This is a genomic window from Brevibacillus dissolubilis (genome assembly GCF_006170445.1).
GTDB classification, from domain to species: Bacteria; Bacillota; Bacilli; order Brevibacillales; family Brevibacillaceae; genus Brevibacillus_B; species Brevibacillus_B dissolubilis.
In genome coordinates this window covers 1-57,671 of sequence record NZ_VCNA01000010.1, presented here as the reverse complement: position 1 = coordinate 57,671, position 57,671 = coordinate 1, and the positions used below count along the sequence as shown (strand labels likewise).

The 57,671-nt window shown below is 51.2% G+C and carries 53 protein-coding genes, 12 tRNA genes and 1 rRNA gene (1 of these 66 running past the window's edge); 2 read left to right on the top strand and 64 right to left on the bottom strand.

Annotated elements, in window-relative coordinates:
* The 28 genes from FGI41_RS18375 to FGI41_RS18240 form a co-directional block, all read right to left on the bottom strand.
* Positions 1-675, bottom strand: partial view of a choice-of-anchor R domain-containing protein gene (locus FGI41_RS18375; RefSeq protein WP_139491799.1) — the 5' portion only. The gene continues 447 nt to the left of window position 1, outside the view; only the first 675 of its 1,122 coding nucleotides appear in the window; its start codon is at positions 673-675; its stop codon lies beyond the left edge, outside the window.
* Between the two features lie 15 nt (positions 676-690).
* On the bottom strand, positions 691-2,757 hold the full coding sequence (locus tag FGI41_RS18370; RefSeq protein ID WP_139491798.1) for a DUF4815 domain-containing protein: 2,067 nt from the start codon (positions 2,755-2,757) through the stop codon (positions 691-693).
* A gap of 11 nt (positions 2,758-2,768) precedes the next feature.
* Positions 2,769-3,281, bottom strand: a complete 513-nt coding sequence (locus FGI41_RS18365; protein WP_139491797.1) for a BW3TFN family phage tail fiber component — start codon at positions 3,279-3,281, stop codon at positions 2,769-2,771.
* A gap of 12 nt (positions 3,282-3,293) precedes the next feature.
* Positions 3,294-4,010, bottom strand: a complete 717-nt coding sequence (locus FGI41_RS18360) for a hypothetical protein (protein WP_139491796.1) — start codon at positions 4,008-4,010, stop codon at positions 3,294-3,296.
* Positions 4,007-5,035: a baseplate J/gp47 family protein gene (locus FGI41_RS18355; protein WP_139491795.1), complete on the bottom strand. Its 1,029-nt coding sequence runs from the start codon at positions 5,033-5,035 to the stop codon at positions 4,007-4,009. The genes FGI41_RS18360 and FGI41_RS18355 overlap by 4 nt, the downstream gene beginning before the upstream one ends.
* 1 nt (position 5,036) lies before the next feature.
* On the bottom strand, positions 5,037-5,438 hold the full coding sequence (locus tag FGI41_RS18350; RefSeq protein WP_139491794.1) for a DUF2634 domain-containing protein: 402 nt from the start codon (positions 5,436-5,438) through the stop codon (positions 5,037-5,039).
* Positions 5,439-5,453: 15 nt separating this feature from the next.
* Entirely contained in the window at positions 5,454-5,891 is a 438-nt protein-coding gene (locus FGI41_RS18345) for a DUF2577 family protein (RefSeq protein WP_176560340.1), read from the bottom strand.
* 14 nt (positions 5,892-5,905) lie between these two features.
* Positions 5,906-6,931, bottom strand: a complete 1,026-nt coding sequence (locus FGI41_RS18340) for an XkdQ/YqbQ family protein (RefSeq protein WP_139491792.1) — start codon at positions 6,929-6,931, stop codon at positions 5,906-5,908.
* Positions 6,928-7,581, bottom strand: coding sequence for a hypothetical protein (locus tag FGI41_RS18335; protein ID WP_139491791.1), 654 nt, complete (start codon positions 7,579-7,581; stop codon positions 6,928-6,930). The genes FGI41_RS18340 and FGI41_RS18335 overlap by 4 nt, the downstream gene beginning before the upstream one ends.
* Positions 7,571-9,706 carry a phage tail protein gene (locus FGI41_RS18330; protein WP_139491790.1) on the bottom strand — a complete coding sequence of 712 codons (2,136 nt, stop codon included), beginning with the start codon at positions 9,704-9,706 and terminating at the stop codon, positions 7,571-7,573. Before FGI41_RS18330 ends, FGI41_RS18335 begins: the two co-directional genes overlap by 11 nt.
* A 200-nt stretch (positions 9,707-9,906) precedes the next feature.
* Entirely contained in the window at positions 9,907-10,335 is a 429-nt protein-coding gene (locus tag FGI41_RS18325) for a phage tail assembly chaperone (protein WP_139491789.1), read from the bottom strand.
* Positions 10,336-10,465: 130 nt separating this feature from the next.
* Positions 10,466-10,912 carry a phage tail tube protein gene (locus FGI41_RS18320; RefSeq protein WP_139491788.1) on the bottom strand — a complete coding sequence of 149 codons (447 nt, stop codon included), beginning with the start codon at positions 10,910-10,912 and terminating at the stop codon, positions 10,466-10,468.
* A gap of 3 nt (positions 10,913-10,915) precedes the next feature.
* Entirely contained in the window at positions 10,916-12,247 is a 1,332-nt protein-coding gene (locus FGI41_RS18315; protein ID WP_139491787.1) for a phage tail sheath family protein, read from the bottom strand.
* The gene (locus FGI41_RS18310) at positions 12,247-12,513 is read right to left on the bottom strand and encodes a YqzN/YkzM domain-containing protein (protein WP_255298529.1); all 267 of its coding nucleotides are present in this window, start codon (positions 12,511-12,513) and stop codon (positions 12,247-12,249) included. Before FGI41_RS18310 ends, FGI41_RS18315 begins: the two co-directional genes overlap by 1 nt.
* The gene (locus FGI41_RS18305; protein ID WP_139491786.1) at positions 12,510-12,956 is read right to left on the bottom strand and encodes a phage portal protein; all 447 of its coding nucleotides are present in this window, start codon (positions 12,954-12,956) and stop codon (positions 12,510-12,512) included. Before FGI41_RS18305 ends, FGI41_RS18310 begins: the two co-directional genes overlap by 4 nt.
* 13 nt (positions 12,957-12,969) lie before the next feature.
* Positions 12,970-13,446 (bottom strand): HK97 gp10 family phage protein, encoded by a 477-nt coding sequence (locus tag FGI41_RS18300; RefSeq protein WP_139491785.1) that lies wholly within the window; start codon positions 13,444-13,446, stop codon positions 12,970-12,972.
* The gene (locus tag FGI41_RS18295) at positions 13,443-13,787 is read right to left on the bottom strand and encodes a DUF3599 family protein (protein ID WP_139491784.1); all 345 of its coding nucleotides are present in this window, start codon (positions 13,785-13,787) and stop codon (positions 13,443-13,445) included. Before FGI41_RS18295 ends, FGI41_RS18300 begins: the two co-directional genes overlap by 4 nt.
* Positions 13,787-14,167, bottom strand: coding sequence for a protein YqbG (gene yqbG, locus FGI41_RS18290; RefSeq protein WP_139491783.1), 381 nt, complete (start codon positions 14,165-14,167; stop codon positions 13,787-13,789). The genes FGI41_RS18295 and yqbG overlap by 1 nt, the downstream gene beginning before the upstream one ends.
* A 20-nt stretch (positions 14,168-14,187) precedes the next feature.
* A complete protein-coding gene (locus FGI41_RS18285) occupies positions 14,188-14,442 on the bottom strand; it encodes a YqbF domain-containing protein (RefSeq protein WP_139491782.1) in 255 nt (84 codons plus the stop codon).
* Between the two features lie 26 nt (positions 14,443-14,468).
* Positions 14,469-15,377: a phage major capsid protein gene (locus tag FGI41_RS18280; protein WP_176560339.1), complete on the bottom strand. Its 909-nt coding sequence runs from the start codon at positions 15,375-15,377 to the stop codon at positions 14,469-14,471.
* 25 nt (positions 15,378-15,402) lie between these two features.
* A complete protein-coding gene (locus FGI41_RS18275; protein WP_139491781.1) occupies positions 15,403-16,362 on the bottom strand; it encodes an XkdF-like putative serine protease domain-containing protein in 960 nt (319 codons plus the stop codon).
* A gap of 330 nt (positions 16,363-16,692) precedes the next feature.
* A complete protein-coding gene (locus tag FGI41_RS18270; RefSeq protein WP_139491780.1) occupies positions 16,693-17,160 on the bottom strand; it encodes an SMI1/KNR4 family protein in 468 nt (155 codons plus the stop codon).
* 47 nt (positions 17,161-17,207) lie between these two features.
* Complete coding sequence (locus FGI41_RS18265) at positions 17,208-18,620, bottom strand: putative phage head morphogenesis protein (protein ID WP_176560338.1); 1,413 nt, start codon at positions 18,618-18,620, stop codon at positions 17,208-17,210.
* A complete protein-coding gene (locus FGI41_RS18260; RefSeq protein WP_255298528.1) occupies positions 18,586-20,121 on the bottom strand; it encodes a phage portal protein in 1,536 nt (511 codons plus the stop codon). The genes FGI41_RS18265 and FGI41_RS18260 overlap by 35 nt, the downstream gene beginning before the upstream one ends.
* Before the next feature lie 13 nt (positions 20,122-20,134).
* The gene (gene terL, locus FGI41_RS18255; protein ID WP_255298537.1) at positions 20,135-21,973 is read right to left on the bottom strand and encodes a phage terminase large subunit; all 1,839 of its coding nucleotides are present in this window, start codon (positions 21,971-21,973) and stop codon (positions 20,135-20,137) included.
* Between the two features lie 39 nt (positions 21,974-22,012).
* Entirely contained in the window at positions 22,013-22,420 is a 408-nt protein-coding gene (locus FGI41_RS18250) for a phBC6A51 family helix-turn-helix protein (RefSeq protein WP_139491777.1), read from the bottom strand.
* Positions 22,421-22,790: 370 nt separating this feature from the next.
* Complete coding sequence (locus FGI41_RS18245; RefSeq protein WP_139491776.1) at positions 22,791-23,270, bottom strand: sigma-70 family RNA polymerase sigma factor; 480 nt, start codon at positions 23,268-23,270, stop codon at positions 22,791-22,793.
* 487 nt (positions 23,271-23,757) lie between these two features.
* On the bottom strand, positions 23,758-24,213 hold the full coding sequence (locus tag FGI41_RS18240) for a hypothetical protein (protein WP_139491775.1): 456 nt from the start codon (positions 24,211-24,213) through the stop codon (positions 23,758-23,760).
* 265 nt (positions 24,214-24,478) lie between these two features.
* Here FGI41_RS18240 and FGI41_RS18235 point away from each other — a divergent pair, with 265 nt between their 5' ends.
* Entirely contained in the window at positions 24,479-24,997 is a 519-nt protein-coding gene (locus tag FGI41_RS18235; RefSeq protein ID WP_255298527.1) for a hypothetical protein, read from the top strand.
* Between the two features lie 325 nt (positions 24,998-25,322).
* Here FGI41_RS18235 and trpA read toward each other — a convergent pair whose 3' ends face one another.
* From trpA to rnhA, 22 genes are all read right to left on the bottom strand, one after another.
* Positions 25,323-26,138: a tryptophan synthase subunit alpha gene (gene trpA, locus FGI41_RS18230; protein ID WP_139491774.1), complete on the bottom strand. Its 816-nt coding sequence runs from the start codon at positions 26,136-26,138 to the stop codon at positions 25,323-25,325.
* Positions 26,083-27,315: a tryptophan synthase subunit beta gene (gene trpB / locus FGI41_RS18225; RefSeq protein ID WP_139491773.1), complete on the bottom strand. Its 1,233-nt coding sequence runs from the start codon at positions 27,313-27,315 to the stop codon at positions 26,083-26,085. Before trpB ends, trpA begins: the two co-directional genes overlap by 56 nt.
* 398 nt (positions 27,316-27,713) lie before the next feature.
* Positions 27,714-28,187, bottom strand: coding sequence for a hypothetical protein (locus FGI41_RS18220; RefSeq protein ID WP_139491772.1), 474 nt, complete (start codon positions 28,185-28,187; stop codon positions 27,714-27,716).
* A 105-nt stretch (positions 28,188-28,292) separates the two neighbouring features.
* Positions 28,293-29,891, bottom strand: coding sequence for a hypothetical protein (locus FGI41_RS18215; RefSeq protein WP_139491771.1), 1,599 nt, complete (start codon positions 29,889-29,891; stop codon positions 28,293-28,295).
* A 185-nt stretch (positions 29,892-30,076) separates the two neighbouring features.
* A complete protein-coding gene (locus FGI41_RS18210; RefSeq protein ID WP_176560337.1) occupies positions 30,077-31,114 on the bottom strand; it encodes a copper amine oxidase in 1,038 nt (345 codons plus the stop codon).
* A gap of 208 nt (positions 31,115-31,322) precedes the next feature.
* Complete coding sequence (locus FGI41_RS18205) at positions 31,323-32,339, bottom strand: LacI family DNA-binding transcriptional regulator (RefSeq protein WP_139491769.1); 1,017 nt, start codon at positions 32,337-32,339, stop codon at positions 31,323-31,325.
* 11 nt (positions 32,340-32,350) lie between these two features.
* Positions 32,351-33,178, bottom strand: coding sequence for a carbohydrate ABC transporter permease (locus FGI41_RS18200; RefSeq protein ID WP_255298526.1), 828 nt, complete (start codon positions 33,176-33,178; stop codon positions 32,351-32,353).
* A complete protein-coding gene (locus tag FGI41_RS18195; RefSeq protein ID WP_438358039.1) occupies positions 33,175-34,164 on the bottom strand; it encodes a carbohydrate ABC transporter permease in 990 nt (329 codons plus the stop codon). The genes FGI41_RS18200 and FGI41_RS18195 overlap by 4 nt, the downstream gene beginning before the upstream one ends.
* A 73-nt stretch (positions 34,165-34,237) precedes the next feature.
* Positions 34,238-35,548 carry an ABC transporter substrate-binding protein gene (locus FGI41_RS18190; RefSeq protein ID WP_255298525.1) on the bottom strand — a complete coding sequence of 437 codons (1,311 nt, stop codon included), beginning with the start codon at positions 35,546-35,548 and terminating at the stop codon, positions 34,238-34,240.
* 64 nt (positions 35,549-35,612) lie between these two features.
* Positions 35,613-36,977, bottom strand: coding sequence for a GH1 family beta-glucosidase (locus FGI41_RS18185; RefSeq protein WP_139491768.1), 1,365 nt, complete (start codon positions 36,975-36,977; stop codon positions 35,613-35,615).
* Between the two features lie 195 nt (positions 36,978-37,172).
* Positions 37,173-40,262, bottom strand: a complete 3,090-nt coding sequence (locus FGI41_RS18180; RefSeq protein ID WP_139491767.1) for a glycosyl hydrolase — start codon at positions 40,260-40,262, stop codon at positions 37,173-37,175.
* Positions 40,263-40,571: 309 nt separating this feature from the next.
* Entirely contained in the window at positions 40,572-41,207 is a 636-nt protein-coding gene (locus FGI41_RS18175; protein WP_139491766.1) for a hypothetical protein, read from the bottom strand.
* Positions 41,208-41,225: 18 nt separating this feature from the next.
* Positions 41,226-43,358 (bottom strand): alpha/beta fold hydrolase, encoded by a 2,133-nt coding sequence (locus FGI41_RS25640; RefSeq protein WP_139491765.1) that lies wholly within the window; start codon positions 43,356-43,358, stop codon positions 41,226-41,228.
* A gap of 779 nt (positions 43,359-44,137) precedes the next feature.
* The gene (yhbH, locus tag FGI41_RS18160; protein ID WP_139491763.1) at positions 44,138-45,298 is read right to left on the bottom strand and encodes a sporulation protein YhbH; all 1,161 of its coding nucleotides are present in this window, start codon (positions 45,296-45,298) and stop codon (positions 44,138-44,140) included.
* A 15-nt stretch (positions 45,299-45,313) separates the two neighbouring features.
* Positions 45,314-47,212, bottom strand: coding sequence for a PrkA family serine protein kinase (locus FGI41_RS18155; RefSeq protein WP_139491762.1), 1,899 nt, complete (start codon positions 47,210-47,212; stop codon positions 45,314-45,316).
* 586 nt (positions 47,213-47,798) lie between these two features.
* The gene (locus tag FGI41_RS18150) at positions 47,799-48,542 is read right to left on the bottom strand and encodes an HAD family hydrolase (protein WP_139491761.1); all 744 of its coding nucleotides are present in this window, start codon (positions 48,540-48,542) and stop codon (positions 47,799-47,801) included.
* 196 nt (positions 48,543-48,738) lie between these two features.
* Positions 48,739-49,209: a tRNA (uridine(34)/cytosine(34)/5-carboxymethylaminomethyluridine(34)-2'-O)-methyltransferase TrmL gene (gene trmL, locus FGI41_RS18145; protein WP_139491760.1), complete on the bottom strand. Its 471-nt coding sequence runs from the start codon at positions 49,207-49,209 to the stop codon at positions 48,739-48,741.
* A 266-nt stretch (positions 49,210-49,475) separates the two neighbouring features.
* Complete coding sequence (locus tag FGI41_RS18140; RefSeq protein ID WP_255298524.1) at positions 49,476-50,510, bottom strand: amidase domain-containing protein; 1,035 nt, start codon at positions 50,508-50,510, stop codon at positions 49,476-49,478.
* 156 nt (positions 50,511-50,666) lie between these two features.
* On the bottom strand, positions 50,667-51,689 hold the full coding sequence (locus FGI41_RS18135) for an NAD-dependent epimerase/dehydratase family protein (protein ID WP_139491759.1): 1,023 nt from the start codon (positions 51,687-51,689) through the stop codon (positions 50,667-50,669).
* An 87-nt stretch (positions 51,690-51,776) separates the two neighbouring features.
* A complete protein-coding gene (locus FGI41_RS18130) occupies positions 51,777-52,319 on the bottom strand; it encodes a methylated-DNA--[protein]-cysteine S-methyltransferase (RefSeq protein ID WP_139491758.1) in 543 nt (180 codons plus the stop codon).
* 30 nt (positions 52,320-52,349) lie between these two features.
* On the bottom strand, positions 52,350-53,540 hold the full coding sequence (queG, locus tag FGI41_RS18125) for a tRNA epoxyqueuosine(34) reductase QueG (protein WP_438358037.1): 1,191 nt from the start codon (positions 53,538-53,540) through the stop codon (positions 52,350-52,352).
* Positions 53,501-53,935 carry a ribonuclease HI gene (rnhA, locus tag FGI41_RS18120; protein WP_139491757.1) on the bottom strand — a complete coding sequence of 145 codons (435 nt, stop codon included), beginning with the start codon at positions 53,933-53,935 and terminating at the stop codon, positions 53,501-53,503. Before rnhA ends, queG begins: the two co-directional genes overlap by 40 nt.
* Positions 53,936-54,101: 166 nt before the next feature.
* On the opposite strand from rnhA, the gene FGI41_RS18115 reads away from it, so the two are divergent.
* Positions 54,102-54,779 (top strand): B3/B4 domain-containing protein, encoded by a 678-nt coding sequence (locus FGI41_RS18115; protein WP_139491756.1) that lies wholly within the window; start codon positions 54,102-54,104, stop codon positions 54,777-54,779.
* 47 nt (positions 54,780-54,826) lie between these two features.
* Here FGI41_RS18115 and FGI41_RS18110 read toward each other — a convergent pair whose 3' ends face one another.
* The 14 genes from FGI41_RS18110 to FGI41_RS18045 all read right to left on the bottom strand — a co-directional run.
* Positions 54,827-56,149, bottom strand: a complete 1,323-nt coding sequence (locus FGI41_RS18110; protein ID WP_139491755.1) for a purine/pyrimidine permease — start codon at positions 56,147-56,149, stop codon at positions 54,827-54,829.
* 180 nt (positions 56,150-56,329) lie between these two features.
* A tRNA-Leu gene (locus FGI41_RS18105) sits at positions 56,330-56,412 on the bottom strand.
* A 115-nt stretch (positions 56,413-56,527) separates the two neighbouring features.
* A tRNA-Cys gene (locus FGI41_RS18100) sits at positions 56,528-56,602 on the bottom strand.
* A 10-nt stretch (positions 56,603-56,612) separates the two neighbouring features.
* Positions 56,613-56,688, bottom strand: a tRNA-Gly gene (locus FGI41_RS18095).
* A gap of 9 nt (positions 56,689-56,697) precedes the next feature.
* Positions 56,698-56,773 (bottom strand) — tRNA-His (locus FGI41_RS18090).
* A 20-nt stretch (positions 56,774-56,793) separates the two neighbouring features.
* Positions 56,794-56,867 (bottom strand) — tRNA-Trp (locus FGI41_RS18085).
* Positions 56,868-56,873: 6 nt separating this feature from the next.
* Positions 56,874-56,946: transfer RNA gene (locus FGI41_RS18080), tRNA-Phe, on the bottom strand.
* 14 nt (positions 56,947-56,960) lie between these two features.
* Positions 56,961-57,037: transfer RNA gene (locus FGI41_RS18075), tRNA-Asp, on the bottom strand.
* 30 nt (positions 57,038-57,067) lie between these two features.
* A tRNA-Met gene (locus FGI41_RS18070) sits at positions 57,068-57,144 on the bottom strand.
* Positions 57,145-57,156: 12 nt separating this feature from the next.
* Positions 57,157-57,232 (bottom strand) — tRNA-Val (locus FGI41_RS18065).
* Between the two features lie 6 nt (positions 57,233-57,238).
* Positions 57,239-57,315: transfer RNA gene (locus tag FGI41_RS18060), tRNA-Glu, on the bottom strand.
* A gap of 14 nt (positions 57,316-57,329) precedes the next feature.
* Positions 57,330-57,422 (bottom strand) — tRNA-Ser (locus FGI41_RS18055).
* A 5-nt stretch (positions 57,423-57,427) separates the two neighbouring features.
* A tRNA-Asn gene (locus tag FGI41_RS18050) sits at positions 57,428-57,502 on the bottom strand.
* Positions 57,503-57,561: 59 nt separating this feature from the next.
* A 23S ribosomal RNA gene (locus FGI41_RS18045) occupies positions 57,562-57,671 on the bottom strand; the annotation flags it as partial.

The following is a 57,671-nucleotide window of genomic DNA, read 5'->3' as shown; positions in this document are numbered from 1 at the left end:
TGTGTTTTTGTCGGTGGAATATTGCCATTGGATCTCGGAGCGTTGCGGAACCAGCTGATTCACTGCAAGAACCAGATGGGTGGCGTCCTTCAAGGTGGTTTTTTGCGTCATCAGCACGGATTGGGATTTGAACTTGGCTCCGTAGAGCTTGAATTTGAGATCCATGTCCTGATGCGCCGTCCACGCTGAACCGTTGGAGGAGGAGAACAGGAGACCCACATCATACGGCTGACGGGCAACGACACGCTGGGTCAAAATATCTTTGTTGCTCATCCGTGCGACATAAGCGCGGTATTGGCTGGATGAGGTCAACAGAACGACCGCGTATTCGGTGTTGGCCTGAAGCAGCACAGGGTCTGGGAACGTGACACGGGTGGACAAGGAGCCGTCATTGGAGACTCTTACCTGTGAGGCGTTGAGTACCTTGGAGGTAAGTACGTTCATCGACGGATAGCCGTTGGAGACTTGCCGGATCTGGATGGTGATGTCAGCGGTCGGGTCTTTGGTGGCAAAGTAGAGATCGATGGATGTGATAAAACGTTCTTCCGTCAGCATGAACGTCTGGGCGAGCGGGTCGGTTAAGCGCCACCATGGAATTTGCCAAAAGGTTTGCTCGATAATCTGTTTGCGGCCCACCCCCACATAGGAGGCTCTGGCTTCATTTTGAATTGGCATTCTTCATCATCTCCTCTATACTTCGTTCCAGAACCGCACTTCCCGCGTACCTGTGCGGATGTTGGCTGGAATGGTAAATTTGCAGCTGAAGCGGCCATTGGCGTCTGCTTTCATCGTGCCTGGCAGCGTGCCTTTTACAGAGCTGTCCAGTGGTGTCAGAGCGATGTCTACACCGTCAAAGGTTGCTTTGATATTGTCACTGTTCGGCTCGAAGCCCTCTGCTTGGACGACGACGTCACGGACACGGATAAACGGTACGTTCTCATCGAGAATCACGCGGGTTTCCGTGCGCTCAACGCTTCTCCAGGTCGCCCACCAATCCCAGACGGTACGGGTCACAATCGAGGTCTCCACCCATGAATCATGGGACGGTGTGAGACGGACGGTAGCCAGATTGCCGAATACCTGATACGGGTTGACGTTCATCGTCTCGGTCGCAAAGGACTGGTCGATCAGTACTTCTTCCGTATAGTCGATGGTGGTCAGACGCTCGTGAATGCGGACATTGGAGGCAGCGCGGTCGATGAGCAGATCCACCAGCTCCTGCTCGACAGGCAGCTGCAGCACCTTTTCACCCGGATTGAGCATCGCGTCAAACTGCGGGTGGGTCACGTCGGCGCGTTCGAAGTTGGTGAAATTGTCGGTGAAGATCCCTTTTTTCTGGATCGTCGGGTCGGAGTATTGGGCGGTACGGTCCAAGTCATTGATCGCTTGGTTGTACTCGGCACGCTCCAGACGATCGAGGAGTGAACGCAGTTCGAGCATGGTCAATCGCTTCGGCTTACGGTTGTAGACGACGACTTGGTTGCTGTTCGGCGGCAGATAAAGCTCGCCTAACTCCAGTACATCCGGAGGAGCTGATGGGCTTGGCGGCAAAATCGCGCTCTGCCCCTGCACCAGCTTGATCTCCCCTTCGGCGGTCAGATAGTAGACATCTTTTCGCGCGAGATAGAATTCATAGGTAGTCTGGAAGGTGGTACCGTTGACGGGCTTGTCACCACCAGACAGGAACTTCACCTTTTCGTTTTCCAGCTTGTAGTCGGTTTGGGGGATCATCGTTTTGGTATAACGGTAGACGACGGTGTACGAGGTACCACCTGGTGGCTCTTGACCGTTCGGCACCCAGTCGACCGTGTTGCCGGAGAGCTGGTAGTCGGTTCCTTTGGTATAGGTGGTAGCACCTGCCGTGACGGAGACGATATCAACTACAGGGGTCTTCGGCAGTGTGTCTGCTGTCCCCGCGATATTGCCACGGGTGATGACGGCGGAGACTTCAATTGTAGCGGTGAGCGCTTTGATCTCTTTGACAGGCTGGGAGTTGAGTGCATAGTCGGTGGTTCCGCTGACAAAGGTTTTGGTTTCATTCGTGACAAGCTGGGTGTCGAGCGCTTTGGGGATCGGGATACGCAGTGGGACCAGCTTGGAGATTTCATACCCCTGAACATAAGCTTTCCCGGCATCGACAACAAGTGTGACACGCTCGGTATCTCTTGGCTCGATGAAGCCGTCCATCCCGGATACGAGGAAGTTGCCGCTCGTATCGTGCGTACGGCGGGCCAGCACGGGTTGGAAGCCTTCCAGCTCAGGCGGCAGCTTGGCTGTCAACAGCTGTCCGTCCTGCAGGCGGAACATCGTCGTAGCGGTGATGTCATTGGCCATCCATTGCGGGTTGGCAATCAGGCGGTCGGCGCCGGGCAAGCCATAGTTGGAGTAGCCAACAGCCGGGTCGAGCAGCTCGGTATCGTCGCGGTAGGTCAGATTGGTATATTCCACCTTCAGACCGATCGTCTCTTCGCCCGTTCCCCGGACGTCGAGGGTCGTTTCTGGGATCTCGTGAATCATGCCGTCCAGATAGACACGGGATGGGGAGATTTTCACCTTGGTTTTCGTTTCATTAATATAGATCTGGCCGCCCTCGATGATGTGGCCGGAGCCAAAAATCACGTCACCGATCTGCTTGTCACGGTACAGGGCGATGGACTGCATCTCGTTGAGCTCGGCCGCCTGCAGGCGTCTGCCTCCGACTGCCTGTACGGACACCCAGCGTTTATCCGGTGTAAAACGATTGTGATAGGTCGTCATACGCTACCTCCTTAAAACTCAATAATGAAATCGAGTGATTCTTTTTGAGTCGCATCCCGTTGAATCGGCGAACGGTTATTGAGCACCAGCAGGTAGCCCACGTCCACAATATCCTCAAGGGTCACGACCTGCTCGTTGGCTGCCACGCCAGATTTGAGCACCAATCCGGCATAGACGCCTGTCTGACGGTAGGTGACCAGCGGGAATTCGTCATAGTTGAGCCATGCCTGCACATAGACATGGCGGCAATCGGTCGCTTTGGCTTCGTCTGATTTGAGAATGCGCCATTTTTGTCCCCGTTGCTCAATCGTTCCCTTGTCATCCTTGACGACGAAGGCGATCTGATCCGCCCGTTTGAAGGCGACGGTTTCTTGCAGGGTCATGTCGCTTGTGACCACCGGCACGGTTTCTCCCTCGTTCCACGGGGAAGTCTTGCCGATTGCCACCCATACGCTTCCGTCTTGCACCAGCTTGGCCGCCTGAAAAGCACGGAGCCCGCTGGCATCACTTGTATAACTTGGCATGGGATACACCTCCTAGTTCATTTGCGTCACGCTTGCGTATTGCATACTGCTCAGCGTGTCCCGGTACTGTACCGAATCTGTGAAAAAAACGTTAGGGGACCACCAGCTGCGATGTCTGGCATCGGCATGGTGCTCCCCATAAATCGTACGTTGCTCCTCCCGCCGGATCGGATGGCCGCTCAGCTCCTCTGCCGTCTCATCCAACCTCGTAATTCTTGTATAAATCGTGCGGGTGTTTTCATGCATCTCTCCAGGTTGGACACAGAGATACTCCTCAATAGCGAGGGACAGCAGATATTGAAAGCCGGAAAGACCCATCAGTCTGACCAATCCCTTGGCCACCACCAACGTCTCCGGTGTGGTAAAAATAACCGTTGTCAGCGGCATGAATTCTTTGCCGTCTGCCATCACCCCTGCCTCAGACAGGATCATCCCGTCTTCGGGCATATCCCGGTACGGCTCGTGAATCGTGAAGCCCTGAAAATTAAGCATCTCCAGATTCATCATCCCGGTGGAACGCAGGCGGGCCATCAGCTCCTCCTGACTCTCCACCCCGAACTCCCGTCGCCACAGATCAAGGGATTTGTCGCTTAACAGGCTGACGAAGAAGGATTTCCACATCTCGCCGTCCACATCAGGCATGTGTGTGGCAACCGCCTCCATGATCGCCTTCATCTGCCGGCTTTCCTGATAATACTCCGGCAGGTATCTCATCAGATCGATACTCATTCGATGTTCACCACCACATCAATCGCGCTGTCATCCTCAAGCTTGATATTTTGTGTCGGCTGAATCATCGTCGCGTCGGTCGCACCTGCGTTGATGACCGCTGAGAGGATTTTGGCCCAGTAGACGGTGCCGCCCACTCCGATGGTGCTGGTGTATTCGCGGATCGCCTTTATCGCCTTGTCGGCATCGATGCCCTCCACTTTGACCCGGATCGGCACCTCCTGCATGCGTACCTTCCGCACTTTGACATCCACACCGCTTGGCTTTTTGCGGTTGATCTCTCCTTGGGTGTCTTGGACGATCTGATCAATCTGGGTCTCGTTCCCCCCGACGATGACATCGACAGTACCGATGCCTCGCGGTTTATCGATGGCCTTGGCATAGGTCACACCGGTGACACTCAACGCCCAGCGGACATAGTCGGAATCGGTGCCGCCATGCTCTGGATTGCGTTTCTGGTACAAGATGCGGTTGCGTAAGCTTTGGTCGCTCTCTTCGTCCGCCCCGCCTTTGGCCGGTTCTGGATTGGTCACCGTCCAGATATCGAGAATCGGATCGAAAATCAGGGTGATTTTGTTCGCCCCCACATTGCCGATGGCTCCTGATAATTTGCAGGTGGCCAGTACAGTCGCACGGCCCTGGTTGTCGATGACCACGGCTTCGTCTGTGACGAAGGATACATCGGAGTCAGGAACCCCACAGGTCGTGCCTTTGGGGACGGTTTTGCCGATGACCCCGGTGAAGACGAGCGTCACCTTGGCATGAGTCGCCGGTGTACGCTGTAGACCATGATCCTTGGCGATCAGCTCCAGATAACGCCCCTCGGCAGTCACCGCGAAGGCTTGCTCCAGAATCCCCTGGAACTTGCTCTCCTCAATCCACAGCTGCAGCGCAATCGGGGCCAGCGCATCATAGATAATCGAGCCTTCCCGCTTGTCGAGGCTGTCTGGGATGGTGTCTAACATCTGTTGCAGCTTGGTTTGATAGCCTTGATTCGCTGTGGTGTCGGTTGTCGTGATCGACATCTTAGATCACCCCCTTGTAGTTGATCGTACCTTCACTGGTCATGACCTGGAAGGCGACATAGACACTGTCTTCCTCTGACGTAATGTCAAAATCATAGACCTTCTCGATCCGGTCATCATAAATCAACGCTTCCGTAATCATCCGCACAATCTCAGACTTAATGAAGCGCTCTGAAAACCCACGGCCCAAGAGATTCTTGATCTCGCAGCCGTAATCGTGCGAATAGATCGGAAAATGATAGCGGATCGTATGCACCGCCTTGGTGATGAATTGTTGGATCGCTTCCAGCCCGTCCACCATCTGCGTGATTTCACCTGTCTCAATATCGAGGTGGTACGTCTTGGATGGCTGCACGCGGTCGTTGACACTGGTGGGAAATGCAATCTTGGGCGCTAATCCCATACCTATCCCCCTTTTTTAATAAGTCACAATTCGATCCAGGATAAAGAATTTCTGCCCACCTTCAAAACTGGCAACCATCACGGAGTCACCCTGCTTGAGCTCATCGAGGAACTCCACTTCAGCTTCAGTAGACGTGAGAGTGGCACTGGTAAGATCCACTTTGCTGACCTGGTGGACGTGTGGCTGATAGCCCTGCACAGACATCGAGACGCTGGGCTTGCCCCCGGTCAGGTCGGTTTTGCCGTCATTTTTGATGGTCACCTTACGCTTGTGCTTGCACAGATGCTGGGAGACGACGATCAGCTCCTTGGGGATGATCAGTTTGTCATTTCCTTTGATCTTGATTTTGAGCTCAGGCGGGGCAGCAATCACTTCAGCTTCCATCAGAGAAGTGACTTTTATGGATTGAAAGCTTTTGAGGCTGTGCTGTTTGATCAGTTCACCAAGCGACATCATGCTCCCCCTTTCTATGCTTTATCCTGTTTCTTCTCCGGCTCTTCCTTGCCCGCATTGACCTCGGTGATATCATCGGTCTCCGTCAGCGTCAGCGACATCGTATGCTTACGGCCTGCAAAAGAATGGCTGTCCTCCTCGATGTAGTACGCCTGCTTGACGCCAAGCTCAGGCACGACCACGAAAACCGCCGTCCCTGTCACCACGTCAGGAATGCCGGGAATATTGCTTAGACGGAAGGTCTTCTTCTCCTTGCCCTCTTTCTCCAGAATCTTCTTGGCCCGATCCTGCAGCTGGGCACGGTTGAGCTTCTCGCTTACTTTTTCAAAATGCTGCAGCACACCGTATTTTTCGATCAGACCGTCGTTTTTCTCGGTCACTTCAATTGTCTTCTTCTCCTCGCCGGTGATCAGCTTGACACGGGTGACGGTTCCTTCAACTGATCTGGCATACGAGTAGTCGACCAGATTGACCCCGCTCTCGATCACCCACTTGCGGATGTTCTCCGCCCGTGGGATGAGATGGACCTTGCCCTCCCGTGAAAAGAGAGCGTAGCGTTGGCCGGTGTGCTTGTAGGTAATCTGCAGAGCTTTCATCACCATGTCATACAGTGAATCGCCATCGAACAAAAGATACGGAATCACATGCTTGGTGTCCTTGATCTCTCCTTTGTCGATGGAAAAGTCGGTGCAGAGCGTTCGGATGATGTCAGATGCTTTTTTGCCTGTGAAGAGGTAGGAATCCTTGTTCTGCGCGAGGTAGAACAGCTCGTCATAGGCGGTGACAGAGACATGTCCGCTGGAGTAATCACAGGTAAAAATCACGCCCTGAAACAGCTCGCTTCCGTCTCTGCGAAAGACGATACCCATGCCGTTCTCAACCGGAGCCCTTTCGTGCAGGCCACGGTTGGTGTCAAGCAGCTTCACCGAGAGCGTACGCGGTGCTCTCGATTTGCCGCCCGACCAGTCGATAGATTCCACCAGGTTGGTGACGTCGATGTACTTGCCTTTTTTGGGGATTAACCAGACTTGATTGATCATGGCAACAGCCTCAGCTTCTTGATCCCGTCCAGGTTGTAGGGCGGTCTCAGGTTATTCAGCTGTGCAATCGCCAGATAATCAAGCTGATACAACAGCCCAATCTCCTGAACGGTCTGGCCCTGTCGCACCTCATGGACTTTGGGTGTGACTTGCTCGTTGGTCCGTTTTTTGGCTGAGTTGAGCTGCACCTCTACCTTCCCTCCGGCGCTCTTGGCGGTCAGTTGGCGGACTTGGGTGAAGCGGTACTCTCTGAGCGAGATATCATAGTAGACCGAGCCGACATCACCTGCCATCTCTTTGACCGTAAACGATTCGATGGTGACCGGAATGTTCCAGCTCACCCCTTCATCGTTGTTGACGATCAGGCGGCAGGGACGCCCGCTGTCTTTCCAGACTTGGATCATATCTACAGCGTCAGCAGGTGCGATCAGATTGGTTGTCGCACAGTACGGCCCATACTCCTTGGGAAAATGCGAGGAAAAATCAATCGTCACAAGGACCGGGTCTTGAATGATCGAGACCTCACCCAGATTCTGCACGGTGATGGTCTCGTTGGCTGAGCCTGTTTTGACTGAGAACTCAGACGGATTCACAGGTAATTGGAGGCACTGGGTACGGTTATCAAACGTTAACCAGATCTCAACCGACATAGACACCCTCCCCTCCTGTCAGCAGCTCTTCTTCAAGCAACCGCTTCAGCCTGTGGATAAAACGGTCTTCGTCTGCCTCGTTGTGGACATGCACTGCGCCGACCAAGGTCGAGACTTGGACTTGGCTGGAGTTATTGACAGCGGATGAGCCTGACGGAGATGAGGACAGCATCGAAGCCGTCTCTTCCGGTGCGAATGCGGTTGGCATCGTTGTGGGACCGCCGCCGAAGTTGAGACTGCCGCTGCGGTACATCTGTGCCTGCTGTGCGGTCAGGACCATCTCACCTTTGTGCAGCTCGGCGATGTAGCCGTCGAACGGCACGTAGTTCAGACCCATTTTGTGTGAACCGTCTGTGCCTGTTCCATCCGCTTGTACGCCTACCTTAACCGTCTGTTTTTTGCTGAAGATACTTGTGATATCTTCCCAGATTCCTCTGACCGTCTCGATCACAGAGTCGACGACAGCGAGGAAGCCGTCTTTTACCCCGTTCAGGAAGTCCTTCCCGAACTGCATCGCCCCAGAGACAAAGTCACTGAGCAGGGTCTTCAGATTATCAATCGCATTGAAGAAGGTCTGCTTGATCGTCTCCCATGCCCCTGAGACATCCCCCGTCAACAGCTGCAAGGCTGCTTTGAAAATACCGGAGATGATACCCCAGACCAGTGTGATATAGTTCCAGACTGTGGTCATCACCAGTGAGATGATGTTCCAGATGTTCGTGAAGGCGATCTGTACCCATGTCCAAATCACCGTCAGGACACCCACCACCACATTGGAAATGACACCCCAGACCACTTGGAAAATCGTCTGCAGCATCGGCATGATCGATTGGATATACGTCCAGACCGAATTAAACACGCCCATGACAAATGTCATCGCGGCTTGAAGATACGGCATCAGCCATGCGATCACATTGGCGACGATATCACGGATTCCGAACCAGTTGCCCTGCCATGCGGCGAACAACAGACCGATGGCGGCGGCGATCCAGAAGATCGGACCTCCCATCATCGACATGAGGCTAGATGCTGCTTTGACCGCTTGGAATGCCTTGGTCAGATTCTGTACCTGTGTCGTCACCGTGGAGATCACCGAAAATGCCGCAAAAGCAGCGACGACCCCGAGCAGTATCGGTTTGATCGTATCGAAGTTGGCAATCACCCACTTGACCCCCATGACGATCCCGTCAAAAACAGGCTGCAGGCTGGCGAGAATCTGCTGGAACATCGGCCACATCGCCTTGCCTGTCTGCACCAGCCAGATGATACCGTCCACAATCGCATTGATCGCGGTCTCGGCAATCGACTTGATCTTCTCGAAGCCACCACCGTCCTGAAGCCACTTGCTGAAGCTCTCCAGATGCGGCTTGAGCTTCTCCAAGGCACTGCCCCCGGCATCCTGCAAGGCTCCTTGTAAGCCGCCTTTGATCGATGCCATGATCCCGCTTGCTGATTTGGACAGCTTCTCAGCACCGCCTTGGAACATGCCGTTGGCTTCGCCCATGAAGCCTTCCCAGCCGACCTTGGCGAATTTGGCCGCGTCGAATTTGAGACCGAACTCCTTCATCCGCTCGAACTCACCCATCTTGGCGTCAGCGATTGCTTCCATCGCGTCTTCGAGAGATTTCCCCGGCGTGAGCGCAGCCATATCCTCTGCGATTGTCAGAAGCTGCTTCGCTTGCTTCGGATCACCCTGGGCTACCTGCAGGGCACGTGTCCCGCCCGCCATCACCTCTCCTTGCGAGAATGGTGTAAAGTTGGCGTTTTTCTTCAGCTCTGCCATGTATTCTTGCGAGGCTTTTGCCGCATTTTCCTTGGACATGCCGGGATTGCCCTTTTCCATGAAGTGCTCAAGAGAGATCTGCTGCCGCTCCAGTTCACTGGCCGCCCCGACAGTCGCTTTGGCAAAAGCCTGAGCACCGCCGCTGAGATTCAACGTCTGCGCCATGTTGCCAAGCCCGCTCAGACGCTCGCGGATGGAAGCAATCACGCCTTTGGTGTTGTCCTCCACATTGACCTCAGGCGTCACATTCATACTGTCCAGCGTGCGGAAGCGGTCAGAGATCGCCTTCAGCTTGCCGGAGATGCGGTCTTGTAAATCAAACACCGCGGTTAACCGAGCCATTTCCTTCACCCCCATTCGTATGTTGGTTTATTTACGTTTGGTGGCTCGTTGTGAGCGTTTTTCCGCTTCCATCTCAACGAATTCGGAAGCGTAGATAAAAGCCTTGTGGTAAGCATCCATCGCATACAGCTCATGTGGGAGCAGATGATGCTTCTGCCAGACCCGATGTGAGATGACTGCGTGGTAGTCACCACTTTTGATTAGTTTTTTGCGTCTTCCACCAGTTCCTCAAAGTCTTGGTCAAAGCCGTTGACACGCTGTACCGCCTGTACCAGCTCTGCGTATTCGCCGCCCACGCTGAGGATTTCCTTGATCAGTTCGCTCGGGTCAACCACGTTGTAGCTTTTGAGCAGCTCTGGGTCCTTGAAGTTCGGATAGACCGTGGTCTCTACGGCCAGTCGGGAGGCAAAACGCTTCCAGTCGACGGTCTCGCCCACTTTTTTGCCTTTTTTCATCTGAGCGATGGTGCACTCATCCTGCAGCTCCTCGATGCGGCGGGTGTCGATTGCTTTTAAGACAAATGGGATCGGGTTGCCGTCCTCGTCGGTGTAGCGCTTGGAGACGACCACTTCCTCGGTGACCACTTGCTTTGCTTTGCCCTTCATGAAAACGTCCATGGTTTTCGCCATATTCAGATACCTCCTGTGTGAATGGAAAAGAAAGCACCACACAACGCAGGTGCGCTATGTGGTGCCTGGAATGAATGAGAATGGGGGGTAATGCCGTCGAATACTTCTGCTTCGTTACGGAAGCGCGGGATTAAAACTGGTCGCGGAGCGCGGACGGAAGCTCTGCACCTTCGAAGGTGAACGGAACTTCTTCTTCAAGCGCTTCTGCTTCTACGTCAAACTGACCAATCGTCACGGAGTCGATGTTGCAGTTGAGCAGAGTGACACGCTCAGTGCCACGGCCGGAGCCTGGGTCATCGAGGACACCTTGCAGCGTGAAGTAGACATCACGGCCACTGTTGGCGTATTCGAGCATCATGCGGGTGAATTTGGAAGTGACTTTGTAGAGTGTGAGTGTACCAGTACCGGCTACACCTGTGGTCTTTTTGCCTGTCCAGCGGTTGCCAAGCGTCATGATGTCGGCTTTGTTCTTCTCGATGGTCGCCTCGAATGCTTTTGCATAAGCGATTTCTTCACCGTCTAAGAAAAGGCGTGCTTCTTTACCATTGATTGTGTTTTCTGCGCGAAATTTACCCATGGATTATTGCACCTCCACGTTGAAATAGAATTTTTCCATGCTGTCGACCGGCTGGATGCCGAGGGTTGCAAATACTTCATCACCTGTGGACTTCGCGGTGTCGATGATGAAGTCAGTGAGGAAGTTGACGTTTTGGATCGCGCCTGCATCTTGGAGCTGGCGCAGATATTGGTTGGCTGCTTCTTTGAGCAGGGCGTGGCCGTCTGCATTGTTGTTCAATTTGCCCACATAGGATTCATTGACAACGCGGCTAAAATCGTTCGCGATCGCGTCGAGTACGCGGAGCACGCGGTTTTTGCTGAAGCGGCTGTTGCGGTCTTGGCTGTATGTGACAAGGGAGTTGATATCCTTCTCCACCTTGACGCGGACGCCGTCGTGGATGAACAGGAATTGGCCTTGCTTGAGGGCTGCGATGATATCACTGTTTTTCATGCGTGGGTTGGCATCGGTTGCGCCTTCGTACACAGAATAGGTGTTGGACGCCGCGATGGATGCTCCAGCGGTGGCACCCGCTACCCAAGCGGTTGCTTTGGCCGCATCGATCACAGTGCCGTCACCCAGCTTCACGCCGTTGACCACGTTGATGATGCCTTCGTAGTCGGCTGCATAGTTCGCTACGACACCTTGGATTTTCTTACCTTCCTGCTCACGCATGCGCTTGATGAAGGAGACAAATGTCGTTTTGAGTGCCTCATCCTCATACGGATACGCGATCACATCGAAGTGTTGGGTCTCGCACGCTTCCAAAAAGCTGGTGTGATCTTCGTTGTTCACGAGGCCATTGAGACCGCCGCTGAGAACGGTACCTGCCGTAGTCGGCACGGAGCCTGTACCCGCGAAGGACACCCAGGCGTTGGCTTTCAGCTCAGAGATATCGGCTACGCGCTGCTCATCGACGACACGGCCTTTGAGCAGGGTCTTCACCACGCGCTTGGACTCATCGAGCACATCAGCCGCAGAGGTGATCATCAGGTCATTCCCGCGTACACCTGCGAGCTTCGCAGTTACGGTCACGGTGTTGCTGGACGTGCCGAATGTACCGGACGCCTTCACACCATTGTTGAGGCAGTAGACGAGTACGGTTTTGGCGCGTTTTTTCGCTTCACGTACCAGCAGTACCTCAGGGGCATTGACATCGTAGCCGAGATTGTCCATGAAGTCTGCTTCGGTATCAATGCGTTGGAAGGACTTGTATTCCCCCCAGCTGAGCAAAAGCGGGAGCACGACGGTGCCGCGATCTGCGATCTTCATGCGCTCCAGTGCTTTTGATTTAAAATTCATATACAAACCTGCTCTCACCTGTTCTACACCTTCAATCCAAATTCCACCAGCCATTATCGGGTAGCCTCCTTTATAAGGAATTCGTTAATAAGTTGTTGGGCTTCTTGCTTGGTCAATTCCACGGCGGATGTACCATACAAAGCCCCGTCAAAAATCTCTTGCTCTACGCCAAACAGCTGCTTGGAGTATGCACGCAAGGTCTCTAGCTTGAACGCTTGGTTCGCACGCTTATCCGTGGACGTGCTTTTTGCTCCCTGTCCGGTTGGCCCGGTCAGTTGTGTCTGTTCAGCCTGTACGGTGCGTCGCTTTTTTGGTGTCACCAGTCCTTCACCTTCCCTGTCACGGTAACTCTCTGCACAGTGGTGCCTGCCTCTCGGTGGTAGTGATAACGGCTGCGCCACTTGATCGTCAGCTGCGCGACACCGGTATCCACCGTCTTCACATCGGTCTGTTCGATGCGCAAGGATTGCCCGTTCGGCTCTCCCGCCTCATTGACGAGTGGGATGAGCGAGCGTCTGTTGCGGATCTCATCTGCGATCACCTCAGCCAAGTCAAAAGCCTGGGGCGTATCGGTGTGAAACACCTTGATCGACAACACATACTGCTTTTGGTAGGTTGTCGTGGTGTCGACCGCATCGGAGACAGTGGGGGCTGAGATATATAAGGCCGGTATCTTCATCCCCTCGGGAATGTTGTCGGTATACAGGGCGGCGTCGCATGTGCCAAGCGCAAATTTGGCGATGGCCGCTACTTCAGCCAGCATCTGTCCACCCCCTTTACAATTGATCCAGATAGCGCTGCAGCAGACGGTCAAGCATCTGTTCAAACTGCCTGTCCATCACTGCAATCGCTGCGTCCCAGTAGTTGGTTCCCTTCACCCACTTGGCCTTGAGCAGCATGCCTGTCGAGGCGTTGGGGGAATAAATAAAGCGCCCGCCCCGAAATTCTCCCGGGACAAAGCGCCTCTCTTGCCAGTGACCATCGTTGGCCAGGCTGGCGTATTCGACATTCGTGCCGACCTCAAGCGTCATTCCGCCGTGGGTCAGCTGCCATACATTGTCGGCATTTCCTTTCTCGAACGATTGGAGCAGGGTTTTGGTGTTTATCGTGCCGGAGCGAACGATCTCTTTTTGCACCAAGTCGAGAAATTCTAGGCCTGCGCGTTCCAGACTTTGCGCCAGTTCACGCTTCAGTTCTCCACCAGCCAGCTTTTCGAGCTTTCTGGCAAAGGCGGCGATGTCAGAGCTGCTCATAGCATCTCCTCCCGCATCGCCACCACTTCGATATGATGGTTGCGGATGATCCGCGGCAGCTGCAGGACATAGGTCGCGCCCTGATACACCACGCGGTCATTGGCCCGCACATCGGTGTCCATTGCAAAATGAACGAGAAAGCTCTCAGACAGCTTCATCGCAGGTTCACCCTGCACAAGGTTGCTCCCCCGGCTGGACCAGAACGAAGAGACCCCGCTTGCATCTGGTGTCTCCTCATAATAGAACTCAGACTCACCAGGCAGCCCATAGTGCGCCGGCTTAATCCGATGCTTCAGATGGTAGATGTCGCAATGATCGGTCAACAGTCCTCGGTAGCTCATCAGACCGACCTCATCTTAAAGCGCACCTGACCACCAGTGCCGCCGGGTTTGACGAAGCCTGCAAGCAAGGATGCCAGCATCGGCTTGTGTACGACGTTACCATCGTTGAGCGTATAGGAATAGTCACCGATCCGCTCTGATTTGTACCCCTTGACCGCCGACTCATCGCTGTTGATCAGCGCATAGAATTCTGCGAGCCTAAGACACGCGAGAATCGCTTCTTCTGGGACGGTTGGGTACTGGTCAGGGCTGAAGCGGTGACCGACGTACTGGTAGATGTCACTCTTGGCTTGGATGATGTCGTGGGCGAGCTTTTCTTGTGCACGCTTCTTCACCACATCAAATTCGCTGTAGTCCATCACCTGTTGCGGTGTAATCATGTGTTGTTCACCTGCCTCATCTACGCTTTGGCACTTGCGGTTCTGCGTTTGCGGGAGGGCTTTGGCTCAGGCTGGTCAGGCTCGGTCGCCTTGGTCCCTGCCGCCATCGTCCGTGGTCGGCTGGACTCCTCATGCAAAAGCTCACCGCCCAGCTCAAACTGCGAGTGATTGCGCAGATAGTCATATGTGCGCTGATCCACCTCTTGCGGGATATCCCGCTCAAAGTGGCAGCCAAAAAGATAATAGTGTTTCCCTTGGACGAGCTTGGCCCACATGATCCATCCCTCCTTTTTACGAAGGTCTAGGCTTTCACCTTAATCACTTTCGCCACAGCGTCTTCCTCTTCAAAAGTCGCATCGATCTTCGCAGTCAGCACCACGATGAACTGACGGGCGCGGATATCCTTGTCCACTTCGATACGGATGTCGCGGTTAAGACCCACGACGATGTTTTTCGGATGAGTCAGGAGCATGTCGGATACGAGATTGCCCGCACCGTCATTGTAGTTTTGCAGCATCGCAAGGCCTTGTACCGGGATGCCGTAGACACTGGTGCTGTTGCTTTGCGTGGTGGTGTCACCGATGGTTGGCTGGGTTGCCGCTACCATCTGTTTCCAAGCCACATCAACCGCATGGGACGTGTAGAAACGCCATTCCGCCGGGTTGCGGAGGAATTTGGACGGCACTGCCATGTAGGCATTCTTGAACGCGGATTGGTCAAAAGCCGCAGAAGCCTGATCCACCACGTGAGACACCGCTTGTTTGCGCACACCGTTCATCAGCTTGAGGAACGGGTCAGAGGAAGCTGCATCACCATTCACCACGAGTTCCTCGAGGTCAACCGCGACACGCTCAGCGAGCATCTGCATGAGCGCATCTTCTACGGTCGTGCCTTCGAGGTTGTTCTCGATGGAATCATACGTGATGCCGATCTCAGCCACGATTTCTTTGCCGTTGAGCTGGATGGTGCCGGATGCATTGGCATCGGCGGAGTCACCAGAGCGCAGGATACGGGAACCAAAGCCCGCTTTTTCCAGCTTCACCTGGTCGGATTTCATCTGCACGAGGCGTGCATCCTTGAGCAGTGTCGGTGCACCCTGCACCATACGGAAGAACTGTGCGGATTGCTCTGGCGTCATTACCCCGCCGTTGGTAAAAGAAGAGAGGCTGATCGCCGCTTTATCAATGAGTTGTCGATTGCTGATTCCCATGTTTCACTAGACCTCCTTGAGTGTTTTAGAGATGAAAAAGACCGTTCCAGACCGATTGGCTGTCACGCCCGCCGCCTGTAGACGCATCATGAGCCTTGGAGATGCCACGGGCACGCTCCAGTGCTTCGATACGCTCGGCAAGCGGAGTCAGCTCGGCCTGGAGCAGGTCTTGGACTTGCTTGATCGTCACTTGCGGCGGTTGTTCCAGCTCGTTTTTGCGCAGGATCTTCACCACTTCTTCGGCGACGATCTCTTGGATATCCTCACGCGGAACCTCGATCGGCTGTGCCGCCATCCGCTGCTCTGGCGGCTGTCCCACCGTACCGATTACATCTTCAGCAATCGCCACTCGTGCGAGCAGGTCGCTGAACTGAGCGGTCACGCTTTTGATGCGCTCGGTGTCAGGCAGGTCTTTGGCCATTTCGGTTGCGATCACATCCTGCATCGCAGCGAGTGACGCCCAAAACTCTGTGCTTGCCTGGTTTTTACGCACGGTTGCCTGTGCTTGTACGCCATCTTCCAACACTTCCGCAGTCCCTCCCATACTGTAGCCTGTGATGTTGCCTCGCTTGATTTCGTCCCACATCTCATCGGATGCGCGGGTGACGAGCACCCATGATCCGCGCGGGATGACCTGGCCGCCCACTTCGAGATCGTCAGGCGCGACGTAGGATTCTACGACCGTCCCATACCCCGCCTCAAAATTATGCTGGCGGTCGATCTGACGGTAGTTCGCCATGAAGTGGTGCGCGGCGCGTTCGATCTCGGCAGCGGTCATGTAATCGCCTTGCGAGTCTACGACGTCTGGTTGGTAGACGACGCCGTAGACGAGTTTTTGCTCGTCGGTTTGTTTGGTCAAGAGGCGCACGCGTTTTTGGAATGTCGGACGCTTATCTGCTTTGGTAAGGAAAAAGCGGCGCTGGTTGGCAGCCGAGTCCACGTAGGAGACGTGAGTGATTTCGGCGTTGATCAGTTGTCTTGGCATTTTGGTTTCACCTCCTTTCAAAAGATTCAATCGTTGAAAAGGGCATAAGAAAAGCCCTTGCTCGCGGGGAGCTAAGGGCTTTTCGCTTACTTCTTGATGTTACTATCATAACAGGGGTGTGACTTGATTTAGGTAGAAAGGAAAGACGGGTATTGGATGGGTTTGGTTTAGTAATGACCCAACAATATGTTGTGTAACTGATCAAAAAAAGGGGAAGGGACGCCCTTGCTTTGCCAAGAAACAAAGCCCATGGCAAATTGAGCAAGTCCTTCCTATTCAGCAAAACATTTGTTTACGGAGCAGCTTAAGGGCTTATGCGTGAATCGGGATTTACTTATCCAAATAGTAGTCTGCTTCTTCATCACAATTCCGCAAAAAATCTTCAAGTGAATTTTCGATGATATATCCGTACTTTCTGACCGGGTTAGCTCCACTTTCGCTGCTATCAAAATCAATCCCTAGAACCAAGACTTCGGAGACTTCAAAGAAAGGTAGCTGATCATCCTCAACTAACTCACGATTCATATCATCCTCGTAATCATCTTCACCCAGATAATAATCTACAACAGAAGCAGGATCCATTATTCTGTTCACCATGCTTCCTGAATCCTTTGAAAGGAATCCGTACCCCACTTCCAAATAAAACTCTCTTAGTTCTGCTGGAAACGGACGACCCAATCGCAGTTCTTCTTTCTGAATCTCTTCAGCAGATAAAGGATAGAAAACATGTTTTTGTCCGGGAACTTTCTTTTTTCCAGGTTCCACAATATAAGGTTTGAGATAATCATATCGGGCCACGTTATTTCCCCCATTTCCAAAATATTAGAAGGTATGGCTCCATTGTATCAAGTCCCCCGTTTCGTTGGGAAAACTTTTTTGGCAACACCGTTTTTACCATGAATCGCTCTCTGATGCTGGTCAGGGAATCTCGCAGGATGAATATTCCACCAGACATTCGGTCCGCCATACGTACATTCGATCAAGTGATGTGCATCGTAGTAATCACCCTCTTCTCGAATGACCTTGCCCTTACGGCTGTACACATCCTGTTCATAACGAGGCCAGACTTGCCCTGTTTGTTCTTCCCACTCTTTAATAAGCTTGTTTTTTATTCTTGAGAACTCTTCCCGACTTTCTTCAGTTTGCGCGACAGTCAGCTTTTCAAAAGGCTTTAGTTTAAGAGCAGCACGCAGCAGTTTCATCTGTTGCTCGGTTACCTTTACTCCAGTTACCCGCTCTACGCCTTCATGATACTCTTTTAAATCCCTGATTCGTTGTTTATGCTGCATAGCTTCTTTAAAATTACCTATGCGTGCACGTCTGGTTTCAGGGGTCGAGACAAGAATGGGCTCTGTTACCCAAGCAGTGATATCCGGCTCCACTTTCAAACGTTCCAAACGCTCTCGGTACCGTAGCTCTTTCTGTTCTCTACTGAGGTTCTCTTCCCTGACAGCCCTCATCGTACATCTGCACTTGTAGCGCTCACTCGGAGGTAAGGAGGGGTCACGGGGGTATTTAGCTTGGTAGCCGTTTAATCGAAAAAATTCATTGAGGCCGATCTCAGTACCACTTAAGGAAACGTGAGCAGAACGGCTATTTGCCCCACCTTGATTATGCTCCCAGACCTTACCAACTACGATAGGAGACTGCTGAAAAGCTTCCGACTGTGCTTGACTATATATAGTAGGCATATTGTTTTGTGACAAATCTCGAGCCACGTCCCGCTGAAGGTGGGGCAATTTTGCAAGTTCATTCAAAAAATTTTGGATTGATCCTCCATTTTCCTTCTCAGATTGGACAGCCTGCATCATTTCCTGATAAACTTTGCTGCTGATGTTTTTGCCCAGTTCTTCCGCCAGTCGTCGGATCATCTGTTTCGTTTCATCAGACATGCCGATGTACGGATAGTCACCTTCAAGAGCTTTCATCGTCTCACGCGACAGTTCATTGACAGTTTGGGTAAAATGCTTCTCACATGCCGCTGAAATTCGTTGGCCTAGCATATCATTGCTTGCTCTCTTTTCGACAAAGTCTTCCAACTCTGACAAATTAGCCGGCTTTTTCGTTGGCTTTGTAAGACGTTCTCTGATATCGCTCTTCTCTTGACTCATGATGCTCCCTATCCGGGATTCCAGCTTTTCCATCCGGGCTATCATTTCTTTTGCAAGAAACATGTGCCCTAATTCCTCTTCCAGCTGTTTATTAGCCTTCCGAATCAATCTATTAATAACGGCGAGCAGCTTGATTAATCTTCTCAACCACCGCCACCTCCTCCAACACATCCCGCACATCTTTCAAAACAGCGACAATATCGTCATCTGCCTTCTGTACAGGAACAGAGGAACCTTGATCATCTTCACCACCCTGCACTCCAGCCGGCAAGTTAAACTTCCCATCAGCAAAATTCTCCAACTCCTTGCCGATCACCTTACCCACCTCTTCACGCAGGTCATTCGGCGCAACCGCACCAGCGCGGATGAACACATCCAGCAATCTCGCCTTCTCCTCCGAGTCACTGATATCCGGCCCACGGAAGTACAGCACCGTCGACTTCAGCTGATACTCCGCCAAAAGCTTATTGTTGATAATAAACTCCAGCGAATTGCGCTCCGGCTTGAACACCTGATCCTCTGTCAGCTTACGCGCCGTATCTGCCGTCGCCCGGTTGTAATCCGTCGAACGCCCGACAAAAATATCCGGCAGACGGAACGACGACTGCACTTTTTTGCGCGAAGCTTCATCATATTCGAGGAACAGCGCATCCTGCTGGAGCATATCCGCGAGGCTCTTCAGCTCGATCTTGACGTTCTTGCCTTCCTTGTCGCCAAAGTCATCCACCATGCCTTCTGCTTCGATCAGCAGGAACTTGTGCGCGTTGTCTGTCCCTTCCACCGATGCCGCGTAAGCAGCCAGTGCCTCTTCGCTCTGCTCGGACAAGGTACCGTTGGAAATAATAATGGCCGCCGGAGTGTGGCGACCTTGTTCGAAGTAGCGGTAATTCAGTTCTTCTGCCTTGCGCGCACCCACCATGTGGATCGAGTGACCGACCCAGCGCGGTACACCGTAGGCACTGCTGCCGATTTTCAGATGCAGGATTTCGTTGGCCTCATGCTCGATCGGGAGCTGCTGGGTGTATTGTCCGGTGCGGCTGTCCATCTTGCGCGGGTCGCCGAATTCTTTGAACCAGACCGTTTTTCCGCCGATTTTCTGTGCATATTTGCGGAAGCGCTTTTTACGGTAAAAAATCTTGCCCTCGCGCATGTATGTGATATCGACCGGCTCACCTAGCTTGGTCAAGCGGACGAATTTCGGGTCGATGATCTCCCCGCCGTCCGGAAGCCCGCGGCCATTGCGCAGAATCTCGATGTAGGCATTGCCATAGATCTCACGGTGCTCAATCGCTTCGCCCATCACATCCTCAAACGACTGGTCGAAGTTGAAGTACTTCATGAAATTCTTGAAAAAATCCCACTCGGCCCGCATCTCTGGCGTCTCCTCCGACTGGGTCTCATCCTCCACATACTTGAGTGCTGCCCCGAAGCCGACGATGTTGCGGCGGTAGGTCTCGACGCATTGCTTCAGGATTGTAGAGTTGTCATAGATCGAGTAAAGGGCCTCAGGCAGATACGGCGGGGCAAGCAGGTCGCTGTCCGTATATGCGCCTGCATATGGATCTTCCTCCGTCGCCGCAAAATGCTGTGCCTTCGTCATCTCCTGCTTCTGCTGTGCCTTGATCACCCGTACGTTTACCTTTTTCACCAGCTATCCCTCCTTAATAAATGTGCTTGCGCGTCCGTGTCGTCTTCTTCCTGCTGAGCCTGCTGATACTGACCGCCATCTCCAGCGCATCCGGGCCGTCATCGTGATAGCCCGTCCCATAGCGCTCAAACATATCCAAGAGCGTCCCATGCCTGCGGCTGAAGCGGATCGTCGTATTTTCGATATCTGGCAAAAGGGACTCGATCCTAAGCTCCTTCCTCGTCCGCTGATGGATCTCGTGTACCCGCGTGTTGACCGGATAGCCCTCGTCGCGAAGCGCCTCCTTGAGCTTATGCACGAAGAATTCCTGTGCCATCTGCGCCTCGGCGGCAATCCCCAGCGGCTGCCACGTCAGTACCCGCTCGACGATCTCATCCATGAACCGGTCCGGATGCACCCGCTCAATGAAGCAGTCCACCACATAGATCGCACCCGTCTCGCTGTGCTTGGCGATCACCACCAAGGCTGAGTAGTCACCGCGCTGCTTGCCCATGGCAAAGTCGATCCCAAAAAAGATCTCGTACTGCGCGTGATCAAACTCCTTGCCCGGCTCAGCATCGCTCCAATAAAAAAAGCGTTCGGGCACGAACACTTGGGTCTCCTCATCAATCGGTTCATTTTGAAACTCGGTGTTGAACGCCTTGCTGCCCCGGTTCCACCTCCAGGTCATCAGCTCCCAGATCGGCTTGACCTGTTCCCACAGGACGATCGCCCCTGCGTCCATCTCTTCCTTGTGTGCCGTGTAAAATTCTTCGGCCTCTCTCACGCAGTCGGGGTTGTCCCGGTTTTTGTAGATCTGGCGGCAGGTCTCCCAGAGATCCATCCGGTCAGGGTAGCGAATCACCGCCCGATACAGACGCGAGGTAAAATCGCGGTACTCCTGCATCACATATAAGAGTAGTGAGTCGGAGTGAACCGTCGTCCCCATGTAGAGGAAAGCTGTCTTCGCACCAGCCGGATCACCCAGCGGCATGACGTATTGCGCGAACCAGTCCTTGAGCTTCTGCCGGATCTGCGGCGTACTGGTGTTGGCGACTCCCTCCAGATCGTCACAGATGATCAGATCAGGGCGGATCGCGTTCCAGTTGCGGCCGCGCAGGGCTTCTCCGGTTGAGGCGGCTTCGACTTTGGTGAGTAATCGTTTGGACGTTGGTTTGGACGTTGGTCTGCCCACTGTCTTGCCAGTCGCTTTCCCAGCCCCGACCAACTTACCCAACATGTTGTCAGACCCACCTGCGCCGTCACCCATATCTTCATCCTCTTTCGGCTCCCACGTGATGAACGCCGTGACATTATCCTGCGGGTTCCGCTGTTTGATTGGTGCCAGCAACGGGCCGAAATCCTGTCGCAGCTTCCTGTTGTGCTTCAGCTGATGATTGATCCACGCCAGATTGGCAGTTGAGACATCCGGCGTCTCGGAGATGATCATGATGTAGCGGCGCTGACGGTAGCACAGCTGGTGCAGCGGAAAGGTTTTGGCCAGATACGATGATTTGGCATGTCCACGCGGGGCGGCCCAGCACACTTTTTTGTTCGGTGCCTCGACCGCAATCTCGCTGAGCAGCCCGCACAGCTCCCGATGAAACTCCGGTGCCTCCCCGATCGGAGAGGGAATCCAGTTCCCGTCATTGCCCGGATTTTCACACTCGCCAAAATACGCATGAGCAAAGTACAGCACATCCTCCTGTGCCCGATGAATCCTCGTCAGCCGCTCCCACTCCAGCAGGAGAGCGTCCACCTCCAGCAGTTCCTCCATCGGCAGGTCATCGGTTCGGGTCATCACATCGAGCAGCTTGCCGAGTTCAGCAATGATCTCAGCCCGCTCCGCCCGATTCACCCAACGGTTGCCCATCCATGCCACGTCATCCCCCTCCTGCTGCTTGCTGCTGATCTACGGTCCCTTTTGCCGAGCTTTCCTGCGTTGTCGCCTGTATTCTTCCATCCGCTTCTTGATCGCTTGGGCATCGCGCGGCAGTTGTATCACGCTTGCCCCCTCTTCGATCTGCGGCCCCAACAGTCCGTGTGCTTGCAGGAAGGTTCTCGCCATCGAGGCATTCCCCTGCTCGATGGCGATCTCCGGCATCTTATGAAGCAGGTCAGGCAACTTCTCCGTCGTCTGCTTCAGCACTTCCTTTTTCCACTGCTCACAAAACCACTCATCCTGCTTCCAGCGGTTAATCGTCCGCTCCGAGACCCCGCACTTTTTGGCAATCTCTTTTAACGTAGGCCGCTGTTCTTTCGGCAATGCCAGATGCCGGATCGCAATCATCTGCTCCGGGCGCAACGTCCTCTGACTCATCGAATCAAAACCTCCCTTCCTGTTCACCACCACAAGCTACTCATACAAAAAGCCACCCGCTTCTAATCGCGAATGGCTGTTTCCCTAAAACTTGATGTTACTATCTTAACAGGGGGTTGACGCAGGTTAGGTAGAAAAGAAAAGCGGGTTTGAGATAAGTTTGGTCTGGTATTAACACAACAAAACGTTGTGAATGTCTAATAAAAGGAGAGGCAAGCCTGTCTTTTCGTTGCCTGCATCTCCATTCTACCTGATAGGTTCTACAAAAAATATCAAAATCAACAAAAAAGAACCACCCCTATTAAGGTGGTCCTCCTCCCTCAAAACCTATCATTATGTCATGTCGATACAACATTTTGTTGGGTTAAAGTCAAGAAATAACCCCTGCCGCCTTCAAAATAAACGCCATCGTCGTCAACGCATTCTTTTTATGATAATCATAGGTGCTCTTCGGAATGTTCAACACAAATTCGTACAACTGCTTGTCCCGCTTCTGCTCCAGAAAACACTTCGTCAAAATCTCCCGCTCCATCTCCGGCAATGCAGTGAGCGCCTTATCAACCGCGCGCAGCTTCTCCTCATACTCCGCGATCATCACTGGCCGTTCTTCACGCAGGATCAGTGTGTTCCCTACTACGTCTCCTCGTTTCCCCCGGCCATCAATATCTCCGCGTGTCCCACGCCCTTCCATGTTCGCATAGTCAAACTCGTTATATTCCCGTACCCCCAGATGGCTTGTTCGATCTGTAAAAATATCTACGGCTGCTTTCATAGACGGATAAGCCTTCAATAGCAACTTCGTCTGGCTGCGCTCTGCGTCTGTTACGAGAAGATTGATGTTTTGTGTCATAGGTGTATCCCTCTCCTTTTATATGATAATCAGGTACTTTCCATAAAAACAGGAACGTTTGTTCGTTTTTGTGTTCTCATTATCTCACCTTTTGATATGGTTTTCAATCAGGTAAAAATACCTTTATATCGCATTTTTCGACAGAGGCGGGGGCGGTCTGTCCGCGACTCGCCTACTTCGAAAATCCGCAAGGATGATTCACTGTCCACTCCATGAAACCCAAGGGCTATGTTCGGGTCAAAAATTCCTCCGAAGCCTACTCAAGCGTAGCGTTTGCCCCTATGCGGATTCATAGAAGTAACTACGCCCTTGCCTTTCACTCCGCTGAGTTGATTTTCAAAAAAGGCTCGCCGCGGACAGACCGCCCCTCTATATAGATAGAAAACCAAGACAAAAAAGCTTCTGCCATCATCACAGAAGCTTAAAGCCATATACATGCAACTTGCAACCATCAACTCAACCTACTATCAAACCGCCAACCATCCTCTCACGGAAACACATTATACACTTCCTGAACCGTCTCCCGACCTACCTCCCCCTGATAAAAGCCTCCATCCATTTCCACCAGTACATGTTTTTCAGGCTCTCTTACCCCTACTGGAATATAAATCCTTACACCCTCTTTATACTCTATGTAAATATAATGATTCTTCATCAAATCATTGCGGTTCACCCCTGCCATCCCGATCAGCTTCATCGCCGCCAAATCCCCATCAGATAGCGCACGCAATGTTTTCATAGCTTCCGCTGTCCACTCCGCAATCTCTATAGTTTTATCATATCCGATCAGATACTCACTATGAATCCGTTCTCTCAAAAGCTGTTGCTCCGCTAAAATATTTCCGCTTACATACTGACCCCCATCGCCCACATCGACGAAATTGACGCTCAAGATCAACAAAGCAACGAGTACACCTGCTCCAAAAAACATCCACGTTTTCATGAACCCCCTCCTCTCTTCTATCATATTCCTACATGCTCTTTTACAGCCAAAAAATTACTACTATCTGAACTATAACTTTGAATACCAAAGCCATTTCTCATACTCTGCATGAACACCACTTAATCCGTTTGTTTCATCGACAGGTTCACATCATGACGGGAACTATATTTACAAAAAGTTACTGTAAAATAGTTGATCATTATGGAAGTAAATGTTATATTCTATTAGGAATTAAAAAAATATTCCTAAAGAGGAGTAAACTTCCATGAAAATGACTGCGAAAAAGACCGCTTTTATTTTACTTGCAGTTTCTATGCTTCAGCTCTCTGGTGTCTCTGCGGCCTTTGCAAAGAACTATCTCAAAGAAGGCGAAACACTATCTCAAGGCCAGTCGTTAGTATCTAATGATGGTAGATTTACTCTCATCATGCAAGCAGATGGGAATCTTGTGCTTTATAAAGCCGGTACTGGTCTCTGGGATACAAACACTGATAACAAAAGTCAATTTCTTTACTATGATCCGTTCTTAAATCGTGAATTTTATGCACATCCTGAAAAATTAATTATCATGAACGGAACTCTTCGAGTAACAGATAATGTAGCCCCTGTATATTTCTGGTATGAAGATACAAAGTCATGGTCGAATAGCCATTACGGCGGAGTTTTGCCAGAAGGCCTCAAAGGTGACACACTAGTCGTTCAAGATGATGGGAATCTTGTCTTTTATGACAATAAGTTCGTCCCCGCGAAACCTGTCTGGGCTTCCAATACAAATTGGTATTAAGTATATAACCCATGGAGCCGTGTGAGTGATGACTCCGATGGTGGAAATTTACATGAAAGAACCGCGGTTGCTATGCGGCCAGAAGATGACTTCTGAATTCATCAGGAGTCATCTTTTTTTAAGTTAAATTGGATTCAAACACAAATGACCCGTAAGAGGCTCACTTTTTTCAAAGTGTCCGTCTTACGGGTCATCTTTCACATCATCTAGCAGAAGCTTTCTCTATCAAACGATTCGCTTTTTTTCACAACCGCTCAGCCAAACTAAGCTCTGTTCCCCCAAAAATCCATCTATTTCTTCTATAATATCTATACTCGTTCTTCCCTTACTTCTCCTCCGTCAGCTCCGCCAGCAATCTCTCAACACCGGCAAGCCCGTCACGCTCCAGCACCTTCAAGAGCTCACTACCCACGATCGCAATATCGCTCTTACCCGCGAGATAGTCGATATCCTCCCGCTCCTGAATCCCGAAGCCGACACCAATCGGCACATCCAGGCTTGCCCGGCAGTTCGCGATATATTCCGTAGTGGCATCATCGAACTTGGTCTTGGAACCCGTCACACCTTTACGCGCAACACAATAGACGAAGCCGCTCGCCAGCGAATTGAGGTACTCCATCCGCTCTGGGGTGGTATACGGCGTGGTCAGCACAATCGCGTCGACACCATGCTTTTGGCACGCTTCGAAGTACTCAGCAGAACCTTCTGGATACGCATCCGGCACGATCAGGCCCTTGATCCCGATCTCCTTGCTGCGCTTCACGAACGCTTCCACACCCTGTGCATACAGGATGTTGTAATACGTCATGAACAGGAACGGGATATTGAACTCCGCTGCCACCTTTTCCGCGAAGGCAAAGCATTGCTCCACAGTTACACCGTTCTTGAGCGCATCCTGATTGGCCTTGAGGAAGACCGGACCATCTGCGATAGGCTCAGAGAATGGAATCTGCAATTCGACATAATCTACACCGTACTTGGCGAACAGCTTGATCATCTCATAGTTCGTCTCAAAGTCTGGATAGCCAAGAATCTGGTGCGTCATGATCTGAATGCGTTTGGTACTTTTCTTAGATTCGATCAGATCAGCGAGCTTGATATTGCTGATGTCTTCTTGCGATAAAAGTCTTCCATTCGTCATCTTGCAATCCCTCCGCAATGTTAAAGATGTCCTTGTCCCCACGGCCTGACAGGTTAATCACGACGATATCATCTTTGCTGGTGTTCGGAATCTCGGCAAACGCTCTGGCAAACGCATGAGACGATTCAAACGCCGGGATGATCCCTTCCTGCTTGATGATCAGCTTCACCGCTTCGATTACTTCATGGTCAAGTGCCGCCTCGAAGCGTACACGGTTCTGCTCATGCAGATCAGCCAAAATCGGTGATACACCCACATAGTCGAGACCCGCTGCGATACTGTGTGTCTCTTGCATCTGACCCTCATGATCCTGCAGGAAAAGCGTTTTGTAGCCTTGTGCCACGCCTACTTTTGCCTGTTTAAAAGCAATCCGCGCTGCGTGCTGTCCGGATTCTTCACCTTTACCGCCCGCCTCGACACCGACCAGCTCTACTTCAGTAGAAGGCAGGAACTCGTGGAAGACGCCCATCGCATTGGAACCGCCACCGACACACGCATAGATGCGGGATGGCAGACGACCTTCTGCTGTGAGAATCTGTTGCTTGACCTCTTTGCCGATCACGGATTGGAAGTAAGTCACCATCTCAGGGAACGGATATGCACCACAGGCAGTACCCAGCGCATAATGCGTATCCTCGAAGCTAGACACCCAGTCGCGCATCGCTTCGTTGATCGCATCCTTGAGCGTCGCCTGACCGGACTCAACCGCGACCACTTCTGCGCCCAGCTGCTTCATCCAGAATACGTTCGGATATTGACGCTCTACGTCGACAGCACCCATGTAGATGGTCGCCTTCAAGCCCATTTTCGCTGCCATGATCGCGGTCGCCACACCGTGCTGACCGGCTCCCGTCTCGGCAATGACACGGGTTTTGCCCATGCGCTTGGTCAAGAGACCCTGGCCGATGACGTTATTGATCTTGTGTGCGCCAGAATGGTTCAAGTCTTCGCGCTTGATATAGATTTTGGCCTTACCAAAATGCTCGGTAAGTTTAGAAGCATAGGTCAGAGGTGTCGGACGACCGGAGAAATTTTGCAAGATGTGCAAAAATTCGTTCCAGAACGATTCATCCTCTTTGATCTTGTGGTACTCTTCAATCAAATTCTGAAATGCCGGATACAAAATCTCTGGGATAAAAATCCCGCCATACTGGCCGAAATAGCCTTCCTTGTGCATGCCAATTCATCTCCCTTGAGGTTTTGAACAGATTCATTGCAGTCAGGAAATCGAGCGGGTACGCGGTGGGAACATCCATGCGTGTGGGTGGAGAGGGAGGGAAGAAATTTTGGAGGAAAATATAAAAAAATCCAGAAGAGCTTCTGGATTTGCTGGTATCGTCATAAGGTAACAGACTCTGCTCAGCTCTCCTCTTCTCTGCTCATCAATCCAACTCGACTCAACTCTGCTCGTGACTGAATATATCCAATAATACTTGCTACCTACAAAACTTACTCTCGTCTAACTGCTCTCAACTGGTCTACAGCCTGCATATTCATACTTGTCAGACTGTTCTTCTCTGTTCTTACAGTAAAGGAGATTGGGCATTTTGTCAAGGCAATGAAGTTTCTAACGGTTCACACAAGAGACTGTTCGATCTCGAACGTTCCGTCATTTTTGATGATAAAAATATAGCTGGCTTCCTTGCCGCTCCCGCCATATGTACCGTTGACGACTACCCGATACCGCCCGGCCGTTAACCCGGTCAAATGATGCTTGATTGACTTCGGCTGGTCTGCGCTAAGCTCTCCCCGAAAAGACTCGGCCTCCCCAATCTTCACCCATTCCCCCTGCTGATCACGAAACAACTGGTAGACGACACTCCCATCTAGAGCTGCTTTTTGGGGTGTGGACAGCGTTATTTCCAAATCAACGGAACCCTGATTATTTTGAAACGTGTAGGTAAGCAGGTCTGTCTTTAGCTGAACGGGAAAAGGTGTCTCAGGTACAGGTGGTGTCTCGTCTAATGAAGCTTGATCCGAGCATCCCGTCAGAACCCACAAGAAGCACATCAGGAGCAAGCCTGCCCCTATTCTATTAAACCCTTTCACCACTACGATGGCTCCTCTCTCTTGTCCTTAGTTCATATGGAAAGGAAAAAAATCAAAAGAAAAGCCCCTAAGCTCCGTCAGGCTGACCTAGGGACTGATTCCGTGTTAGTTATAATTAATTGTGTTTTGTTGCAGAGAATATTTGGCATTGATATCAAAGCCAAGCGTTTTCCACTGTGTCCAATATTCTGGGAAGTTGTTGCGTTTGCTGTAATACATCGCTTTGTACACATCTCCAAATGCATACAAGCGGGTGTCCGTGCCGTCTGCCACTGTGTCAACCAGATCCCACATCGCGCCTGCGACACGTCCTTCTACCATATCCCCGCTGTCCATGGTAGAGGTATTTTCCAGATCGGTAAAGCTGGTCGCGTCATAGTAATAGCGCGGGTTGTTGTTCACATAGGCTTGCAGGAAATCAGCCCAGCCTTCAGACCAGGCGCAGCCGAGGTCATTGGTTGTTCTGGTGATGTAGTGTGGGCTTGGGCAGTTGGTGGTTGGGTAGCTGCCGTTGTAGAGATTGTACATATAATTGTGACCCAGCTCATGTGCGGTCACAGAGATGCTGGACGGGCTGTTCGCACCCAGCTTGATCGTGCCGCCACGGGTATAGTAGGCGCCGTTGGTTGCCGTCGGATACCAGACGATGGTGGAAAGACCCGGATCTTTGTAGGATTTGAGTGCGTCTTTGGTTTTGACGAGGTCATCGAATACCCAAAGGGCTTTTTCGGAGTTGCTCCCTTTTGGAGAGTACCATGTACCGGCATCGCCGCCTGTAGTCAGCTTGGCCGAGTAGGAAGCAGTTACGCCATAGACGGCAGCTACATCATTCTGTACCTGTCCATAAGCACCTGTATTTGTCGTCAGCACACGGACTTGTGCATCCGTAAAGCTGGCTGGCGGTGTGTAGCTGACCGAGTAATAACCGTTGCTGCCTGTGTAAGTGGTAGCCAGTACGCGCCAGACATTGCTTGCGTCCAGATAAAGCACCTCTACCTTGGCATTGCGCACGGGAGCCGCCACGCCAGCACGGTCATATCGCATCCAGTAGCCATAAGCGGTCACGGCTTCAGGGGTGACCGCAGCGGGTGCCACAGTAGCCTCGTCTTTGACTTCCTCCCCTTTTACCCCTTGGACCATGGTCGGCAATTCGGTTGCCCAGCCTGTTTGGACACCCTCTGCGTCAACAGTCAGGAAGACCGGCGCATACTGATACCAGAGATCGGCATCGTTTTGCTTGGAAGTAGCCGTCACCGATACCTGATAGAATCCCGGTTCGAGGTCAGCGAGATCGATAGAGGATTTCTCTTGCTTTTCTTTCAGCTGCTTTTTGAAAAGATGAGTCGGTGCCAGGACGGCGACTTCCCCTGTTTTGTCTTCGTTGAGTTTTTTCAGCTCATAGGTAAGGGTTACATCTTTATCGGTCGTTTCTTTGATTTTCACGTTGATGTCGAGCTTGCCCGACCATTTGCCATTGGTTTTGGCTTTGGTGAACTCCCCCAGCTTGGTCTCCAGCTGGATGCGGTCATCATAGCGGTCAGCATGCTCTTTGGCCTGCGCCGCTTGATCTACTCCCCCATGAGTGGCATCTGTGTGTGTGGCATCCCCATGTGCAAAGGTCTGATCAATCGGCATCACCAGCCCCGTCGTGACCAAAGATGCAAGCAGGATACTGCCAGAAGCTTTCTTCCAATTGTTACGCATACGTCTTAACGCCCCCATATCAAAAAAATATGGTAGAAAGGCGGGACTCTATTCTATGAACGCTTTCAACACGAGATGGGAGCCGTCTGTTCTACGAACTCTATCATAATACAAAATTTGGAATTTATCTCCAGTTATCTCTCAACATATTCCGACAGGTTCACCATCTGCTCCATACCCTCTACTCAAAACGGTGATGGCGGATTCGTATCATACAATCCCACTGGTGTCTCATCAAGAAAATCCCTCGGCTGCAGATAAAAGGTGGCAAAATGATACGGCAGCACATTCCCCTCTTCTCCCCACTGCCGGACGACATGATGATGCCGCAGGCAATACCACATAAGCACATCACGTCCATTGATCATCCACCCGCGAACAGCTCGGTTGAGCACCGAATCATCGCACTCGACCCCCGATCCATCCTCCTGCGAGCTGCATCCTTTTCGCAGTATCCACAAGTCCCCCGTCGAGACCACTCCATCCGGCGAGCCACTGATGTGCGGAACCAGATCGTATCCGGGATACTGGCCGTTTGGCTTCTTGGTTTTATTGATGACCCGCCATCTGGTGAAGGTATTCAGATCAACGTTCTGCTTGGCCTCCCAATAGATGTTCTCCCAGACATCTCCGCATTCATCGTTATTCTGGTGGACCATCCGCTGTACAAGGTTATTATCTGGGGTGAGGATATCGAAGTCCAAGCGAAAATAAAACTGATGCGTATGATTCGATATCCCTTCTGTCTCCCAGTACAATTTTCCGCCCAGCCCGACCGAGATCATCACCATCCCGTCTGCGCGGAACTCCCAGCGGTGGATGTACTGATAATTCCCCACCTGAAATTTGCTCCAGATCATCACATGGGCCGGATCGACAGGACTCGGCTCCATCCGTTCCACTACCACTGCTCCACGTGGATTGTTCACGGGGTCGTATTCGTTGTCATTGTTGGCATAGCTGCCCAGTGGAAGGTCGTTGTCATTGGCATTGGGAGCCGTGGGAACCAGCGCGTAGTAAGCCCTGCCGCCGCATTTTGGGTTCAGCCCGTCTTTGAAAATTGGGCTTCCCCCATGATAATTGACCAGCACGAACGGCTGAGAAGCACGGGCCAGCACACTCATCCCTCTGTAGCGCGCATTGGTGATGACCAAGCCCTCGCCACGTAGATTTGGAATCGACCAGTCAAACGTCCAATCTGCAAACTCAACACTGCCTGGCATATGATCCTGCTCCCTTCGCCCATCAAAAGGCATGTTTACTGATCTCTCTAGTACATGCGGCTTTCCCCCCTTTGGAAATGGACAGATCAACCCGAGCAAACGCCAAAAAAGACTGACAACGCATCGGAACGTTGTCAGCCTCTTCTACTTTTTGATGATGATCATGATCGAAAACCTCATTTATCTTGTTTGATCTGCCGAGTCCGATCTACCTCGCCCCGCACGTTTTACGCACGGCCAGCTCCGGCTCCACCATCACCGCACTCGACTCCATCTTGCCATCGATCAGGTCAGACAGCATATAAGCCGCCAGTTTGCCCATCTTCACTTTATCCTGTCTGACCGTGGTCAGCGGCGGGTCAATATAGCGGCACGCATCAATATCATCACAGCCGATGATCGCCACATCCTCTGGAATTCTAAGCCCGCTCTCCTTGATCGCCCGGATCGCACCGAATGCCATCAGGTCAGAGGCGGCAAACACCGCTTGTGGCAACTCTTCTCCACCGAGCAGCTTTTTCATCGCCCGATAACCGCTCTCCTCGAAGAAATCCTCGCCATGCACAATCCAATCCTCACGCACAGTCAGACCATACTCCCGAAGCGACTGCCTGAATCCATCTGTCCGAAGACCCGCGATCACCGCATTGGGATTGCCGCCGATATGCGCGATCTCCCGATGACCCAGGAGATAGAAGTGCTCTACCACCTTGGAGCTCACCTTGTAGTTGTCTGTCATCAGATAGCCCGATTTGTTGCCAGACAGCACGATATCTACACCGATACACGGAATCTCGCTGGCATCCAGATCATGGATCGACGGCTCGATCTCATCCCCGTTGATGATGATACAGCCATCCACCTGATAGTAGCGGCAGCGGGCCAGATAGTCCTCCTGATGCGCATGGAACTGCTCATTGGAGAAAAACAGCAGATCGTATCCGAGTCCGCCAATCGTCTTTTTGAACGAATTCATGATCTCGATAAAAAACGGGTTATTAAAATCCACATTCACTTTTCCCGCAAAAATCACGCCGATCAGGTTGGACTTCTTGGTAGCGAGCGTCTGTGCGGAATAAGTCGGGCGGTATCCCTGCTGCTCCATGATCTCCAGCACCCGTTTGCGAGTGGCTTCGCCTACATCCTCGTAGTTATTGATGATTTTGGAGACCGTCGCGGGAGATACCCCTGCCAGTTTGGCTATATCTTTAATCGTTATTTTCATCGTCCGACTCCTTATTTGACTGCCCCTTGCGTTAACCCAGAGATAAAGAACTTATTGAACACGACGAACACCACAATTAATGGCACGGTCGCCCAAAATGTTCCTGACAATATCATACCATAATCCCGGACGTATACGTCGTTTAACGAACGAATTGCCACCTGAATCGTCTGGAACGACGGGTCTCTGAGCACGGTTACCGGCCACAGGAAATCATTCCACGTCTGCATGAACGTCACAATCCCCAATGTCGCAAAGGCAGGCAGGATCGCCGGCACGACGATGTTCCAATAGATCCGAAAATGACTGCACCCATCGATTTTGGCCGCCTCGATGATCTCCTCTGGCACCGCCTCTGCGATATACTGCCGCATCCAGAAGATCCCGAACGCATTCACCAGCCCCGGTACGACCAGTGCCTTCAGATCATTGAGCCAGCCCAGCTTCGTGATGATAAAATACGAAGGCACCAACCCCAGCTGTGTCGGAATCATCATCGTCACCAGTATAGCGCCAAACAGCACCGTCCGCCCCGGAAACTTGATCTTGGCGAACGCATACCCCGCGAGCGAACACAAAAACAGTACACCGATCGTCACCAGAATCGACACGATAAACGAGTTCGCCAGCGCCGGAAAAAAGCGTATCTGCTCCAGCACATGCGCAAAATTCACCGCCAGCTGATCCCCCGGCAGAGCGGCAGGCGGCACCTGGTTAATCGCTTCCTTGGAGTTGGTCGCCATGACGAACATCCAATAAAACGGGAACAGCGACAACAACGCTCCAACGAACAACAACAGATAGACAATCGATTTCGCCCAATTGATTTTTCCGATCACACCGCTTCCCCCCGCTTTTTCGCCGCTCGGGCCGCTTTACCCAGCTGCCCCGCTCTTCCCGTCCGATTGGTCAGCACGTAATTGAGCACCGTGAACACTATTATAATGAAGAAAAGCAATACCGCCGTCGCCGAAGCCGTCCCGAATGCATTGTTGCGGAAGGCCTCCCGGTACAGGTACAAGACGACCGTCATCCCCTCTTCCCCGACATCCCCCAGCCGACCGAAGAACACCAGCGGCTCGACGAACAGCTGCCAAGCCCCAATCGTCGACAAGAACGTGGTAAACAGAATCACCGGCTTGAGCAACGGCAAGGTGATATACCAGATCTGCTGTCGGGTACTCGCCCCATCGATGCGTGCTGCTTCATACAGATCATTCGGAATGCTTTGCAAGCCCGCGAGAAAAATAATCGTATTATAGCCAAGCCACCGCCAGAAAACCATCGTGGAAATCGCCACCTTCACACCCCACTCAGAGGTGTTCCAGCTGATCGGCCCTACGCCGAATACCCCAAGCAGCGTGTTCATCAACCCCGACGGCTGATTGCTGAAAATCACGCTAAACACAATCGCCACTGCCAAGATCGAGGTCACATACGGCATGAAAAAAGCAACCCGGAAAAAACTCTTGAAGCGGATCAAGGCCGAATTCAGCGCATATGCCAAAACCATCCCGACCAAAATCTGCGGAGCCGTCCCGAGCAGCCCCATGATCAACGTATTGTAGATGGATTTCCAAAACAGCGGGTCTTCAATAATAAAACGAAAGTTCTGCCAGCCTACATATCTCATCTCACCAATGCCGCTGAATTTTTGAAATGCCAGATAAAAGCTGAACAGCATCGGAAACAAGCCAAAAATCGCAAAGAGAATAAAAAACGGGGAGATGGACAAATAGCCAAAGACCATATCCTTCCTCGCCTCTGTCATCCAACGCCCCGGTTTGGTGCGCACAGGCATCGTCTGTGTGTTTCTCTCGATCACGCTCAAGGTTTTTCGCCTCCTATCTGAAATCGGGTATGGCCGCTATACCAACCATACCCGCTCCGATTCTGTACTATTTACGTTCCAGCTGCTGCTTCACGCGGGCAATTGCCTCGCTCCACTCTTGTTCTGGGTCAGATTTTTTGCTCTGTACATTTTGAAGCGCTTTCAAAATCTCGCCTTGGACGATCGAGAAGTTCTCGCCGTAGTAGACGTTCTTCACTTTTTTCGCGGCTTCACTCATGATCTGTGCCGTGTGCTGACCGCCGAAGTATTCATCCGTGTAGTCTTTGAATTTGGACTCGTCGTAGACAGCGGTTGCGGACGGGAAGAGACCTTGGTCGAGGAAGGATTTGTACTGATTGTCAGGAGAGGTGATCCACTTGATGAACTCATAGGCTTCTTTTGGATGCTTCGATTCCTTGGTGATCACGAGGTAAGAGCCTCCCCAGTTGCCTGCCCCCTCTGGCATCTGCGTGATCGCCCACTTGCCCTTGGCGTCTGGTGCGTTGCCTTTGATATTGCCTTGCATCCATGATGCGCCGAGCAGTGTCGCATAACCGCCGTCTGCCATCGCTGCCCCCCACTCTGGTGTCCACAGGGCCAGATTGCCGAGCACGCCGTCTTGGATCAGCTTGGCTGTGTAGTCATACGCCTTTTTCATCGCTGGATTCTTCTCGACGATCAGATTGTTTGCACGGTCAAAATACATCTCAGGAGCTTGGTCGCGCAGTGCGTTGTAGATCAGCTCTACGTTGTCAGTCATCGGTTTGCCTGTTTTTTCTTTGATCGTGCGTGCTGCATTGGCGAAATCGTCCCATGTCTTGATCTGCTCTGCCACTTTTTCTGGATCGCTCGGTAAGCCTGCTGCCTCAAAAATATCTGTGCGATAGTACATCACGGTCGGCCCGATGTCAGTCGGCAGTCCGAACAGGAAGCTGTGGTCGGCACTCTCGCCTACACTCCATTTCCAGTCAAGATAGTTGGACTGCAGATCCTTCGCCCCCATCTCATACAGGTTGACGAAACGATCCTGTGCCCCGCGGTATTTTTCGATGAAGCCTACTTCTACCATCGCGATGTCAGGTGCGCCACTGCCTGCGGAGATGGCGGTGAACAGGTTGTTGTGGTGGTCGTTGAAGTCAGAGGTGCTGATCTGGATTTTGACATTTGGGTGATCCTTCATGTATTCTTCTGCCAGCTTTTCGTAGCCGGTACTGCCGAACTGGCCCATTTTGAGCTCGATGACTTCTTTTCCGCCTTCTGTGGTGGCTGTCTGACCGGAGCCTGTGCCAGAGTTGCTGGTTGGAGCGGTACTGCACGCAGTCAGGCTCGCCGCCATGACGAGAGACATTCCTGTAGCTGCCCATTTTTTTGTAATCATCTGTGTTTTCCCCCTTTTGGTATCTGTGCGTAACAAGTTCGATGGAGTCAGAAACAACGGACGATTACAGCCCATTGTTCCTGATCACGTCTCTGAACCAATACGCGCTCTTCTTCGGTGTGCGCTTCTGTGTCTCGTAATCCACATGAACGATGCCGAACCGCTTGTCATAGCCGAAAGCCCATTCGAAGTTATCCAAGAGCGACCAGACATAGTAGCCGCGCAGATCGACGCCGTCCTCAATCGCCTGATGGCAGGCGGCCAGATGCTGGTGCAGATAATCGACCCGCTCATCGTCGTTGACTTGTCCGTCTGCGTCTACATGATCCGGATACGCCGCACCATTCTCCGTGATATAGAGCGGTACATCACCATAATCCCGCTTGATCCGGGTCAGCAGATCATACAGCCCCTCCGGCTGGATCTCCCAGCCCATGTCGGTAACCACTCTGCCTGTCGATACCCCTCTGACTCCCAGAAAAGCATTCGCCCCTGTCAATCCTGCCTCCCCTGACTCAGCAGGCTCCATATGTGCCGTGGAATAGTAGTTCAGCCCGAGGAAATCGATCGGCTGGGCGATCTGCTGCAAGTCACCTTCCTTAATGAAGCTCACCGGCTGGTAGCGCTCGTACGCATCGATCATGTCTTGGGGATACGCCGCCTTGAACACCGGATCGCAGAACCATCTGTTGAGAAAGCCATCCCAGAGTCTTGCAGCCCGCTCGTATGCTTCTCCCTCTTTTGCCGGATACGTCGAGTTCATATTAAGCGTAATCCCGATCCGGCTGTCCGGGTTTCGGTTGAGTTCGCGGAAGGAGGCGACCGCCTTGCCATGTGCGAGCAGCAGATGGTGCGCCGCTTGGAAATGGGCGTACATGTCGGTATACCCCGGTGCATGCTCCCCGCTGCCATATCCCAGATACGAAACCACCCACGGCTCGTTCAGGGTGATCCACGACGGTACCACATCCCCAAACTCGGTAAACATCCGGTTCGCGTATTCGAGATAGTACTCCGCCATATCCCGGTTCATCCAGCCGCCCCGATCCTGCATCGCCTGCGGCAAATCCCAGTGGTACAGCGTGATCGCCGGTGTAATCCCGTTCGTCATCAGGGTATCAATCACCCTTTTATAAAAATCCAGCCCCTTCTGGTTAACCGCCCCTGTCCCCTCCGGAAAAATCCGTGGCCAGCTGACCGAAAAACGGTAGGATGCCAGATTCAGCTCTTTCATCAGTTGGATATCTTCTTCGTAACGGTGGTAATGATCACAAGCCACATCCCCTGTATCTCCATTGGCTACGCGCCCTGGCATGCGGCTGAACCGATCCCAGATCGACTCCCCCTTGCCGTCTGCTCTCGCTGCTCCTTCGATCTGGTACGACGCTGTGGCCGATCCCCACGTAAAATGTTTCGGAAATCTTTTCACGATTCATCCTCCCATCCCACTTCTGTTTCGAAAACGGTTTCGTAAATCCATCATACTCATCCCATAATTTTACGTCAATACCTTTGTCAGAATATTTGCCTATAAACTGCAAAACGCACGGGATCATTGTGATTCCGTGCGTTCCACCTCTTTTTTGTGTATACGAAACGCCTTTACGAATGATGTAATCTGGACTTACTTAAATGGGATGACGAGCTTGGATTGGTTGCCATTGGTGGACGTGGCATCAGTACGGATCGTGTTGGTCGTACCGTTGCCGATCGCACTCCACAGCTCCACACGTACTTTACCATTCACCAAGTTGGCAAATGATCCGGTCGCAGACTGCAATCCTCTGGTCTGGTTGTAGTCCTCCAGCCCAGTGATATCGTTGGTGGCAAAATAGTTGTAGGTCTCCAGACGGTCATACGTGCCATCTCCCGTGAAATCGTAGGAGACGCGCACTTGCAGACCATTGCCCACAGACGCGCCGGAGTCGACGAAGAAGTTAAACGCAGTTGCCTTCGTGCTGTCATATGTGCCGTTCACCCCGCTGATCGTATACACGTTAGGGGTATGCACAACACCATCGTAGTTCTGCCCGCCTGCTGTCGCGACGGTATCGGTATTCGCCCCTGTACCAGCCGAAGTCGAAAGCGTACCGGTCGCCGTAGAAGAAGCCCCGTCACGCACATACAGCACATTGGACGTAGGTGTAACCGCTCCAGCATCCGTCGTAACTGTCACCGCATTGCTTGCCGCCGACACATTGCCCGCCGCATCCTTCGCCTTGACGGTATACGTGTACGCCGTGCTGGCTGCCAGACCGCTGTCTGTATAGCTCGTGCCACTCGTGCTGCCGACAAAAGTGGAGCCACGGTACACATCATAGCCCGACACCCCTACGTTGTCCGTAGAAGCAGACCAAGAGAGAGACACAGATGACGAGGTTTTCCCTGTGGAGACCAGATTGCCCGGTGCCGTAGGTGCAGTCGTATCCCCTGGTGTTCCCCCGCCGCCGGAGCCGTTGCCGATGTTGAAGCTGTTCGGGTTCACCGTAATAGACTTGCCGTCGGAGAAGGTCACGGTTTTGGTCGTGTTGGTCATGTTGTAGGCGATATAGGTTTTCACGCCGTTTTTGTTAAAGACCGCATACAGCGGGTAGTTGGCGGTTACGGTGGTGTCTACTTTTCCGAGGTTGTTGAGGTTGTGAATCCAGTGGTAGGTGTGGGCCTTGCTGTTGCCCTCCTCCGGCTTCAACACACTGGCACGGGCATTGAACATGTTAATCGCCTCGGTTGGATTCTCCAGCGCGCGGTACATGTAGATCAGGTCTTCCCACGCGTCAAAATTCGTCCCGCCATTCTCCGCTACCAGCGCATCATAGTTCTTCTTCACGTAGGCTGGGTTGTGTCCAAGATAGAGAGACCCCGCTGTAATCGGCAGATAGTTAATCCCGTGCACCTGCTCTGGATTCGCGGTAAACCACGTACCATTCGCCCCTTTTCCACCCCAGATCATCGTGACGACAGACGGCGTGTAGGACGGATGGTGGTTCTGGTCATTGATATCAAACCAGTATTCATTGATCGCATTCATCTCAGTCGTGTACAGATAGATCCCAAGGTCACGAATCTGCGTATTGCCTGTCGCCTCGCCCCACAGGATCAGCCCCGTCCATGCGTTCATCGCTTCGGAGGAGGATTCGTTGTTGTTGCCATCATGGAATTTGCCATGCCCAGCCGCCCACGAATGCCCGGCGAAAATATCAAAATTGCGCAGATACGGCAGCATCGAATCATTTCGGTTCCAGTTGGCCGTGTCACGGATTAATAGATTAATCATGCTACCCCAGTTGGCATCCGTTCCCCACGTCTTGTCGATACGCGCCAGCTCAGCCGCCGCCTTGATGAAATACCCATAGTGGAAATGGTGGTCATTCAGCTCTGCCGCACTGCCGTAGCTGTCTGGATACCCGATGACCGTCCCCCAGTTGTTGTTGTAGTAGAACACATTCTGCGTCTTCAGATTGCCAGCCGAGTCACTCGCCTTCAGCCAGCTTTGCAGACGGTTCTTGATCTCCGTACGGAACTTATTCGCCGCCGTCGTATCCCCCACCTGATCCGCAATCGGTGCAAGCACAGCCAGCTGCCCCAGACGTTTGCCCACCCAGTAGGTGTCACCCGCTCCCGTATAGGTAGCCGCTTCCTCCTGGTCGATATATCCGGCAAGCTGTGTCTTGTTGTACGAGCCCAGATCAGGCATAGATGGCAGGACGCCGTTGTACTTCATTTTGGTAGTAAAAGAAGACCCCTCGCCCAGCTTCATCGTGCCGCGCACAGAGTTGTAGGTGTAACCCAGCAAAGAGCTGGTCGCATTCTTCCACTGGTGCGGATAGAGCGAGTAGATCGTGCCCGTCTGCGTACCTTCTTTGGCCTGCGTGGTGTAGGTATAGGTGGTGGTTACGCTGCTGTCGGCTGGGTTGTAGGTGTAATTCGCTTTGGTGTCGGTCACATGCGAGTAAGCGTAGGTCTGGAATTTGGCAAGAGTGGCCGCTGAGTTGTCCGGTAGCACCGCGATGGAAAAATAGTTTCTGCCCGCCGGCATGTTGTTGATGAGCGTATTGCTACCTATACCAGACCAAGTAGAACCAGATGGACCGAATAGCGCATAGTGCCTGCCGTTAATCGTCACGCCCAGCACCGCGCTGCCCGCTGAGCCGGACCAGACTGTCGGTGTGCCTTGGAAGGTCAGCTTCGGATTCCCGCCTGCATAGGTCGCATAGACGTACGGCGAACCGTGCCCGTAGCTGACAGTCAGATTATTGGAACCGCTTGCAGAAACATTTCGGACAAACCAATCACTGAATCCGTCCACCTTGGTGTCGTCAAATGTGGCAACAGCTGTATGCCCGAGGACGAAATCATCATTGGTGTCAGCCGGAATCCAGCCGCAGATGCAGTCGTTGTTGGCGGTGATGGAGTTGCCTGGGTAGAAGATGCGCAGGCCGTCAGATTCGTTGCGCACGGCGAGTGGGTGTGGGTATTGGGCTTCGGAGTATTGTACCCATGCGGCGGAGCTCCACCAGTCGTTGGTTGGCATTTTGCCTGTGACGTTGGCGGTTTTGTAGATGGCGGACTGGACGTTGGTCGCGCCGGGTGGGATGACAGTGGAGTAGCTGCCGGCACCTTGGATGACTTCGCCGGTGAAGGCGGATGTGGTCGCAGGGATGAAGGTGGCTGTGCCGAGGCAGAGGGATAGGGTGGTGGAGAGGATTTTTTTCATGGGGGGTTCACTCCTTATTGGTTGGGGTGGTTTGGAGGTGATTTGGGGTGGAGATGGTCTGCGTTGAGGGTTGTTGGATGGTGTTTCGCGTGATCGTTCTGATTACGTAAGAATTTCTTTTCGAAAATATTTCGGAGATAGATAGTGACCAATTCAAAAATATCGAAAACGATTTCGAAGAGATTATAACCACTTTTTGGTTATTCAGTCAATAATTTATTAACAAATGAAGTGGGCGAATGTATTTTGTGAAAGTAGCTGAAAGACGGTAAAAAAAAGACCAGATGCGTTTATCTGGTCTTTCTTTTCTTACATCTCTATGGCTGTGATCTTTGGCGTAAGTTCATAAGAAAAGCCACTTCTGCCTTGTTGAATCAGGTTTTTTTGGTCGATAACCAGATAGTACTCTTCCCCTTTTTGAACCTTGTATACATGTACCCCACTGTCATTTTCATTTTTGGCACTGACGATCCAACTATCTGGTTTATTATTAAACACATACATAACTACTTGTTCGGTAAAATCATTGGTTGGGCAATCAATGAGTAGAGAACCATCTTGTGGAATCACGATCTTGTATTTGATAATCTCATCGGTTGGATGCTCTGAGTCGATCGTCACCGTTTTATTGATCTCAAGGACCCCACGGACTGGTGCTGTCTGCCATGATTCAAATCTCTTTTGCCCATGCCAATCCTCATATTGAATTTTTCCAATATAGAGTCCAATCATCAAAACAGGTATGAGAATGATGGTAAGAAATACTTTTTCGGAGACCTTAGAATGGATATAGACAAGAAGGAAGTAAAGGATGAGGATGATCATTCCCACGCCTAAGATATACAAAGGTATTACCATTAATATTTCTTGCATAAACAAAGAAGTTATGAGAGCAGCGAGGAGGATAAGACCTGCCAGTACTCCCCCGAATTTATAAGGTGTCATTAGATATGATTCCTCCACTTAGTCTGCTATTAATCCATCGTCACTGCCTGCTAGTATTTCAACGATCTTGGTACGGACTCTTGCTTGCTTTCGCATTTTACTATGATCACCATACACTTCATCAAAAATCAAATAGCGGGAAACCATTGTTACGGAATCAAGTCCACCTCTGATCCCCGAAGATGAGTTATTATAATCGGGTTCATAATCAGACCCTAAAGCTGAATCAATATTGACAGCATGGTCACCTATGTCACTTTGGGATAAGGTACGACCTGCTACTTGGAATTTTTTTCTCACATAAGCATCCCAGCTCTTGGCGTCGGTCGGAACCCCTGTCCCCGTAAAATAAACCCCACGTATTCCAGACGCATAAAAATCATTAAAATCACCTGCAAAACCGCTAAACCCGATATATTTCGTATACGGATGCTTATTCGTCAGCCTATAGTTCTGACTGTTCCACAACTCGCTGCCGAATCTGTACAAATCACCAAAAAACATCAAATCGGAGCCAAAATGAGGCGTCCCCAATGTAACCAATCGATTCACCTTTGAAGAGCCATATAAATTTTCAATATAATAACGCGAAACCAGACCACCCATACTATGCGCCACGATATTTACATTTTTGTACCCAATCACTTTGGCACGCAGCGCACCGATATAATCGGATAAATACTGTGCAGCTATTCTCACACTGCCTCTATTATCATACTCAAAAATAAACAGGTCTTTATTGGGAGTATATGTGCTAAAACGGTCCAGCCATGCCCCTAACTCATCAGCATCACTGTAAGGTCTCGTCAGCAGATTAATAAAATGAACATCAATATTTGAATAAGTAGAGGTTGCCCCAAACGCATAATTCGCCTTCGTAAAGTTCACACCATTTATCGTACCTGCCGTGATTGGTTGCTCGCTGTTGATCCAATCGTTATGAAATCCCCATGTCGTCGAGTTACCATTGAGGCCATGGATGAGGATCGTAGGCGTATTGCCTGATGCCGTGGTGACCGCATTCACCGTGACATACGTAATATCCTCACTCTGATAAACCTCCTCAACGGAGTAAATGGCCTTTTTCATTATCGCTTTCGGACTAGTCGCACGACCTATTGATAAGATCTTCGTTCCCTCGTCCAGATTATTTTCATCCCCTACCGGAAACTTTTCCTCAAACGAAATCGTTCCATCATCTGAAATCGCTGACGCATCAACTTCCAAATTGGCTAGTCCGTTTACTTTCACTTTGCCTTTCAACTTTCCCCTATGCTTTTCTTTATAGGTCCCTTTGTAGTTCTCCTTCGTCGCTTTGAGAGTCGCCTTCCAATCCTTTTTAGAAACGACGACAAACGTGCCACCACCCTGAACGGTTGCGTGGATTTTATTTTGACGCTTGTCAAGTTTTTGGTTTTCAACTAGTTTTAATTCATTTTTCTTTTCATCAAAATAAAAGAGTTGCAAATCTTCTTTTTTGAGCGTCTCCGGGTTGTACGGGATCGTAAGTGTAAAGGTGATTTGCTCATGTAGTGCAAGAATATCAAATGAAACAGAATCTGGAATCTGTTTTGCCAAAAGAATAGGTGTGTCTCTAATCGCGATCTGAAGGGGGATATTAGATGCACCGTATGCTTCTCCTGTAATTCCAAATCGGTTCGTCGGAAGCTGATACGACCGCTCAACATCACCGTCGAGAATGCCGTCATGATCTTCGTCGGCTTCTTTTGGATTCAATTGATACACTTCTGTCTCGATACCGTCTGCTAAGTGATCACCATCTGTATCCAATTGATCTGGTCGCGTGGCATAATTCATAAGCTCTTCATAATCAGAAAGATAGTCGCCGTCTGTATCAGCAGAGATTGCACTTATCCCCAACGTTTGCTCGTCAATATTGATAAGACCATCGTCATCGGTATCTTCATGAGCATCAGAGATGCCGTCGCCGTCCGTATCTTGTGTCTTCGGATTGGTTACCCCGAATTCGAAGTAATCTGTAAGACCGTCTTGATCCGTATCTATTGTTGTATTCAGCAAGGGAGCGGCTGGCCGTGGTTCATCAGCGGTAGCAGCTATAATTGATGTTGCTGATATGGTTGAGCTTAATAAAAGAACTGTACATGCTAGTATGAGTATTTTGAATGGCACCGCCCGCTCTCCTTTCGTGAATCTATTAACACTATTATTTAATTTTATGGAATAGAAATATAGCTGTAATTAATGGCATGGATAAACTGAAAAAAGACCGAACGCCTTCGTGTGCGACTTCGATCTTCCACATGTCTATCAGCCAGTATCAAATTGGTTGGATGGTACAAGGAAAACCCCATGCACGCATGAATCCACGCTTTCGGTAAGAGGTTTTTCACTTATTGCGCGACCTACTTTTAATCACCGACACAATTGCCATGATGAAAAAGAAAAAGCTGAGTATCCAGCCTAGCATGGGTGCATATTCAACTTGGTTTTTCGCTGCCATACCAAGTAAAATGGAACCAATCGCCAAACCGATGAACAGCAAATCATACCTCATTGCATCCCTCTCCATTTCATATTGTCGGAGTTAAAATGATTGGTTATGATGACAAAGACTTGCTGAAGAGAGTTTCGTCTCCACATAAGCTGCTCATTTTAGAGAATCATCCCTCAATCAACGTATACAATTCTAATGGTTAGGAGTTACTCTTCCATGATGTTTGATATGATCCTTGATCTATTCCTGCTGGCAGGGATGATCTTCGCTATCTATATGCTCGTATCCCGAAAATACAAAAATGAATCAGAACAAAAAATTTATGTTTATGGTTCCCTGATTTCCTTAATCGTTTTGATTATTGATGTATTTTATTATTTGGTTTAGTTCCTCTAATTATTAACCTACTCCACGCAAAAAAGACCGAACGCTCCTTCCACGTCCGGTCTTCCCTTCAAGCCTGCACTTCTTTCCTACTAAAGAAATGCTTCAACGCCTTATAAACCTCGCCTTTTTCCCTAATCACCGAATACATAAACTTCGGATCCTTCACATGCTTATACGCCGACATCAACGTACTATGGCGATTGTACTGATTAATCTCCCCATACCCAAACATATTACACCGATCCATTAGCTCCTTCACCAGCTTCAGGCACCGCTCATTATCCGACGTCAGATTATCCCCATCCGAGAAGTGAAACGGATAGATATTGTACTGACTCGACGGATACCGCGCATCAATAATCTCCAGCGCCTTCCGGTAAGCGGAGGAACAGATCGTCCCCCCGCTCTCCCCTTTGGAGAAAAACGCGTCTTCGGTCACTTCCTTGGCCTCGGTATGGTGGGCGATGAACACGATCTCCACCTTTTCATACTTCGTGCGCAGGAAGCGGAGCATCCAGAAAAAGAAGCTGCGGGCGACGTACTTTTCGAAGACGCCCATTGAACCCGAGGTGTCCATCATCGCGATGATCACCGCGTTGGAATGAGGCTTGACGATCTCCTCCCAGGTCTTGAAACGCAGGTCATCGTTGGAGATGCCCAGTTCCAGATCGCTGTAGCCGGCCAAGGCATTGCGGCGGATGGCGGCGAGGAGTGTACGTTTTTTATCGATATTACCCATGAGGCCCTTTTTGCGGATGTCGTTGAAGCGGGTGTCCTCGACGATGATTTGCTGTTCGTCCTTTTGCTGCAGATTGGGCAGTTCCAACTCGGCAAAAAGCATCTGTTCCAGCTCTTCCACCGTGATTTCCGCTTCGAAGTAATCCTGACCGGGCTGATCTCCAGCACCTGGTCCTTTGCCGGGACCTTGTTGCTGGCTCGGGTCTCCGTCTTTGGCGATGACGTCGCCTACCTTGGAGTCACCCTTGCCTTGCCCGGTGTGTTTGCCTTTTTGATAATTGTAGCGAAAACGGTATTCATCAAGCGAGCGGATGGGGATTTTGACGACGTCCCGACCGTTTGACATGATGATGTTTTCTTCGCTGATCAGATCGGAGAGATTCTTTTTGATCGCCTCGCGTACTTTTTCCTGGTGCCGATGCTGGTCTTGATGACCTTTGCGGTGCAGGGACCAGTCTTCCCGCGAGACGACAAACGACGAGTCGTCCATGCTTCCACCTCCTCTCTATCTGTTCAGGAGACTGCCGACGTAGCGGAGGAGTTCGTTTGCCGAGATCGGGGTGTAGCCGTGCTCTTCGACCAGACGGCGGGTAACCTCGTTGATTTTCTTGAGCTGATGCTCATCTGGTGTTTTGCTCGATGTTGTAATTTTCACGACATCTTTGAGGTCAGCGAACAGCTTCTTCTCGATCGCTTCACGCAGTCGCTCATGCATGCGGTAGTCGAAGCGCTTGCCTTTGCGGGCGTAAGCAGAGATGCGGATGAGGATTTCTTCGCGGAAGGCACGCTTCGCATTCTCAGAAATACCGATCTGCTCCTCGATAGAACGCATCAGGCGCTCATCTGGCTCCATCTCCTCGCCGGTGACGGGATCGCGCAGTTTTTGCATATTGCAGTATGCTTCGACGTTGTCGAGATAGTTATCCATGAGGGTTTTCGCAGACTCCTCGTAGCTGTAGACGAACGCTTTTTGAACTTCTTTTTTCGCCAGCTCATCGTACTCTTTGCGGGCGAGGGAGATGAAGTTCATGTAGCGTTCTTTTTGCTCCTTGGTGATCGATGCATGCTGGTCGAAGCCCTCCTTGAGCGAGCGGAGAATATCGAGGGCATTGATGCATTCGGTGTCGCGACGGATGAGTGCACTGGAGATGCGGTTGATGACAAAACGCGGGTCAACACCGGACATCCCTTCGTCTGCGTGTTCGTTGTGAAGCTCCTCTAGGTCAGAGCCTTTGAAGCCTTCGAGGATTTCACCATCGTATAGACGCATTTTCTTGATCAGGTCGACGCCTTGCTTTTTGGATTCTTTGAGTCGGGTGAGGATGGAGAAAATAGCTGCGGTGCGAAGTGCGTGCGGGGCGATATGGACGTGGCCGAGGTCGGATTGTTTGATCAGCTTGGCGTAGATTTTTTCCTCGTCACTGACGCGGAGGTTGTATGGAATCGGCATGACGATCATACGAGACTGGAGCGCTTCGTTCTTTTTGTTGGCAATAAAAGCTTTGTACTCGGTTTCATTGGTATGCGCGACGATCATCTCATCTGCGGAGATAAGGGCAAAACGCCCGGCCTTGAAGTTCCCTTCCTGTGTGAGCGAGAGCAGGTGCCAGAGGAACTTCTCGTCGCACTTGAGCATCTCTTGAAACTCCATCAAACCGCGGTTCGCCTTGTTCAGCTCCCCGTCAAAACGATACGCGCGCGGGTCAGACTCAGAGCCATAACGGGTAATCGTCGAAAAGTCAATCGAACCGGTCAGGTCAGCGATATCCTGGGATTTCGGGTCAGACGGGCTGAATGTCCCCACCCCGACACGCTGTGCTTCCGAGAACAGAATCCGGCTGACCGGGAAGTCTTCAATCCGACCGCCATATTCATTTTCCAGACGCATCCGGTTGTATGGAGTCAGTTCACCTTCAATCTTAATCCCCAGTTCCGCTTCGAATTCTGGACGCAGCTCATTCGGGATGAGATGCAGCGGTTCTTCCTGCATCGGGCAGCCGTCGAGTGCATAGACCGCGCCCTCATCTGTGCGGCTGTATTCTTCGAGACCACGTTTGAGCATGGTGACCAGCGTCGATTTACCGCCACTGACCGGACCCATCAAAAGCAGAATCCGTTTGCGTACATCCAAGCGTCTGGCCGAGGAATGGAAATACTCCTCCACGAGACGTTCAATGGAGCGATCCAAACCGTACATTTCCCGAGAGAAAAACTTATACGACTTCGAACCGTCCTCATTAATTTCAACCCCATGACTTTTGATCATGTTGTAGATACGCGAATGTGCCGTCTGCGCAATCGTCGGGTTTTTACGTACGAGTTCCAGATATTCAGCAAAAGTACCCTTCCACATCAACTTTTCTTCACGGGCCCGGTGCTCTGCAATGCGCCTTAGGATATCCATGCAAGTCACTCCTCCCTCTTTCAGCCCAATAATTACCACCAACAATGTACTTTCATGTATATGTCCCTGCTTAAGATAGCATTACTGATAAGCAGGTCAAGGAGAACTACTTTCCTTTTCTTATGGATATGCAGGCAATACATACATGTTCATCACGGATTCCACATATCTCTAGGTGAATGCAACAAATCTGTCATGGTTAGATGGTAGGCAAATGGGAAAGGCTACGGTATAATGGGGGTAGTCTGGTTTCGAAAGGAGTCTGTTGAAACATGGGTACTTTTATCGTAGCGTTCTGTTTCTGTGCGTTCCTGTTCTTCATTCTCACAGCAGGATATAACGAAGACAAGACCTGGAATCTGTAGGTTTGATCTCGTGTGAATCAAGGGCATCGGCCCTTTTTTCGTTTGTAGCCACACCCCCAATGAAAAAGGCAGACGCCCATGTGGTATCTGCCTTTTTTCTTATGTATTGTAGTTTTTTAGAACCAGCGGGGATGGTTTATCCCTGAGACCATAAGACTGAGGAATCGGGCTGTCTATCCAGGCTGGTATGCAAAATCCGAGCTAAAAGTGGCAATCGTATCCTACGGCGCAAACACACCTGTTCGATTAACGATCGCATTGTACACATCTTCAAACGTCCCCTGCTGATCCACACGGTACAGCGGCTCCCCACGATTTTCCATATAATTCGTCACAAGGAACGTCTTCAACCCCAATTCACCCGCAACCATGTCTTCCTGCATATGATTTCCCACCATGATGCAATCCTCTGGCTTCACGCCCAGCTTGTCGCACACCTCTTGATAGTAGCCCAGATTTGGCTTGGTATAGTGCGCCTCTTCATAGACCGTCACCAGCTCAAACTCATCCGGAGTAAGCCCCAGCCACCCGAGACGGCTGTAGATCGCTTCTTTCGGAAACACCGGGTTGGTCGTCACCGCTACGCGGAAGCCCTGCTCTTTTGCCGCTTCTACGATCTTTTTGCCCCATGGAGACGGGTTGGTCAGATGGGACAAGGTCGGGAAAATCTCGCTGTAAAACGCCTCAAACACCGGCCAGATCGCATCCTTTTCCAATCCACTGTGCGTAAGGAAGTAACGGACGAACACCTCTTCATTGGTCATTTCAGGCTCATCACTTTGGATCATCGCCTTGGTTGCTTCCCACAAAAGCCCGATCAGCTGCTTCGCGTCCATTCGATCTCCTACGTACTTCGCCAGTTCCTTCAAATAGTTTTGGACAAATTCCTCGGTATGCATTTCCAACAAAGTCCCATCCAAATCAAAAAAGATGGTTTTGCCGTTTAGATTCGTTTGTGCAGTCATGGTTTGGTTGCCCCTCTCAATCTTCTCATCATTGTCTCAAGTACCTGACAAGGCCTTGTGTTTTACAGATCCAATCCTTTGGCTCTCCATCAAGCCCCATGCTTCTATCCAACTTCATTTTTTAATCAAAAGCCATCCATTAACCTAATAACTCCGGTTTTCAACCTAACTCCAGTTTTTAATCTAACTCCGTCCCTCAATCCAACCCCGGAAACCCGATCTGCCGCAGCGCCTCAAATGCCACCAGCGCCGCACAGTTAGACAGATTGATCGATCTCGTCGCACCGCCCATTGGAATACGGATGCAATTGTCTCTGTACCGGTCCGTGATCTCACGCGGAAATCCTGACGTCTCTTTGCCCAAAATGATAAAATCGCCATCCTGATAAGATACATCGCTATAAAATTTTTCCCCCCATGTCTCCACGAGGAAAAAACGGTCACGCTTGTCCGCATGCTCCGCCTCAAAATGCTCAAAGCTGTCATAATAATGAATGCTCACCGCATGCCAATAATCCAGCCCCGCCCGTTTCAACGCTTTATCGTCTGTAGAAAATCCCAGCGGCCGGATCAAATGCAGATGAATCCCCGTCGCGGCACACGTCCGCGCAATGTTACCAGTGTTGGCCGGAATAAGTGGTTCGTGCAAAACAATATGTAGTGGCATTGAACTTCGTCTCCTATGGGTTACTCAATCATTTATTATACCGAAAAGTGGGAGGGGAAAGCGAGGGGACAGGTGCAGATGACACAGATTCCCCCATTTTTGAACAGGAAAAAGAAGCGTGACCTGCTTCCGAACTTCTCAGACAGCCACGCTTCTTCATCTTTCCGATCATCTCGGACATGCCGCGCTTCTTCATCTTCCCTAAGACTCGACCGTTAGGGTTACAGTTACATTCCGTCCCTATCTTCTACAACTTTACATCCCACTCACTGCCCGCCCATAATCCGAAACATCCCATACTGCACCTTTGGCGTATACGCAGTCGAATCCTTATACTCCCAATACCTTCTCCTGCTGTTCGTTGTATGAGCATTCACCAGCGGCATGCCGTTCGCATCCTTTGTGACAACATACGTATTATGCTGCCATCTGCCATCTCCGTCAAAGTCATAGCAGATCACGTCACCAGGCTGAAGCATCCTCGGATCATGTACCTGCTTGGCATAGAACGGTGCCTTACCGCTCTTCATCATAAGATAAAGGCTGTGTGCCACCGACCAGCTGTAGCTCCAGTTTTTCCCTCTCATCCACCAGCCACTGCCGCGATTCCCCGTGAAAGTCATCGGAATACCGCCCGCATGCAGACATTGGGAGACAAAATTGGTGCAGTCTACTTCAAACTTCGGATAGGCGGAATTATAGGAATTCCAGTATTGCTCCGCGTAGGCAACTCCACGGGCCCGATTATACCCGCTTAGCCGGACCACTTCCACAGCTTCTGGTTCCGCTGGAGTTGGTGTTGCCGGAACAACTACCCCTGGCCCCGCTGGATTCTGTGTAGGGATCTGTGGATTGTCAGGAGTACCCGCTGCAGTGCCTTCTGCCACCTCTCCTGGCGTTCCTTCCCCTTCCCCTTCCCCTTCTCCTTCACGTCCAGCAGGTCTTCCCCCGCCGAAAATATTGTCAAAGTACCATCCCCACGGCCGTAAAAAAGCCCACGTATCCTCGATCCGCTTCATTCTGACTCTTTGCACCCGCTGATTTTCCTGCACATGCATCTGATCATTCAGCTTGTAATGCAGCTTTTGATGAAGAGACAGCACGGTATCGACGGTGTCATCATCGATCACCTTGGTCTGTAGAGGAACAGCCTGAACCGTGACAGCCAGCGGATTGATTCCACGCGCCTGATGCTGCTCGCGTTCACGGAGCCATCTCTCGTAATCCAAGCGTTTTAAGTGATCATCCGCAAAAAAACGCCCGAGACGCTCCACATCACCGTCTACATATGCTCTGTTCATCTCTTCAAGGTACTCTTTTAGCCGACCTTGCCACGATGTATCCACAGGTTTTTCTCCACCCTTCGTAACATGCGTGAGATAAGCCCTATCGCCGGATAAAAGCTTTCAGACCATATATATGGGGGAGTTTTCATGGAAATGTATAGGGATGGAAATCTATCGTTGCTCGTTCATGCGGATACCCTGACGTTCCTTCCAAGCGTTGAGAACCTTCTGCTCTTTTTCATCTGCAAGCCCGTTGACCCATTCATAATCAGCTGGACGGCTGTTTGCCCAATCCAGTGTGGCCTGAATCGTATCAGCCAGCGGGCGGAACGTCAGCCCTTTTGCCAGGGCTTTGGTGCAATCCACAGCTGTGAATCCCTTGTGTGACTCCTCACTGTGCGGAATCCAGATCGGCAATTCCGTCCATATCCCCACACCCTGCTCCATCAGGAATTCATCACTGGCTTCCACAAAGGTCGCATCACTGCCAGTTACCGCCCTGCACTCTTCTACAAACGTACGATATGGCAAAAGCTGCTCTGGCCCGGTCACATTGTAGACACCGGTCTCCTTCTGTTCCATCATACGGATGGTCCATTCCGCCAGATCTCGTGCATCAATAATTTGAATCGGATGATCATCCAACGTAGGTGTCAGCACTTCCCCACCTCGTGCAACACGGCACGGCCAATATGTAAAACGGTCAGTAGAATCATGCGGTCCAACGATGAGACCGGGTCGGATCACCAGTGCACGACCCGGCATCGCCTGCTCTACAGCCTGTTCACACAATACCTTGAGCGGGCCGTAGGTGTCTCCATTTTTTTCTTCGATCGTCTCATCCTCCAGCTTCCCCACCGGATAAGATTCGTCGATGCCGAGTTTCGAAAAATCAGAATATACAGAGACGCTAGAGACAAAGGTGTAGTGATCCACGCTGTTCGCAAGCAATTCAGCCGACTGACGAACGATACGCGGAAAATACCCGCACGTATCAATCACCGCATCCCAGCGTCTGCCTTTGAGCGCATCCAATCCACCATCACGGTCACCAATCAATTTTTCTACCTGTGGATACAAGCCATCATTCCTCGTCCCACGGTTAAACAGCGTTAGTTCATGACCTCTCCCTACTGCAGCATCTACCATATGACGTCCAAGAAACAGCGTACCTCCGAGAATCAACAGCTTCATTGCTATCCCTCCCAGCTTGTATTTATGTATGTAACAGGGGATTCGATGAAATCCCCGTTGTTAAACCTTATGTTCTTTGGACGAAAACTAATAGGATGCTTTCCTCGTGTTCTGCTTGCCGAGTATGCCTTCGATCTGCAGTAGGGTTTCCTTGATGGAGAGACCCCCGCCATAACCGACAAGCGCACCGTTCGAGCCGATCACACGGTGACAAGGGATGATGATCGGAATCGGGTTATTATGATTCGCTCCGCCAATCGCACGCACGGCTTTGGCCGCGCCAATCCCCAATGCAATATCTTTATAGGAACGAGTCTCCCCATACGGAATCCGCGTCAATTCCGTCCAGACCGCCTTTTGAAACGGTGTGCCATACAAGTCATAACGAATCTCAAACTCTTTACGCTCTCCCCGAAAATACTCTTCCAGCTGCTGCTTGACCTCTTGATTGAGTTCATCGTTCCATTCTATGTTGGCGTCCAACTGCCATTTGCGGCACAGACGCTCCAATGTCATCAGCGAAGATTCCTCCGGGCCAAACTCAATCGCACACAACCCTTGGTCGGTAGAAGCAAGCAATAACGGTCCAATTGGTGATTCCATCGTTGTATAACCAATAACTCGTTTCATGTTTCCCCATCCTCTCACCTTGTCTGTTCGTCACGAATTCGTCTGGTGGATGAACGCAAAACCCTTCTCGATCTCAGCCAACACTTGTGGATCTGTCTCTGTCTCTCTCTGTTTTTCCAAAGCCACCTGTGCCTCTTCCCCGCCGATTTTCCCGACCGCCCAGGCAGCCGTACCGCGGATTACCGCACGAGGATCATTTTTCATTACCTGAATCAGCACAGGAAGTGCACTTTTATCTTTAAAATGGGCCAAAGCCAAAATCGCATTGCGTTGAATCGGCTTCTTTCCCCGCCACGCAGCTGAGGTATGGCCGAATTTTTCTTTGAATTCCTTGTTTCCCATCGTGAGTAACGGCACCAATAACGGTTTAGCTACTTCAGGGTCTGGGGTAAAAGCCGGGTCATACTGTACCTGTTTTTTTCGGTTATGCGGGCATACCGTCTGACAGGTATCACATCCGTACAAGCGGTTGCCGATCTTTGCCCGGTATTGTTCGGGGATGAAGTCCTTCACCTGTGTGAGATAGGCGACACACTTCTGTGCATCCAACTGTCCACCTTGGATCAACGCTCCTGTCGGACATGCCTCCACACACAGATTGCACTCACCGCATCCTTCCTCTACCGGTGTATCAGGAGGAAGCGGCAGATTCGTCAACAATTCCCCCAAAAACACATACGATCCAAGCTCCGGGGTAATCAGCGCACAGTTTTTCCCCACCCAGCCGAGTCCTGCCCTCTCAGCTACAGCCCGATCAGACAACGAGCCGGTATCAACCATCGATTCGATCTCAGCGCCTGGTTCCAGCTGTTTGATGAAGTCGGCTAGCTTTTGCAGCTTATCCCGCAGGACATGGTGATAATCCGTTCCCCATGCCGAACGGCTAAGAATCCCCCGATAAGCTCCCGGCTCATTCTTAGGCGGATTGATCAGCTTGGACGGATACGCCAGCGCAATCGATACCAACGACCTCGCACCGGCTAACGTCAATTCCGGATAGACCCGCTTGTCCAAATCAGGTTCCTCAAAGCCGGATTCATATCCCTTTTCACGATGGCGAACCAATCTCTCTTTTAATTCTATGAACGGGTCTGCCGAAGCAAAACCAATCTTGTCAATGCCAATCTCTTTGGCGTAATCGATGATCGCCTGTTTCGTCTGTTGCCAGTATGCTGCATTTGTCACTTTCGCTGGATCGCCCCCGTGGCCAGTTCGTCGCAACGGTTGTTCCACTCGTTATCGGCGTGGCCTTTTACTTTGACATAGGTGACTTGGTGTGTCTCCATCAGCTTAAGCAGTTCCTTCCATTGATCCTGATTCTCGACAGGCTTCCCCTGGCTGTTTTTCCAGCCTTTTTTCAGCCAGCCTTTGTACCATTCCTGCTGAAAACAATTCACCAGATACGCACTATCACTATATAACGTTACCTTGCACGGCTCTTTTAATATCTTCAATGCCTCGATGGCTGCCTGTAATTCCATACGATTGTTAGTTGTGTTGTCGGCAGAACCTGACATCTCTTTTTTATGCTCTCCATAAAACAGCACGGTCCCCCAGCCACCTGGTCCCGGATTACCCGAGCACGCACCGTCTGTATAAATCGTCACATCTTTCATCTGCCATGTAACCCCCTAGCCATCGTTATCCTCTATTGTACCGAAGGACAGAGACAAGTACAAAAAGAAATTGCATCCTCCTTCGAGCTACTAGCCTGGCTTGTGTTATACTACTAAAAAATGGCTTGAGTTATACCCAATTTTTGACGAAAGGAGCCACCATTTGATGAATGTAAAACTGGATACCTCTGTCCTCGAACGGCTTCCCGAACTTTCACTGGGTGTCATCCAATATGCAGGCATGACCCTTTCAGAATCTCCCAAACTATTGCAAGGACGCATCAACCTATTCCTAGAATCCTTGCGTGTCGATCATGAACTGGCTAAAATCACCGAGATCCCCGGTGTCTTGTATTGGCGGGCCGCCTTCAAACAGTTAGGCATTGACCCGTCCCGCTACCGCCCTTCCTCTGAAGCTCTTCTGCGCCGTGTCCTGCAAGGCAACACGCTGCACTGGTTACATACTGCCGTCGACGTCAACAATTTTCTGTCGGTTCGCTACGCACTTCCCTTTGGCATCTACAACCAGAGCCAAATCAGCGGTCCCATCACCTGCCGCCTCGGTACCGAAACCGATATCTATCCCGCTCTCAACGGGCGCGAGATCAATATGAACGGCAAACTTCTCCTCGCCGACGATCATGGTGCATTCGGTAGCCCCATCGTGGATTCTGTACGCACCAGCGTGGATGATCAGGCAACCAATCTGATCCACGTCATCTTTTTCCACCACAATATAGCTCCTAACGAACGGGAAGAAATCCTCGGTTCCACCGCACGCATGATGACCGAAATCAATGGTGGAGATGTAGTCTTCACAGGATTAGTGACGAATGAAGGCTAGTTTTGGTTGCAAAAAAGGACAGCCCATTTACGAGGCTGTCCTCTTTCTTATGATACCTGCTGCCCTTCTTGATCCTTTTTCACGCGGAACACAACATGCTCCATGAACAGAGCGACCAATACACCTAACAGCAACCCGTTCCCCAGCAAAAAACTCAGCAACGGATGCAGGCTCTGCCACGCTCCCGGCGGTACAAACATAATCCCAATCCCCACCAAAAGCGAGCTGCCAATCACCGTTATCGCCCGCTCATCCAGTTGGATCCGTGCGAAATCCTTCAGCCCAAACCCAAGCAACTGGGTATACGCCACAAACATCGCCGCATAAGCAACCGGAGTCGGCATCGCCGCCAGAACCTGTGACACGGTAGGAAAAATCCCGATCCCCATCATCAATACCATCGCCAAAATAAAAGGAAGCTTAGATGCCAGCTTCGTCGCCTGAATGACCGCTGCCGCCAAGGAAAGCGGAATCATTCCCACTACTCCTGAAAAACCGGCAAGCAAATGGGACACCCCGGTATATACTCCCCCACGATTGTACTGCTTCGAATCAGCAACTTGGTTCACCGCACGCCCCACCACAACCAGACTCGTAATCAAGTTGGTCAATAGTACAAATCCAGTCAACACACACGTCACCAGTATCCCCGCGTCCCAATGAACCGGCCCCCAGAAAAATACCTTAGGCCAGACGACAAGCTCCTGCGCCGGCTTCGGCTGATCTGCCCATCCTAATAACGCATACGCCCCCCAACCAATCACCATGCCCAGTAACACGGCAAAACTGGCCAATCTGGGTATCTGCATAAATAAAATCACCAATGCAATAATCACGACGGACGCCATAGCAATCTCCGGCCGAACCAGCTCAGACTGGTGAAACCCAATTCCAAGCATCCCTTTTACAAATGTACTGCACAACGAAACCGCCAGCAGCGTCATATATGTACCCGTCACAATCGGAGTAAACCACTGTTGAATTCGAGAAATAATCCCCGTCATGCCCAATACCACAAACAGCGCCCCCGCTACAATCAAGCCACCCTGCATCGATTGTCCGATGATACGTGGCTCCAGTCCCATACTGCCCCCGATATTGGCCATGATCAGAAAAATCCCCCACCAAAGACCAGCAGGACCATCCATCATCGGATAACGGTGCCCCAGCCACACTTGCAGCAGAGAGGCCACCCCAATATAAAAAATCGTCTGTTGCATGAATTCGCCTGTCTCACCAGCAGTCAAGCCATAGACATCTCCAATCACGATCGGCACGACAATACTGCTCGACAACGTGACAATTAACCACTGTAACGTCGAGAGAACCGTTACCCCCAATGGAGGCTTATCATATAATCCATACTTCACTTTTTCATCACACTCCGTCCCTCTTACCGCTCCAACAATCCATCAATTATCATGAGAATCATTTTTCCCGTGACCTATCACCCCAGAAAATAAAAAAACACTTACTCTCAAGTCTACAAACTGAAAGGAAGTGAACTCATTTTATCACTAGAATGTATTCGGTTTTGTAACAAATATGTATGGTGCCGGTAGAGGGACTTGAACCCCCACGGTTTCCCTCACGATTTTGAGTCGCGCGCGTCTGCCAATTCCGCCATACCGGCATATTAGATTACGTATAGACCCATGCAATCTTGACTACACTACGAGGTAAGGTACCATTCTTGTTTTTCCGCACCTTCCCCTTACTCGGACACGTTTAGGCGTGTCCCTTTTTTATGGAGGAGGTACCCGGATTCGAACCGGGGGATAAAGGTTTTGCAGACCTGTGCCTTACCACTTGGCTATACCTCCAAGAGATATATGGAGCGGACGAAGGGTCTCGAACCCTCGACCTTCGCCTTGGCAAGGCGACGCTCTACCAATTGAGCTACGTCCGCAAATAAAAATGGGGCGATCGAGGGGATTCGAACCCCCGAGTGCCGGAGCCACAATCCGGTGTGTTAACCGCTTCACCACGACCGCCATAATAAGCTATATTAAATTGGCAGGGGCAGTAGGAATCGAACCCACACCAAAGGTTTTGGAGACCTTCGTTCTACCTTTAAACTATGCCCCTAAAAGGTGGCTCGGGACGGAATCGAACCGCCGACACGAGGATTTTCAGTCCTCTGCTCTACCGACTGAGCTACCGAGCCACTGATTAAATTGATGGCGGAGCTGACGGGACTCGAACCCGCGACCTCCGGTGTGACAGACCGGCGTGAACTCCAACTTCACCACAGCTCCAAATATTTTAAACGTTTCGACAAAATAAATTGGTTGCGGGAGCAGGATTTGAACCTGCGACCTTCGGGTTATGAGCCCGACGAGCTACCGAACTGCTCCATCCCGCGACAATCAAAATATGGTGGAGGCTGACGGGATCGAACCGCCGACCCTCTGCTTGTAAGGCAGATGCTCTCCCAGCTGAGCTAAGCCTCCGAATTATGGTGACCCGTAGGGGATTCGAACCCCTGAATGACAGCGTGAAAGGCTGCTGTGTTAAACCGCTTCACCAACGGGCCACATAAAATATAGATGGCGGACAGGGTGGGATTTGAACCCACGAGACGGTTCAACACCGCCTACACGATTTCCAATCGTGCTCCTTCGGCCACTCGGACACCTGTCCATCTATGGCTCCTCAGGACGGACTCGAACCGCCAGCCTACCGGTTAACAGCCGGTTGCTCCACCATTGAGCTACTGAGGAATATTATGAAGGATGTTGCACCTTCAAAACTGGGTATGCAATACATTAGGCAATGGTTTGTGGATAAGTCCTCGACCGATTAGTACTCGTCAGCTCCACGCGTTACCGCGCTTCCACACCGAGCCTATCAACCTCATCGTCTATGAGGGGTCTTACTAGCTTGCGCTAT

What these genes read in the sequence shown, in the direction of transcription:
- FGI41_RS18370 (WP_139491798.1), bottom strand. Translation starts at nt 2,757, where the DNA reads ATGACGACCTATCACAATCGTTTTACACCGGATAAACGCTGGGTGTCC.
- FGI41_RS18365 (WP_139491797.1), bottom strand. Translation starts at nt 3,281, where the DNA reads ATGCCAAGTTATACAAGTGATGCCAGCGGGCTCCGTGCTTTTCAGGCG.
- FGI41_RS18360 (WP_139491796.1), bottom strand. Translation starts at nt 4,010, where the DNA reads ATGAGTATCGATCTGATGAGATACCTGCCGGAGTATTATCAGGAAAGC.
- FGI41_RS18355 (WP_139491795.1), bottom strand. Translation starts at nt 5,035, where the DNA reads ATGTCGATCACGACAACCGACACCACAGCGAATCAAGGCTATCAAACC.
- FGI41_RS18350 (WP_139491794.1), bottom strand. Translation starts at nt 5,438, where the DNA reads ATGGGATTAGCGCCCAAGATTGCATTTCCCACCAGTGTCAACGACCGC.
- FGI41_RS18345 (WP_176560340.1), bottom strand. Translation starts at nt 5,891, where the DNA reads ATGTCGCTTGGTGAACTGATCAAACAGCACAGCCTCAAAAGCTTTCAA.
- FGI41_RS18340 (WP_139491792.1), bottom strand. Translation starts at nt 6,931, where the DNA reads ATGATCAATCAAGTCTGGTTAATCCCCAAAAAAGGCAAGTACATCGAC.
- FGI41_RS18335 (WP_139491791.1), bottom strand. Translation starts at nt 7,581, where the DNA reads ATGTCGGTTGAGATCTGGTTAACGTTTGATAACCGTACCCAGTGCCTC.
- FGI41_RS18330 (WP_139491790.1), bottom strand. Translation starts at nt 9,706, where the DNA reads ATGGCTCGGTTAACCGCGGTGTTTGATTTACAAGACCGCATCTCCGGC.
- FGI41_RS18325 (WP_139491789.1), bottom strand. Translation starts at nt 10,335, where the DNA reads ATGGCGAAAACCATGGACGTTTTCATGAAGGGCAAAGCAAAGCAAGTG.
- FGI41_RS18320 (WP_139491788.1), bottom strand. Translation starts at nt 10,912, where the DNA reads ATGGGTAAATTTCGCGCAGAAAACACAATCAATGGTAAAGAAGCACGC.
- FGI41_RS18315 (WP_139491787.1), bottom strand. Translation starts at nt 12,247, where the DNA reads ATGGCTGGTGGAATTTGGATTGAAGGTGTAGAACAGGTGAGAGCAGGT.
- FGI41_RS18305 (WP_139491786.1), bottom strand. Translation starts at nt 12,956, where the DNA reads ATGCTGGCTGAAGTAGCGGCCATCGCCAAATTTGCGCTTGGCACATGC.
- FGI41_RS18300 (WP_139491785.1), bottom strand. Translation starts at nt 13,446, where the DNA reads ATGAGCAGCTCTGACATCGCCGCCTTTGCCAGAAAGCTCGAAAAGCTG.
- FGI41_RS18295 (WP_139491784.1), bottom strand. Translation starts at nt 13,787, where the DNA reads ATGAGCTACCGAGGACTGTTGACCGATCATTGCGACATCTACCATCTG.
- yqbG (WP_139491783.1), bottom strand. Translation starts at nt 14,167, where the DNA reads ATGATTACACCGCAACAGGTGATGGACTACAGCGAATTTGATGTGGTG.
- FGI41_RS18285 (WP_139491782.1), bottom strand. Translation starts at nt 14,442, where the DNA reads ATGTGGGCCAAGCTCGTCCAAGGGAAACACTATTATCTTTTTGGCTGC.
- FGI41_RS18280 (WP_176560339.1), bottom strand. Translation starts at nt 15,377, where the DNA reads ATGGGAATCAGCAATCGACAACTCATTGATAAAGCGGCGATCAGCCTC.
- FGI41_RS18275 (WP_139491781.1), bottom strand. Translation starts at nt 16,362, where the DNA reads ATGCCAAGACAACTGATCAACGCCGAAATCACTCACGTCTCCTACGTG.
- terL (WP_255298537.1), bottom strand. Translation starts at nt 21,973, where the DNA reads ATGGGCAACCGTTGGGTGAATCGGGCGGAGCGGGCTGAGATCATTGCT.
- FGI41_RS18250 (WP_139491777.1), bottom strand. Translation starts at nt 22,420, where the DNA reads ATGAGTCAGAGGACGTTGCGCCCGGAGCAGATGATTGCGATCCGGCAT.
- FGI41_RS18245 (WP_139491776.1), bottom strand. Translation starts at nt 23,270, where the DNA reads ATGACACAAAACATCAATCTTCTCGTAACAGACGCAGAGCGCAGCCAG.
- FGI41_RS18240 (WP_139491775.1), bottom strand. Translation starts at nt 24,213, where the DNA reads ATGAAAACGTGGATGTTTTTTGGAGCAGGTGTACTCGTTGCTTTGTTG.
- FGI41_RS18235 (WP_255298527.1), top strand. Translation starts at nt 24,479, where the DNA reads ATGAAAATGACTGCGAAAAAGACCGCTTTTATTTTACTTGCAGTTTCT.
- trpA (WP_139491774.1), bottom strand. Translation starts at nt 26,138, where the DNA reads ATGACGAATGGAAGACTTTTATCGCAAGAAGACATCAGCAATATCAAG.
- trpB (WP_139491773.1), bottom strand. Translation starts at nt 27,315, where the DNA reads ATGCACAAGGAAGGCTATTTCGGCCAGTATGGCGGGATTTTTATCCCA.
- FGI41_RS18215 (WP_139491771.1), bottom strand. Translation starts at nt 29,891, where the DNA reads ATGCGTAACAATTGGAAGAAAGCTTCTGGCAGTATCCTGCTTGCATCT.
- FGI41_RS18210 (WP_176560337.1), bottom strand. Translation starts at nt 31,114, where the DNA reads ATGCCAGGCAGTGTTGAGTTTGCAGATTGGACGTTTGACTGGTCGATT.
- FGI41_RS18205 (WP_139491769.1), bottom strand. Translation starts at nt 32,339, where the DNA reads ATGAAAATAACGATTAAAGATATAGCCAAACTGGCAGGGGTATCTCCC.
- FGI41_RS18190 (WP_255298525.1), bottom strand. Translation starts at nt 35,548, where the DNA reads ATGATTACAAAAAAATGGGCAGCTACAGGAATGTCTCTCGTCATGGCG.
- FGI41_RS18180 (WP_139491767.1), bottom strand. Translation starts at nt 40,262, where the DNA reads ATGAAAAAAATCCTCTCCACCACCCTATCCCTCTGCCTCGGCACAGCC.
- FGI41_RS18175 (WP_139491766.1), bottom strand. Translation starts at nt 41,207, where the DNA reads ATGACACCTTATAAATTCGGGGGAGTACTGGCAGGTCTTATCCTCCTC.
- yhbH (WP_139491763.1), bottom strand. Translation starts at nt 45,298, where the DNA reads ATGGACGACTCGTCGTTTGTCGTCTCGCGGGAAGACTGGTCCCTGCAC.
- FGI41_RS18155 (WP_139491762.1), bottom strand. Translation starts at nt 47,212, where the DNA reads ATGGATATCCTAAGGCGCATTGCAGAGCACCGGGCCCGTGAAGAAAAG.
- FGI41_RS18150 (WP_139491761.1), bottom strand. Translation starts at nt 48,542, where the DNA reads ATGACTGCACAAACGAATCTAAACGGCAAAACCATCTTTTTTGATTTG.
- trmL (WP_139491760.1), bottom strand. Translation starts at nt 49,209, where the DNA reads ATGCCACTACATATTGTTTTGCACGAACCACTTATTCCGGCCAACACT.
- FGI41_RS18140 (WP_255298524.1), bottom strand. Translation starts at nt 50,510, where the DNA reads ATGAACAGAGCATATGTAGACGGTGATGTGGAGCGTCTCGGGCGTTTT.
- FGI41_RS18135 (WP_139491759.1), bottom strand. Translation starts at nt 51,689, where the DNA reads ATGAAGCTGTTGATTCTCGGAGGTACGCTGTTTCTTGGACGTCATATG.
- FGI41_RS18130 (WP_139491758.1), bottom strand. Translation starts at nt 52,319, where the DNA reads ATGAAACGAGTTATTGGTTATACAACGATGGAATCACCAATTGGACCG.
- rnhA (WP_139491757.1), bottom strand. Translation starts at nt 53,935, where the DNA reads ATGAAAGATGTGACGATTTATACAGACGGTGCGTGCTCGGGTAATCCG.
- FGI41_RS18115 (WP_139491756.1), top strand. Translation starts at nt 54,102, where the DNA reads ATGAATGTAAAACTGGATACCTCTGTCCTCGAACGGCTTCCCGAACTT.